This window comes from Pseudonocardia sp. ICBG601, from assembly GCF_020496245.1.
In genome coordinates, this window is the sequence record NZ_JAHLJA010000146.1 from 55618 (window position 1) to 111022 (window position 55405).

Genomic DNA, 55405 nt, shown 5'->3' on the forward strand with positions numbered 1-55405 from the left:
TGACGGTGTCCATCGGGGACGACACCAGCGGCACCTGGACCCGCACCCGGCGGGTCACCTGGCTCGACGTGTCGGCCGAGCTGGGGATCACGTCCGACTCGGCGGGCAGCAGCAGCACGTCGTCGAAGGTCAGTCCGAGCATCGCGAACTTGTCCGGCAGGCCGCCCATCTCGCTCGTCATCTCTCCGGGGCTCCTCTTGCGGTCGAAGCAGTGTTGTCGAGGCGGTGCGGTCGACGCTGACGGCGGGCTCCCGCCGCAGGCCGCCATCGTACGTCCACCACCCCGGGGTGGGCCGGGGCCCGACCCCCCTGCACCGGTACCGTGTACGCCGTGTCACCAGAGGCGCTGCCACCGGACCCGTTCGCCGGAGACCCGGATGACCCTGCGCTCTCGATGCAGGCCTATGACGACCGTGGTGACGGCCCGTGGCCGGGTTCCGGTGACTCCGAGGTACCCCCGTTGAACGAGACCGACCGCGGCGAGATCCTGGCCGACCTGGCGGACCTGGCCGTGTACCAGGCGCTGCTGGCGGGCCGCGGCGTCCGCGGGATCGTCGTCGACTGCGCGGACTGCGGCGAGCAGCACTTCCACGAGTGGAACCTGCTGCGCGCGAGCCTGCAGCAGCTGCTCGACGAGGGCCGGATGCGGCCGCACGAGCCGGCCTACGACCCGGACCCGGCGCACTACGTCACGTGGGAGTACTGCCGCGGGTACGCCGACGCGACCCTCGCCGACTGAGCGCGACACCCCCGACACACGCGAAGGGCCCCGGAGGAGATCCTCCGGGGCCCTTCGTCGTACTGCGTGCCGGACGGCGTCAGTTCGGCGTGCTGCTCACCGCGCCGGTCGTCGTCGACGACGGCGGGGTGGTGTCGTCCGTCGGGTCGCTCTGCCCCTCCCCGGCCGCGGTGGGCCGGGTCGTGGGCGCCGTCGTCGGGGTCGTCGGGTCCGCCTGGCCCTCCGTCGTCGGCGAGGTCTCCGACGGCGACGGCGACGTCGTGGGCGAGGTCTCACCCGGCCCGTTCAGCACGGACGGGTCGGTGGTGCCCTCCGGCGAGGTCGTGCCACCCGGGGTGGTCGTCCCCTGCGACGGACGCGGGTCCGGCGTCGGGGTGTCCTCGTTGCCCTCGGAGACCGGGGGCGGCGGGGCCGGGGTCCCGTCGCGCAGCGGCGACCGCGGGTCGGTCGGCGTGCCCGGCGGGGTCTCGGCGACCTTCTGGTTCAGGAAGCGGTTCTGCTGCTCGAAGTCGTTGCGCAGGTCCGGTGCGGTGCGGTCCACCAGCGGGCCGAGCGCGGCGAGCTCCTGCTGTGCACCGACGGTGTCCCCGGCGGCGAGCTTGGCGTTGACCCGCTCGATGCCCTCGCGCAGCGTGGTCGCGGCCTGCACCTGGTCGGCGCGCTCGCTGTAGAGCACCCGGGAGACACCCCACAGGGCGTCGCCCGGCTGGGCCTCGTGCGCGCTGATCGAGACGACGGCCAGCGCACACGCCGCGACCGCCGCGGCAGCGACGAGCGGGCGCAGGAAGGAGACCTTCCGCGACGGCTTCGCCGGCTGCAGGATCTGGACGGCCTCGTCGGTGTCGAGGAGCTGCGGGATCGGGTCGCGGTCGACCTCGTCCTTCCAGGACGAGAGCATCGCGGCCAGGTGGTCGTCGACGTCGTAGCCGCGCCGGCCGGGGCCGGACACGCCGAGCCCGGAGGACAGGGCGTTGATCAGCTCGTCGTCGGCCTGGAGCTCGACGAGGTCGATCGGGCCGTCGTCCTCGAAGCCGTCGAGGTCGTCCCACTCGTCGGCGCGGGCGGCATGCCGCTGCACAACCGGCTGCGGGACGGTGCGCCCGTCGAACGGCACCGGGTGGCCCTGGTGACCGAGCGGGTGCGAGTGGCCGTTGGTGTGGCCGTTGGCACGGGGAGGGCGGGGCTCGCCGAAGCGGCCACGCGTCACCGGTGCGGGCGGGCGCTCCCAGCCCTCACCGGGCGGTGGGGGGAAGCCCGGACCGTGCGGACCCTGGTCACGCATCCCGGACCACCTCCTCACTCATCATCTTCCTCAGCCGGGCCAGCGCCCGGTGCTGGGCGACGCGGACGGCGCCCGGGGTGGAGCCGACGGCTGCCGCGGTCTCCTCCGCGGACAGACCCACGACCACGCGCAACACGATGATCTCCCGATGCTTGTCCGGAAGGATCTCCAGGAGCTTGGACATCTCCTCCGACAGTTCCACCTGCAGGGCCCGGGACTCCGGGCCGTCGGACGACTCCATGCGGTCCGGCACGTCGGCCATCGGTTCGGAGCGGTTCCGGGACGCAGCCCGGTGCGCGTCGATGACCTTGTGGGACGCGATGCCGTAGACGAAGGCGAGGAACGGGCGACCCTGCACCCGGTACCCCGGCAACGCCGTGAGCACGGCCACGCAGACCTCCTGGGCGACATCGTCCGCCGAGACGGACCCTCGGTCGGTCCCCAGACGGGCGCGGCAGTAGCGCACGACGAGGGGCCGAATCATGGCGAGAACGCGCTCGACCGCGGACCGATCGCCGGCCATGGCCGCTTCGATCCACTCGTCGGGAACGTCTCTTGATTCACTCATCGTGGGGAACCGCCCAGGCGTTACGAGCTTCCAGCAGTGTCATCCGATCGTGGAGGCAACCCGCGTTCGCGCAGGTGAGATCGGCTCGGATCCACCGTATCCGAGCGGGGCTCGCCGACGGGAGTCGCTCCATGTCAGATCAGACGATCGTGCACAGTTCCGGGTTGCGCGGGGCCGCGCCGGAACACGTCCACGGGGCGGCCACGGTCGGCGAGCGGTTCGTCACCCACCGCAGAATGCGGTCACCGGACGCAGTGAAGATCGTCCGCGCCCGATCACCGGCCGTGGACCGCCCGGCGCGGGTCGCGCCCGGTTCGGCGCGGAATCCGGACGGGTCGTCGCCGGGGCCGCGGGGCTGCGGTCACGCATGTGACCCCGGGGACGCGGGGGACGCCGGGTGACGATTCCCGGCGTCCCGCCGACCGCTCGTCGGACGAGGGCCGATCGGAGGCGGACGGTTACGACGTCCGGCGGATCCGTCGTCGGCCTCGGCCGGGGCGGCCGCGGGCCCCGGCGGGGTCCGGTCGCGGGGAGCACGACCGGCGTCCCGTCACCGGGGCGCCGGACCGGCCGGAGCCGGTCGGGGCGGATCTCCCGGGCGTGGTGTCCCGGGTGCGGGCCGCGGGGTCTGCAGCGGCCCGGGTGCGTGGGCCGGACACGGGGATGTCCGGGGCGTGGAGCCGGACCGCGGGGGTCGGTCCGGCTCACGATGCCCACCCGCGGACGGGTGGGGTGGAGCGGCCGGTTCGGGGTCGGTCGCTCGGTGGTGCGTTCTCGTGCCGTTCCGGGTGGGGACCCGGTCAGGACACCAGGCCGCGCCGGAAGCCGTGGGCCACGGCCTGTGCGCGGTCACGGACGCCGAGCTTGCGGAACAGCCGGCGGGCGTGGGTCTTCACGGTGTCCTCGGACAGGTAGAGCTCGCGGCCGATCTGGCCGTTGCTCTTGCCCTGGCTCATCCCGCGCAGCACCTGGAGCTCGCGCTCGGTGAGCTGGACCCCCGGGTCGGTGGGGACGCGCGGGGTCGGCACCGAGGTGCTGGCCAGGGTGTGTGCCAGCGCGGCGACCAGCTCGGGACGCGAGGCGTCCCAGCGCAGGTAGCCGCGTGCCCCCCCGGCGATGGCGGCGGCGATGCTGCCGGCGTCGTCCGGGGCTCCGAAGACGATGACGTTGGCCTGCGGGTGGGCGGCCACCAGTCGTCGGGTGGCCTCCACCCCGGTGGGCACAGCACGCTGCGTCCCGACCAGGACGACGTCGACGGACTGGCGGGCGTAGCGGGCGAGGAGCTCGTCCCCGTGGGCGACGCAGTCGATGCGCTGGACCCCCGGGACCGCGGACATGACGCGAGTCAGTCCCTCGCGGACGCTGCGACGATCGTCGCAGATGAGTACCGTCGTCACGACGATTCCTTCCTGCAGCTTCCTGCAGCCGGGTGATTCTTCACCCTCCGAATCGGCGGGTGACACTCTCACCTTGACACGGTCGGGGCGATTTTGTGCCCTCCGTTCGGCGCTCTGACCCACGTGCATCAGCGTCATGTGGGTGAAGTGTCGCCGAATGGAGTAGTCCGTACGGTACATCGTCCGGGCCGGACTCCGGGCACTACTCCCGCAGCAGGTCTCGCCCGCTACGGTCACTTCGCGTATAGAGGACGCTCACCGTGTGCAACACCGCATGTCGGCGACCCTCCGCATCCGCTCGGCGACTGCGCGTATCGAATGGTGACGCTCCGGCGTGTCGCGCTCCGACGACCGGTCCGGAACCGGCCTCCGGCGTCGCCCGATCGGCCCCGCGGCGCCCGCGGTACGGCCGAGCGGGTACGGCATCCGGACCACCTCCGGCCGGGTCCGGTGCCCCGTCCGGCCCCGGTCCCGGCCCGGTGAGGTCGGCCCGGGCGAGCAGCGCGGGGCGGTGCAGCGGTAGCAGTCCGTGTACGAGCGCGTCCGCGGCCACCGCGTCCAGCTCGGCGACGACGCCCGCCCGGTCCCGCCCCGCCACCCCGGCGGCGACCGCCCGGACCAGGCGGCTCTTGAGCACGTGCCGCGCGGACCCGAGCGCCCGTGCCCCGGCCAGCGCCTCGTCGGCGGCGGCGAGCGCCGCGGCCGGGTCGCCCGCGACCAGTGCCGTCTCCGCGGTCACCCAGCCATGGCGGACCCGGGTGCGGTGACCGTGCGGGCCGCACCACGGCCCGGCCCGGCGCAGCAGCACGGCGGCGGTCGCGGCGTCGAGGCGGCCGAGGGCGTCGGCGGCGAGCCCGGTCAGCGCGTCGGCGACGGCCGCGGCGCGGTCGAGGCCCCACGGCCCGGGGTCGCCCGGGGTCCCCGCGCCCGGCAGCACCAGCCGGAGCGCGGCGCCGTCGAGGGCGGCCGCGGCGCGGTGCCCGCCGAGCTGGCGCAGGTGCGAGGCCCGGGTGACGGTGGCGTGCGCCCGCGGCACGACCCCGGCCGCCGGGTCGCGGCGCACCCCGTCGAGCAGCGCGGCCGCGGCCGCGTAGTGCCCGGAGCCGCCCCGGGCGACGGCGGCCGCCCACCGCAGCTCCGCCGGCCCGTCCGGGCGCGCCGCCGCGGCCACCTCCCGGTCCGTCGCCACCCCGGCGAGCAGGGCCCGGACCTCCGCCGACGGCGCTCGCCATGCACCACCCTGTCGGACGTGCACCATCGTTCACCTCGAATCAGGTTTGCGGCCGCCATGGCCAGGGAATCTGAGCGTCGTCAGGTTCGATAGCGAAGGCAGGTGACGAACATGGCGGACATCCGGAGGCTTCCCGGCCCGGTCGCCGACATCTACGACTGGCAGATGGAGGGAGCCTGCCGGGGGATGGACAGCGCGTTCTTCTTCCATCCCGAGGGTGAGCGCGGTCCCGCCCGGGCCCGTCGTGAGACCCGAGCGAAGCAGGTCTGTTCCGAGTGCCCCGTGGTGCAGCAGTGCCGCGAGCACGCACTGAAGGTGCACGAGCCCTACGGCATCTGGGGCGGCCTGTCCGAGTCCGAGCGGGACGCGATCATCCGCGGTCCGCGCCGCACGCTCAAGGTCGCCGCCGAGGCGACCGTCCAGCCGGTGGAGATCCACACCGCCTGAGAGAGCCCCGACCGGCGGGGGCTCCCATCTCCCGTCGGACGGCACACACTTCCTGCCCCGCAACGCACAACGGCGGGCGACCCGAGGGTCGCCCGCCGTCGTCGTGCTCGGACCGGATCAGTGACCGTGACCGTGCCCGTGGCCACCGGCCGGGGCCGGGTCGGCCTTCTCCGGCTTGTCCACCACGGCGCTCTCGGTGGTCAGCACCATGCGCGCGATGGAGGCGGCGTTCTCCACCGCCGACCGGGTCACCTTGACCGGGTCGATGACGCCGTCGGCGATCAGGTCGCCGTAGGAGCGGGTGGCCGAGTTGTACCCGGTCCCCCAGCCGCCCTCGGCGACGCGGGACACGACGATCGCGCCCTCGTCGCCGCCGTTCTCGGCGATCCAGTACAGCGGCGCCGAGAGCGCCTTGCGGACGATCGCGACACCGGTCGCGGCGTCACCGGTCAGGCCCAGCCCGCCCTCGAGCTCGGCCGCGGCGTGCACCAGCGCGGAACCGCCGCCGGGGACGATGCCCTCCTCGACCGCCGCACGGGTCGCCGCGACGGCGTCCTCGATGCGGTGCTTGCGCTCCTTGAGCGCGGTCTCGGTGGCGGCACCGGCCTTGATGACCGCGACACCGCCGGAGAGCTTGGCCAGGCGCTCCTGGAGCTTCTCCTTGTCCCAGTCGGAGTCGGACTCCTCGATCTCGCGCTTGAGCTGCGCGACACGACCCTCGACGTCGGCCTTGGAGCCGGCGCCCTCGACGATCGTGGTGGCGTCCTTGGTGACGACGACGCGACGCGCGCGGCCCAGCAGCTCGAGCCCGGCCTCGTTCAGCTTCAGGCCGACCTCGGGGTTGATGACCTGACCGCCGGTGGCGACCGCGAGGTCGTCCATGAAGGCCTTGCGGCGGTCACCGAAGAACGGCGACTTGACCGCGGCGACCTTGACGGTCTTGCGGATCGAGTTGACGACCAGCGTGGACAGCGCCTCGCCCTCGACGTCCTCGGCGATGATCAGGAGCGGCTTGCCCTCGCCGAGCACCTTCTCCAGCAGCGGCAGCAGGTCCTGGATGGACCCGATCTTGTCGCGGTGCAGCAGGATGTACGGGTCGTCGAGCGCCGCCTCCATGGACTCGGAGTCGGTGACGAAGTACGGCGACAGGTAGCCCTTGTCGAACTGCAGACCCTCGGTGATCTCCAGCTCGGTCGAGAGGGTGGAGCCCTCCTCGACGGTGATCACGCCGTCCTTGCCGACGGTGTTGATCGCCTGGGCGATCAGGTCGCCGATCTCCTGCTCGCGCGAGGCGATGGCGCCGACCTGCGCGATGTGGCTCTTGGCGTCGACCGGGGTGGCCTTCGCCAGCAGCACCTCGGAGACCTTCGCCGAGGCCGCGGCGATGCCCTGGCCCAGCGCGAACGGCGCGGCGCCCGCGGCGACGTTGCGCAGACCCTCCTTCACCAGCGCCTGGGCGAGCACGGTGGCGGTGGTGGTGCCGTCGCCCGCGACGTCGTTGGTCTTGGTGGCGACGGTCTTCGCCAGCTGCGCGCCGAGGTTCTCGAACGGGTCCTCGAGGTCGACCTCACGGGCGATGGTGACGCCGTCGTTGGTGACGGTCGGGCCGCCGAACTTCTTGTCGATGACGACGTGCCGGCCGCGCGGGCCGAGCGTCACCTTCACCGCGTCGGCGAGCTGGTTCACGCCACGCTCGAGCGCGCGACGGGTCTCCTCGTCGAAGCTGATCTGCTTCGCCATGTCTTGTTCTCGCTGCCTCTCGGGATACTCGGGTTCTCGGGGGGAGAGACGCGACCGCCCCGGTGCGGGCCACCGTTGGGGGTGGACCACCCGGGGCGGTACGTCAGGCGATGCCTCGCGTCAGTTGACGACGGCCAGCACGTCGCGCGCGGAGAGGATCAGGTACTCCTCGCCGTTGTACTTGACCTCGGTGCCGCCGTACTTCGAGTAGATGACGACGTCGCCCACGGCCACGTCGAGCGGGACGCGGTTGCCGTTGTCGTCCACCCGGCCCGGGCCGACGGCCAGGACCTTGCCCTCCTGGGGCTTCTCCTTGGCGGTGTCCGGGATGACGATGCCGGAGGCGGTGGTGGTCTCCGCCTCGCTGGCCTGGACGACGAGCTTGTCCTCGAGCGGCTTGATGTTCGCCACGACGATGACCTCCCCTTCCTGGGGTGAATCCGGTGTCACGGGTTCTCTAGCGGTGTCAGCAGCGCGCACGTGGCGACTCCCGCCCCGCCGTCGCGGGTGCCGGGGCGGAGGTCGTCCGCCGCGCGCGTTGGCACTCTATCCATGAGAGTGCCAGAAGCCGAGCGGGGGCTCAACCGCGCCGTTCGGGCGTGTCGGGAGATCCCGGTCGTCGCCCGTTGTTCACGTACTCGTCGGCCGACGGCCCGGTGTCACTCGATCGGGACCGTTGCACTGCACATCGTGGTCACCTCCCGCCGTTCGCTGCTGCGCGCCGGACTCACCGCCGCCGCCGTCACCGCCGCCGCACCCTTGCTGCCGGGCGCGGCCGCCGCGGCTCCCGGACCCGTCCCGGCCCGGCCGCCGGGGGACCCGTTCGCGCTCGGCGTCGCCTCCGGGGAACCCGATCCGACCTCGGTCGTGCTCTGGACCCGGCTCGCCACCGACCCCGTCGCCGAGGACGGCCTGGGCGGGCTCGGGAACCGCGCCACCGACGTCGAGTGGGAGGTCGCCGACGACGAGCGCTTCACCCGCGTCGTGCGTCGTGGCCGGGTCCGCACCGGGCCGGACGCGGGCCACAGCGTGCACGTCGAGGTGCCGGGCCTGCGTCCCGGCCGCGACTACCACTACCGCTTCCGCGTGGGCCGCACCGTCTCCGACGCCGGCCGCACCCGCACCGCGCCCCCGCCGGCGTCGATGACGCCGGTGCACATGGCCTTCACCTCCTGCTCCCAGTTCGAGCACGGATGGTTCACCGCCTACCGGCGGATGGCCGAGGAGCGCCCGGACGTGCTGCTGCACCTGGGCGACTACATCTACGAGTACCCGGCGAAGGACTACGTCGCACCCGGCGGGAACGTGCGCGACCACGCCGGCCCGGAGACGACGACGCTGGCCGGCTACCGGCAGCGCCTGGCCCAGTACCACGCCGACGCCGACCTGCAGGCCGCGCACGCGGCCGCGCCCTGGCTCGTCGTGTTCGACGACCACGAGGTCGAGAACAACTGGGCCGGCGACGTCCGGGAGCTCCCGCTCGACCCGCCCGGCGATTTCACCGCCCGCAAGGCCGCCGCGTTCCGCGCCTACTGGGAGAACATGCCGCTGCGCGCCGCCCAGCGCCCCCGCGACGCCGCCATGCGGCTGTACCGCCGCGTCGGCTGGGGCGGGCTGGTCACCTTCCACATGCTCGACACCCGCCAGTACCGCGGCGACCAGCCCTGCGGCGACGAGTTCCGCAGCGACTGCGCGGAGCGCACCGACCCGGCTCGGTCGCTGCCCGGCTCCGCGCAGGAGCGCTGGATCGCCGACGGCTTCGCCCGCTCCCGCGCCCGCTGGGACGTGCTGGGCCAGCAGGTGTTCTTCTCCCAGGTCGACTTCACCCCGGGCGCCGGGCGCGGCTTCAACCCCGACGCGTGGGACGGCTACCCCGGCTCGCGCGACCGCGTCGTCGACTCCTGGACCGCGGCCACGCAGCGCGGGCGCGCCCGCAACCTCGTCGTGCTCACCGGCGACGTGCACGCGCACTGGGGCGCCGACGTGAAGCGCCGCTTCGACGACCCCGCCTCGCCGGTCGTCGGCACCGAGCTGGTGTCCAGCTCGATCACCTCGGGCGGCGACGGCTCGGAGAAGCAGAACGGCTCCGACGCCGTCCTCGCCGAGAACCCGCACATCCGGTTCCACAACAACCGCCGCGGCTACGTCAGCACCCGGTTCACCGCGGACCGGATGGAGGCCGAGTTCAAGGTGGTGCCGTTCGTGCGGCAGCCGGGCGCCCCGGTGCAGACCCGCGGACGGTTCGTGACCGAGGACCGTCGGCCGGGCCTGCGACCGCTGTAGCGGAGTAGGTTCGGACGCGTGGCTGACCTGGTTCTCGGCGCGAACGTCTTCGGCTGGACGGCGGACAGGGAGACCTCGTTCGCCGTCCTCGACGCGTTCGTCGCCGCCGGCGGACGGATGATCGACACCGCGGACTCCTACATGTGGCGCGCACCGGGGAACTCCGGCGGCGAGTCCGAGACGATCCTCGGCGAGTGGATGGCCGCCCGCGGCAACCGCGACGCGCTGCACCTCGCGACGAAGGTCGGCGCCCTGCCCGGCCGCGAGGGCCTGTCGGCGGAGAACGTCGCGGCCGCGGCGCGGGACTCGCTGCGCCGCCTGGGCACCGACCGGATCGACCTCTACTACGCCCACCGCGACGACGAGGCGACCGCGCAGGAGGAGACCCTCGACGCGTTCGACGCCCTGGTGCGCGAGGGCCTCGTCCGCGAGGTCGGCGCGTCGAACTTCTCCCCGGAGCGGCTGCGGTCGGCGCTGGAGATCTCCGCGCGCGACGGGCTGACCGCGTTCAGCACGATCCAGCCGCACTACAACCTCATGGAGCGCGACGACTTCGAGGCGGGTCTGGCCCCGCTCGCCGAGTCGGAGAAGCTGGCCGTCCACCCGTACTACGGGCTGGCCAAGGGCTTCCTGACCGGCAAGTACCGGCCCGACTCCCCCGCCCCGGAGAGCCCGCGGGCGCAGGGCGCGGCGGCGTACCTGGACTCCCGCGGCCGCGCCGTGCTCGCCGGGCTCGACGAGATCTCCGCCGGCTACGGCGTCCCGGTCCCGGCGATCGCCCTGACCTGGCTGGCCGCGCAGCCCGCGGTGACCGCGCCGATCGCGAGCGCACGCACCGTCGAGCAGCTGGAGCAGCTGCTGCCGATGCTCACCCTGGAGCTGACCGACGACGAGCTGCGCCTGCTGTCCTACCTGTCCGCGACGTCCTGAGCGGCCTTCCGCACGCGGTCACGGCGCATCGTGTGGGCGTCGGCCATCGACGGCCGGTAGTAACGCTTGCGCAGCCCGACCACGGTGAACCCGTGGCTCTCGTACAGCGTGCGGGCCGGGACGTTGTCGGTGCGGACCTCCAGGAACACCGTGGCGGGCAGCTCGTCGGCGACGGCGAGCAGCCCCCGCAGCAGTGCGCGGCCGATGCCGTGGCCCTGCCAGGCCGGGTCGACGCCGATCGTGTGCACCTCCGCCTCGGCCATCGGCGGCCCGGCGACGACGGCGAGCCCGGCGTAGCCGACCAGCTCGTCACCGGCGCGGGCGGCGAGGTAGAGCTGGCCGGAGGAGACGGCGTCGCGGAAGGCCTGCGCGCTCCACGGGTCGTCCCCGGGGAACAGGATCTCCTCCAGCTCCGCGCAGCGCGCCGCGTCGGCCCGGTACAGCGGGCCCAGCGAGACGGTGGCGTTCACGCGGTGACGCGCTTGCGGCCGGTCGGCTCGACGGCGTCGGGGCGGCGCAGGTAGAGCGGCTCGACCGGGGCGGGGGCCCGGCCGGCGAGCAGGTCCGCCGCGGCGACGCCGACCAGCCCGTCGACGGTCGGGGCGCCGGGGCCGCCGATCTCGCGGCCGAGCCGCTGCGCGAACGCCGGATCGCCGACCACGGTGCCGATCGCCAGCTCGTCCAGGCGCGCGGCCAGCGCCTCCGGGGCCTCGACGGCCGGGCCGGTCAGCCTGCGGACCGAGTGGGCGTCGGCGGGATCGGAGGCGTCGTAGGCGGCCCAGTAGACCTCCTTGCGCCGGGCGTCGGTGACGACCAGCAGGTTCCCGCCGGTGTGCAGCCCCCAGGCCAGGGCGTCGTGGGTGACGACGCCGTGCACCGGCACGTCGAGGGCGTGGCCGAGCGCGGCCGCCGAGGCGATCCCGACCCGCAGCCCGGTGAACGGGCCCGGGCCGGCGCCGACGACCACCGCCCCGACCTCGGCGAGCGCGTGGCCCGCCTCGGCGCACAGCGCCCGGACCGCGGGCATCAGCAGCTCGCCGTGGCGGCGGCCGTCGTGCGCGCGGGCGGCGAGGGTCCGCAGCCCGCCGTCGGGGCCGAGGTCGACGAGACCGGCGGTGACGACGGTCGTCGCGGTGTCGAGGGCCAGTACCAGCACGCCCGCGAGCCTACGGACGCGCGGTGCGGCGCAGCGTCGCGACCCGGGTGTCGTCGTCGCGGCGCTCCAGCGCGATCGTCACCGCGGACCCGGCGAGCCGCTCCGCGACCCCGACCCCCCACTCGACGGCGACGACCGCCCGGTCCAGCTCGGTGTCGAGGTCGAGGTCGTCCAGCTCGGCCGCGACGTCCACGTTCCCGTCGGGCCCGCCCAGCCGGTAGGCGTCGACGTGCACCAGAGCCGGGCCGTCGCCCGCGGAGGGGTGCTCGCGGGCGATCACGAACGTCGGCGAGGCCACCGTGCCGGTCACCCCGAGCCCGCGGGCCAGGCCGCGGACCAGGGCGGTCTTGCCCGCGCCGAGCGGCCCGGCCAGGAGCACGACGTCACCGGCGACCAGCTCGCGGCCGACCGTCTCGCCGAAGGACTCGGTGTCGGCGACGGTCGGCAGCTCCGTGACGACGGCGTCCGCGCCGGGGGCGGGGATCACGGCCGGTCCTTCTTCCGGGACCGGCCGGCCCGGGCCGGGGTGCGGCTGCCCCGGCGGACGCGGCCCGCGCTGCGCAGCAGCCCCTGCAGCGCGCCGCCGCCCGCCTCGGCCTGCTCGTCGTCGGTCGTGTCGGTGAGCTGCGGCGGGCGCTTGGCCCGCAGCCCGCCGCCCGCGGTGCGCTCGGTGGTGCGGGCGATCAGCGCGTCGAGCTCGGCGTCGACGACCTCGGGCTGCTCCAGCATCGGCATGTGCCCGACCCCGGGCAGGCGCACCAGCCGGGCGGTCGGGATCGCCTCGGCGATGACCTCGCTGTGCCGCCACGGGATGATCCGGTCGCCGTCGCCGGCCAGGACGAGCACCTCGCAGCCGGACAGGCCGGGCAGCGCCGCGAGCCGGTCGTGGGTGCCGAGGGTGTCGACGAAGTCGGTGAGCGCGCCGACGGCGTTCGAGTCGATCATCGTGTCGACGAGGTCGACCATCCGCGGGTCGACCTGGCGGTCGCCGTAGGCGAAGCGCTTGGTGAACACCCAGATGATGTCGCCCAGCGCGCGGCGGCCCGTCTCGACCAGGCCGGGCTGCCACGCGGCGAGCCCACCGAGGGTGCGGATGATCGGGTTGCGCCGGGACAGGAACGTGCCCGGCAGCCCCGAGGACGCCATCTCCCCCGCCGAGGTCGACACCAACGCCACCCCGGCGACGCGCTCGTGGAACAGCTCCGGGTGCTGCTCGGCCAGCGCCATCACGGTCATGCCGCCCATCGAGTGCGACACCAGCACCAGCGGACCCTCGGGGGCCAGCGCGCGGATGACGGCGTCGAGGTCGCGGCCGAGCTGGTCGATCGTGCAGGAGTCCGCGGGCGCCCGCTCGGAGCGGCCGTGGCTGCGCTGGTCGTAGAGCACCATCCGCACCGACGGGCCGGTCAGCCCGGCCAGGTGCGGTCGCTGCTCCTGCCAGGTGCGCCGGTCCAGGGCGAAGCCGTGCACCAGCACCACCGTCAGCGCGGGCTCCGAACCGTCGGCCGGCGCGACCACCTCGCAGGCGATGCGGACGCCGTCGTCGGCCATCACCGACATCTCCTCGCCGACGGTGCCCGGCGGCGTCCCGGCGTGCGCGGACATCTCGGTGGCCAGGCTGCGACGGGTGGCGGCGATCTTGCGTCGCTGCGCGGCGACACCGACCCCGGCCGCGGCGCCCGCCGCGCCGACCACACCGCCCGCGATCCCGGCGACGGTCCATCCCCTGCGGCTCATGCGACTCCCCCGCGCCCGTCGGTCAGCGTGCGGCGCACCCGCCCCCGGACGCCCGTGACGATCTCGTAGTGGATGGTGCCCAGCTCGTCGGCCCACTCGCGGGCCGTCGGTCCGCCGTCGGCGCCGGTGCCGAACAGCTCGACCGGGTCGCCGATCGCGACCGGCAGCACCCCCGGCCGCCCGCAGTCGACGACGAACTGGTCCATGCAGACCCGCCCGGCGACCGGCCGGACGGTGCCGCCGATCCGCACGCGCATCCGGCCGCCGTCGTTGAGCCGGCGCGGGACGCCGTCTGCGTAGCCCAGCGGCACCAGCGCCAGCGTGCGCCGCTCGCGGGCGACCCACTCGTGGCCGTAGGACACGCCCTCGCCCGCCTCGACGGTCTTGGTGAGCGCGACCCGGCCGCGCAGCGTCATCGCCGGGCGCAGCGGGCTGTCGGCGGGGCGGGCGATCGGGTCGAGCCCGTAGACGGCGATCCCCGGCCGGACGACGTCGAGGTGCAGGTCGGGGCGGGTCATCAGACCCGCCGAGTTGCACAGGTGCAGCTGCGGGGCGAACCCGCGGTCCCGGGCGAGCGCGGCGGCGGCGTGCAGCCGCGCGGCCTGGCTGTCGACGGCGGGCTGGCCCGGCTCGTCGGCGGCGGCCAGGTGCGACCACACGGCCACGACCTCGCAGGTGCCGTCGGCGACGCCGTCGGAGACGTCGTCGAGCAGGGCGGGCCACTCGCCGGGCGGGCAGCCGTTGCGCGACAGCCCGGTGTCGGCCTTGAGGTGCAGCCGGACCGGGCGGCCCGCGGCGCGGGCACCGGCCAGCACCGCGGCGAGGTGCTCGCGGCCGGACACCGACAGCTCCACCCCCGCGGCGACGGCGGCGGCGAAGTCGGAGTCGGGCAGGTGCAGCCAGGACAGCAGCGGCGCGTCGACGCCGTCGGCCCGCAGCGCGAGTGCCTCGTCCAGGGTGGCGACGCCGAGCCGGGTCGCCCCGGCCGACAGCGCCGCCCGCGCGACGGCGGCGGCGCCGTGGCCGTAGCCGTCGGCCTTGACCACGACCATCGTCTCGGCCCCGGACGCGAGACCCGACAGGTACCGGGTGTTGTGCCGGACGGCGTCGAGGTCGACCACCGCCTCGGCCGCCGGTGCGCCCGGTCCGGGCCGGGGCCGCGGACCGGGTGCGGGGTCGGTCGTGGGTAGCACGGCCCCGATCATCGCATCCCGGCCCGGCGCGGCCCGGTCCCGAGCCCGGCTCAGTCGGTCCCGGCCTCCATCGCGGCGCGGTCGAGGGACTCCTCGGCCTGCTCGGCGTCGGGGTCCGACGGCGTCGCGGTGATCTCCGCCGCACGCCCGGCCTCGATCTCGCCGACGAAGGTGCCGAACTCGCCGCCGAGCATCCCGGTGGCCGAGTACTGCTCCAGCTTGGCGCGGGAGTCGGCCAGGTCCAGGTTGCGCAGGGTGAGCTGGCCGATGCGGTCGCCCGGGGTGAAGGGGGCGTCCTCGACGCGCTCCATCGACAGCCGGTCCTCGGCGTAGGCCAGGGCGGGGCCGCGGGTGTCGAGCACCGACCAGTCGTTGCCGCGGCGCAGCCGCAGCGTGACCGACCCGGTGACCGCGTTGCCGACCCAGCGGGTCAGGGACTCGCGCAGCATCAGCGACTGCGGCTCCAGCCAGCGGCCCTCGTAGAGGAGCCTGCCGAGCCGGCGGCCCTGCTCCTCGTAGGCCGACAGCGAGTCGTGGTTGTGGATCGCCGACACGAGCCGCTCGTAGGTGACGAACAGCAGCGCCATCGCCGGGGCCTCGTAGATGCCGCGGCTCTTGGCCTCGATGATCCGGTTCTCGATCTGGTCGGTCATGCCCAGGCCGTGCCGGCCACCGATCCGGTTGGCCTCCTCGACCAGCGCGACCGGGTCGTCGTAGCGGGTGCCGTTGATCGCGACGGGGCGACCGGACTCCCACTCGACGGTGACGTCCTCGGTCTCGACCGCGACGGCCGGGTCCCAGAACCGCACGCCCATGATCGGCTCGACGATCTCGATCGAGGTGTCGAGGTGCTCGAGCCTCTTGGCCTCGTGGGTGGCGCCCCAGATGTTGGCGTCGGTCGAGTACGCCTTCTCCGCGGAGTCGCGGTAGGGCAGCTCCCGCTCGCCCAGCCAGGCGCTCATCTCCGCGCGGCCGCCGAGCTGGTCGACGAACGCCTCGTCCAGCCACGGCTTGTAGATCCGCAGGGCCGGGTTGGCGAGCAGGCCGTAGCGGTAGAACCGCTCGATGTCGTTGCCCTTGAAGGTCGAGCCGTCGCCCCAGATGGAGACGCCGTCGTCGGCCATGGCGCGGACCAGCAGCGTGCCGGTGACGGCGCGGCCGATCGGGGTGGTGTTGAAGTAGGGCATCCCGCCGGCGCGGATGTGGAAGGCACCGCAGGCGATCGCGGCGATGCCCTCGTCGACCAGTGCGCGACGGCAGTCGACGACGCGGGCGGCCTCGGCGCCGTACTCCAGCGCGCGCTCGCGGACGGCGACGAGGTCGGGCTCGTCGGGCTGTCCGAGGTCGGCGGTGTAGGCGTAGGGGACCGCGCCGTTCTCGCGCATCCAGGCGACGGCGACGGAGGTGTCGAGGCCACCGGAGAAGGCGATGCCGACGCGCTCGCCGACGGGGAGGCTGGTCAGGATCTTCGGCACGCGCGGAACGCTAACAACCCGCTCCCGGCGCAGGTCCGCCGGTGTGCCGCTTCCGCGGTCAGTACGGGGAGGCGGCGGCCCGCACCGCCCGCAGCGCGACCGGGATCGCCGCCTGCATCGCCGACGCCGGCGCCGGGACCGGCGGTAGCCCGTGCTCGCGGGCGGCCGCCGTCGCGGCGCGGGCGTGCACCAGCGTCGCGCAGCCCGCCGCCCACCACGGGTCCAGCCCGGCGGCCAGCAGCGCGCCGATCATGCCGGTGAGCACGTCGCCGGAGCCCGCGGTCGCGGCCCAGGAGTCCGCGGCCGGGTCGACCAGCACCCGTCCGTCCGGTGCGGCGACGACGGTCGCGTTCCCCTTCAGCAGCACCGTCACCCCGAGGTCGGCAGCGGCGCGGCGGGCGGCGCCGATCCGGTCGGGCCCGACCTCGCCCGCGATCCGGGCGAACTCCCCCGCGTGCGGGGTGAGCACGACGGGCTCGCCGTGGATGCGGTCGCGGAGGTGGGCGTGCTGTGCGAGCAGGGTGATCGCGTCGGCGTCGAGGCAGAGCGGCACCTCGCGGTCCAGCGCCTCCTCCAGCACCGCCCGGCCCTGCCCGCCGGTGCCCAGCCCCGGCCCGACCGCCCAGGCCTGGGTGCGGCCCGCATCGGTGATGTCGCCGGTGGCGACGATCTCCGGCCAGTGCCTGCGGACCTCGTCGGCGGCGGACCCGGCGAAGCGGACCATCCCCGAGGTGGCCAGGGCCGCTGCCCCCGCGGCGAGGACGGCGGCGCCGGGGTAGGTGGCCGACCCGGCGGCGATCCCGACGACGCCCTGGCTGTACTTGTCGTCGTCGGGGCCGGGGACCGGCCAGCGGGCGCCGACGTCGCCGTCGGACAGCACCCGGGCGTGCGGCTCGGTCCCCTCCAGGAACGGCCCGAGCCCGAAGTCCACCAGCCGTACCGGGCCGCAGAGGGGGGCGGCGAGGGCGTGCACCGGCTTGCGGCAGCCGAAGGTGACCGTCAGCGCGGCGCGGACGTGCGGCCCGTCGGTCGCCCCGGTGTCGCAGTCGACGCCCGAGGGCAGGTCGCACGCCACGATCGGCACACCCGCCCCGTCGGCGGCGGCGACCAGCTCCGGGGCCGGGTCGCGCAGCGCGCCGCGCCCGGAGATGCCGACGATCCCGTCGACGACGACGTCCGCCCCCGCCACCAGCGCCCGCGCCGCGTCGAGCCCGCCGGCGGCCGGGCCGGGCGGGTGCAGGGCCAGCACCCGCCCGCGGGCGGCGCGCAGCGCGGCGAGGCCCGCCGGGTGCGCGCGGTCCGGCGCCAGCAGCACCGCGGTGACGTGCGCCCCCCGGCGGCGCAGCTCGGCGCCGGCCCACAGGGCGTCGCCGCCGTTGTCGCCCGCCCCGACGAGGAGCACCACCCGGCGGCCGTAGGTCGCGCCGAGGAACTCCCGCACGTGGTGCGCGAGCCCCGCCGCGGCCCGGCGCATCAGCACCCCGTCGCCGACGGTGCGCATCATGGCCGCCTCGGCCGCCCGTACCTGGTCCGCGGTGTGGAGCCCGTGCATGGCCGCGAGGCTAGCGCCGGGCGACCATGATCGACGGTTGTGGAGCGGGACGCCCGCGTCGCGAACGCTCCGCTCCACAACCGGTGATCACTCGACGGTGACCGACTTCGCCAGGTTGCGGGGCTTGTCGACGTCGTAGCCGCGGGCCCGGGCGATCTCGGCCGCGATCACCTGCAGCGGGATCGTCGCGACCAGCGGCTGCAGCAGCGTCGGCACCGCGGGCAGCTCGAAGAGGTGGTCGGCGAACGGGCGCACCGTCTCGTCGCCGGTCTCGGCGAGGACCACGGTCCGCGCCCCGCGCGCCTTGATCTCCTGGATGTTGGACAGCAGCTTGGAGTGCAGGACCGCGCGCCCCTTCGGCGACGGCATCACCACCACGACCGGCAGCCCGTCCTCGATCAACGCGATCGGGCCGTGCTTGAGCTCGCCGGCCGCGAAGGCCTCGGCGTGCATGTAGGCGAGCTCCTTGAGCTTGAGCGCGCCCTCCAGGGCCACCGGGTAGCCGACGTGGCGGCCGAGGAACAGCACCGCCTTCGACGGCGCCAGCTCCTGCCCGAGCGCACGGGCCTCGCCGAGCGACTCCAGCACGTGGGCGACGGCGGCCGGGATGGCCTCCAGCTCCTCGAACTCGCGGACCACCTCGTCCGGGTACTTGGTGCCGCGCGCCTGGGCCAGGGCCAGGCCGACCAGGTAGTTCGCCGCGACCTGGGCGGTGAACGTCTTCGTCGCGGCGACGCCGATCTCCGGGCCCGCGTGGGTGTAGATCACCGCGTCGGACTCGCGCGGGATCTGCGCCCCGTTGGTGTTGCAGATGGCCAGCACCCGGGCCTTCTGCTCCTTCGCGTGGCGCAGCGCCTCCAGGGTGTCGGCGGTCTCGCCGGACTGGGAGATCGCGACGACCAGCGTCGAGCGGTCCAGCACCGGGTCGCGGTAGCGGAACTCGCTGGCCAGCTCGATCTCGACCGGGATCCGGGTCCAGTGCTCGATCGCGTACTTCGCGAGCAGCCCGGAGTGGTACGCGGTGCCGCAGGCGACGACGAAGACCTTGTCGACGTCGCGCAGGTCCTGGTCGGTCAGGCGCTGCTCGTCGAGGACGATCCGGCCGTCGACGAGGTGCCCGCGCAGGGTGTCGGCGATCGCGGTCGGCTGCTCCTCGATCTCCTTGAGCATGAAGTAGTCGTGGCCGCCCTTCTCGGCGGCGGCGAGGTCCCAGGTCACCTCGAACGGGTTGACCCCGACCGGCTCCCCGTGGAAGTCGGTGACGTCGTAGCCGTCGCGGGTGATCGTCACGACCTGGTCCTGGCCGAGCTCGACGGCGTCGCGGGTGAACTCGATGAACGCCGCGACGTCGGAGGCCAGGAACGTCTCGCCCTCGCCGATGCCGAGCACCAGCGGGGAGTTGCGACGGGCGGCGACGATCCGCTCCGGCTCGTCGGCGTGCGTCACCACCAGGGTGAACGCACCCTCCAGCCGGCGGGCGACGGCGCGGACCGACGCCGGCAGGTCGCCCTTCGTCGGGCCGTCGGCGTGGGCGAGCGCCACCAGGTGCGCGGCGGTCTCGGTGTCGGTGTCGGACTCCGCCCAGATGCCCTGCGCCTCCAGCTCGGCGCGCAGCTCCAGGAAGTTCTCGATGATGCCGTTGTGGACGACCGCGACCTTGCCGTCGCTGCTGCGGTGCGGGTGGGCGTTGCGGTCGGTGGGCGGGCCGTGCGTGGCCCACCGCGTGTGCCCGATGCCCGAGGTCCCGGTGAACCGGTCGCGACCGATCTCCTCGAGACGTGCCTCCAGGTTGGCCAGGGCTCCGGCCTTGCGCTCGACCAGCAGCTCACCGCCGTCCGGCAGCGCGACGCCGGCGGAGTCGTAACCGCGGTACTCCAGTCGTCGCAGGCCGCCGAGGACGACGTCGAGTGCGGACCGATGACCGACGTAACCGACGATGCCACACATACGGATGAGCGTATCGACGCCCGGTTGCCGATCTTCCGGCGACGGGGTCGGTCCGGCGCCACGCCGGACGTCCGTGCGAGGCGGGCACGCGGTGACCTGCACCGGTACGGTGCCGACCGTGGCCCGGACCAGCGTGACCCGCCCCCCGTCGATGAAGGGGGCCAAGGACGCCCTCGGTGTGCTGTCGCGTCCGGGGCCGAACCCGGTGAAGTACGGCGACCTGGGCCTGATCGGTCTGCCGGGCATCGTCTACACCCCTGCGGAGGGCTACCAGCTGCCCGCCGTGGTGATCGGGCACGCATGGCTGCAGCCCGCGCACCGCTACCACGAGCTGCTGCGCCACCTTGCGACCTGGGGTTTCGTCGCCGCCGCGCCGAACACCCAGCGCGGCCCGGTCCCGAGCGTCGCCCGGTTCGCCTCGGACCTGAACACCGTCCTCGACGTGTGTGTCGGCGTCCGGCTCGGCGACGGCCACGTCAGCGTCGACGCCCGCAAGACCGCGCTGGTCGGGCACGGCACCGGGGGCGGCGCCGCCGTCCTCGCCGCCGCCCGGCGTGAGCGCCTCGGCGCGCTGGTGACCCTCGCCGCGTCGGAGGTGAAGCCGTCCGCGATCGAGGCGGCCGCCGCGGTGACCGTCCCGACGCTGCACCTCGCCGCCGCCGTCGACTCGCTGGCCCCCATGGAGGGACACGCGCAGCGGATCGCCGCCGCCCAGCACGAGGCCGGCACCGACGTGACGCTCCGCGAGATCGAGAAGGCCGGGCACCTCGGGTTCTGCGAGGGCAGGCACTGGACGAGCTTCCTGCTGCAGAACCGCCCGCAGCACCGGACCCGGAAGATCACCCGGGCGCTGGTGACGGCGTTCCTCATGCAGGAGCTGCAGAACGAGAAGCGGGTGTCCTCGCTGACCTCGGGCAACGTGCCCGGGGCACCGGTGGTGGACCTCACTCCGGATCCCGACGACGAGCAGGACCAGCAGTCGTCGTCGGGGCTGCTGGGCATCGGCGGCTGACCCCGCGGGGCGACCCCCGAGCCCCGGTGATCCGTGGCTCGCACCGTGATCCGCCGCCCACGCGGCGATCCGCCGCCCGCAGGGTCGGCGACCGCTCGCGCAGCGACTCGCCCCGCACGGTGACCCGCTACCCGCGCAGCGATCCGCTGCTCGCACTGAGACCGCCGCCCGCCACGGTGATCCACTCCTCGCGCGGTGATCTAGTCCTCGCGCGGTGATCCGCTCCTCGCGTGCGTCCGGACGCGCGCGGGCCGCGGATCAGCGCGCGGACCCGAGGGCTGGTGGCGGCAGCAACCGGGAGCGGGGCGGGCCTGGGCAGGACAGCGCTGCCGGCGGTGCCCCGGGAGGGGGAGCCGGGACGCGGTGGCCCGGCTCAGCGCTCGGACGGGTCCGCGAGCGACGGCGCCACGGGGCCCCGACGGTCGGTGACCCGCGTCCCGGTGAGGCCGGGCAGGCGCATGCCGGGGACGTCCGCGGGTACGCGCCCTGCGCCGTCGGACTCCGTCGCACCCGAGCGCCCGGGCGTCGCCGTGTCGTGGTGGGCCGGAGGACCGTGCCGCGCCGGATCGGCGGGGGCGGTGTCCTCCGCCCGGGCCGCGTCCCGCGCGGCCTCGTCGGCCAGCCGGTGCATCTCGCGCCCGACGAGGTCGAGCCGGGCCGTCACCGCGTGCCCGACCGGGTCGTCCCACGCGTCGGCGACGGCGTCGCGGATCCCGGCGAGCAGCCCGGCGGCGTCGTCGAGCCGGCCCACCAGCGCCCGCAGGGCCCTGACCTGGTCCGCGACGCCGGCGTCCGTCCCGTCGATCAGCACGTTTCCGCCCCGTGAAGGGCGGAACGGTGCTGATCGACACCCGGGACCGCCCGGAACGCCGTGGCCGCGTCAGCGTCCACCGCCCGGGCCGAGGCCGCGGCGCGCCGGGTCGCGTCGGCCAGCGCCGTCAGCTCGTCCGCGACCCGCCGCAGCCGGACCGCGCGGTCCCCGTCGCCGGGCCCGGTCGCGGGGGCCGCGGTCAGTCCGGCGGCCAGCTCGTCCAGCCCGCGCGCGGCACGGTCCAGCGCCTCGGGGTCCCGCCGCACGTCCGGTCGCATCGGCCCAGCCTGCGCCCGCCCGCACCCGCACCGTCCCCGAACCGCCGATCCCGTTCGCGACCGCGAACGCGTGTCCCCACCGCGACCGACGGGGCCGCGCCCGGAACGCCGTCCCGGCAGGGCTCCGCGGCCCCGGACAACGACGTCGGGGCCGCCACCCGGTGTGGGTGACGGCCCCGATCGGCGTGTGCGGGTCAGCGCGCGGCGGCGACGACCTCGGCCAGCCGGCCCGCGACGGCGTCGGCCTCGCCCTCGCTGGGCGCCTCGACCATCACGCGGACGAGCTGCTCGGTGCCCGACGGGCGCAGCAGCACCCGGCCGGTGTCCCCCAGCTCCGCCTCGGCCTTGGCGACGGCCTCGGCCACGTCCGCCGACGCGGCGACCGCGTCCTTGTCCGCGACGGGCACGTTGCGCAGCACCTGCGGCAGCACGGTGACGACCGAGGCGAGCTCGGCCAGCGACGTGCCGGTCTGCGCGACCCGCGACATGAGCCGCAGGGCGGTGAGCAGACCGTCGCCGGTGGTGGCGTGGCCCGGCAGCACCACGTGCCCGGACTGCTCGCCGCCGAGGGTGAACCCACCCTCGCGCAGCCGCTCCAGCACGTAGCGGTCGCCGACCTTGGTGGTGTCCAGGGTGATCCCGGCCTCGCGCATGGCGATGTGCAGGCCCAGGTTGCTCATCACCGTGGCGACGAGCGTGTCGTGGGCGAGCTCGCCGGCGTCGCGCATGGCGAGCGCCAGCACGGCCATGATCCGGTCACCGTCGACGACGGCGCCCGTTCCGTCCACGGCCAGGCAGCGGTCGGCGTCGCCGTCGTGGGCGATGCCGAGGTCGGCGCCGTGCTCGCGCACCGCGGACCGCAGCGGGCCCAGGTGGGTGGACCCGACGCCGTCGTTGATGTTGAGACCGTCCGGCTCGGCGTGCAGCGCGATCACGTCCGCGCCCGCCTGCCGGTAGGCCTCCGGCGCGGCCAGCGCCGCGGCGCCGTGCGCGCAGTCCACGACCACGCGCAGCCCGGACAGCGAGCCGGGCGCGGCGGAGAGCAGGTGCGCGACGTAGACGTCGGTGGCGTCCGGGGCGTCCCAGACGCGGCCGATGCCCTCCCCGGTGGGGCGGGCGCCGAGCCCGGCGGCCAGCTGCTGCTCGATCGCGTCCTCGACGTCGTCGGGCAGCTTGTGGCCGCCCGCGGCGAAGAGCTTGATGCCGTTGTCGGGCATCGGGTTGTGCGACGCGGAGATCATCACGCCGAGGTCGGCGCCGGTCTCGGCGACCAGGTGCGCGACGCCCGGGGTCGGCAGCACACCGACCCGGATCGCGTCCGCACCGGCCGAGGTGAGCCCGGCGACGACCGCGGCCTCGAGCATCTCGCCGCTCGCGCGGGGGTCGCGTCCGACGACCGCGAGGGGCCGGCGGCCGGAGCCGTTCGAGAGCGTGCGGGCGGCCGAGGCACAGACGCCAACGGCGAACTCCGGAGTGAGGAGTTCGCCGTTGGCCAGGCCCCGGACGCCGTCGGTTCCGAAGAGACGAGGCATCCGGTGTGCGATCAGCGCTTGGAGTACTGGGGCGCCTTGCGGGCCTTCTTGAGGCCGTACTTCTTGCGCTCGACGGCGCGGGCGTCACGGGTCAGCCAGCCGGCCTTCTTCAGCGGCGGGCGGTCCTCGGAGTCCAGCTCGACCAGCGCACGGGCGATGGCCAGGCGCAGCGCGCCGGCCTGACCCGCGGTGCCGCCACCCTTGAGGTTGGCGAAGATGTCGAAGCGCTCGGTCTTCTCGACGAGGACCAGCGGCTCCTTCACGATCTGCTGGTGCAGCTTGTTCGGGAAGTACACCTCGAGCGGCTTGCCGTTGAGGGTGAACCCACCGGTGCCCGGCAGCAGCCGGACGCGGACGACGGCCTCCTTGCGGCGGCCGACGGTCTGGACCGGGCGGTCGCCCAGCACGGGGGCCTCGGCGGCGAACTCGTCGGCGTCGAAGTCGGCGGCGTCACCGATGGTGTAGTCGACGTCGGCGACCTCGGTCTCGGTGGCCTCGGTCTCGGTCGCCTCGGCGGCCGCACCCTCGGTCTCGACCGCGTCGACGACCTCGTCGGGTCCGTTCTCGGGGCTGGTCACGGGCTGTCCCTCTTCGTTGCTCGGGGTGGTCACTGGCTGACCTGCTTGATCTCGAACGGCTGCGGCTTCTGGGCCTCGTGCGGGTGCGCCGGGCCGGCGTAGACCTTCAGCTTCTTGGCCATGGCGCGGCCGAGACGGTTCTTCGGCAGCATGCCCTTGATCGCCTTCTCGACGAGGCGGTCGGGCTGGCTGTCGATCATCTCGCCGACGGAGCGCTGGCGGAGGCCACCCGGGAAGCCGGAGTGGCGGTAGATGAACTTGTCGGCACGCTTGTTGCCGGACACCGAGATCTTCTCCGCGTTCACGATGACCACGAAGTCGCCGTTGTCGACGTGCGGGGCGTAGGTCGGCTTGTGCTTCCCGCGCAGCAGCGTGGCAGCGTGGGTGGCGAGCCGACCGAGGCGCACGTCCTCGGCGTCGATCACGTGCCAGGCGTGCTGGATGTCGCCGGGCTTGGGGCTGTACGTGGGCACGGATCTACCTCGTCGTCGTTCTCGGCTGGTGGGCCGTCCGCACGGGTTCCGGCCCACTCTCTAGTCTCTGGTTCCTCAGCGTGCTGCTGGTGGACGCCGGAGGGACGCTCGATCCCGCCGCTGTCGCCGGAGGACGGCGCCCGCGGGTCTCCACCGCTGCACAACGAGAGCCAAGCGTACCCGCCGGTTCCGGGGGCGGACGCAAGGGGGTCGTCCGGGCCCCCGGACCGGGTGTCAGGCGAACCGGGCCCGGTTCGCCTGCTCGGTGGCCCGGTAGTTCTGACCGGCCTGACCGACGAGCTTCCCGATGGTGCCCAGGGTGGTGGTCAGCTCGGCCGCCGAGGTGTCCCACTTCTGCTGCGACGCCCGGTAGGTGGCCGCCGCGTCGCCGGTCCAGGTCGCGACCATCGGCGCGAGTTGCCGCCGGAGGTCCTCGAGCTGGGAGTTGATGCGTGCGGTCGTCGCGACGGTGTCGGCCGACGCCGTCTCGAGCGCGCTGAAGGTGACCTTGATCTCGGATCCCATGGTGTGGCTCCCCCTCACCCGAGCACCGACGTGATGGCGGTGCGGTTCTGGTCCTCCTGCTGCTGGTACGTCGTCGCCGTGCCGCCGAGCTGCTCACCGATCGCTCCCAGCGCCTCGTTCAGCCGCCGCGCCTCGGTGTCCCACTTGGCCATCAGCTGGGCGAACGCCGTCGCCGCGGTGCCGGACCACTGGCCCTGCAGCGGTCCCAGCTGGCTGCGCAGGCGGCCGAGCTCGCCGTTGACGGCGTCGCTCACCGCCCGCACCTGGCCCGCCGCGCGGACCATCTCCTCGGTCGTCGTGCCGAACCCGTCGGCCATACGTCCCACCTCGTCCCCTGATCGGACCCCGGCGCGGCCGTGTCGACGGCTCCCGGGCCCGGGGGCGCGGTGCCCCCGGCCCGCGCACAGTGGCAGGGCGCGCCGGTGGCCGTGGCCGTTCCGGGCGGACCGTTCGCGACCGGGAACGCCGGACGGCTCAGGGCACCCGGTGCAGCGTCGCGACGACCTCGGCGCAGGCCGCGGCGACCGGGGCGCCCACCGGTCGCCGGCACCCGGCGACGAGCTCGTCGGTGCCGGAGAACACGACGTGCCAGTCGACGACGGTCCCGTCGCCCGGTGTCTCGGTCCAGCGCAGGACCGCGCGGCCGCCGACCGTCGCCGGCACCGGCCCGGGGTCACCGACGAGCGCGGCGAGCTCGCGGCGGGCCCGGTCGGGCTCGCGGTCGGCGTCGTAGCCGAGCGGGCTGCGCTCCAGCACGAGGAGGTCCGCCCCGTCCGGACCGCCGGCGGGGGTGAGCAGCACGCGTCGGCGCTGCGGGTCGCCGCCGGTGTGCTCCCAGCCGGTCGGCAGCGCGGCGGCGTAGCCGTACTGGACGACCGTGGGCCCGGCCGGCGTCACCGGGCGCGGGCCGCCGAGCAGCAACCCGGTACCGAGGAGGACCGCCCCCAGCACCCCGGCGACGACGATCGCCGCCCGGGCGCGGTCCGGGCCCTCGGGGGGTGGGGTGACGGGGTCGGGCGCACCGGGCCAGTCCGGTTCCTCCGCCGCCTCACCCGCGCCGTGGCTGCCGGGCGGCGGGGCGGCCGGATCGGGGCCGGGGTCGGCGAGCACGGAGGCGCCGAGCACGGCCGCTCCGACCACGGCCGCAGCCTCCGGACCCCAGGGCTCGCCGCCGTCGGGCCGCAGCCCGGCGACGCGCACCGGGCACGGGAGCCGGGACCCCACCGGGCCGCCGGGCGGGGCCGCGGCCCGGGTATCCGCGGCCCGGGTATCCGCAGCCCGGGTATCCGCAGCTCGGGTGCCCGCGGTCCGGGAGCCCGCGGTCCAGGAGCCGGCGGCCCGGGTGTCCGCGGCAGTGTGCTCCCCGCGGAGGAGCGGGCCGGACGTCCCGGCGACCACGACCAGCTCCGCACCGGTCGCCCGCACGAGCGACGCGAGGTCGGAGCCCCGCTCCCCCACCCGCTCCGGCACCCCGTCGCGGACCAGCACCACGTCGTCGTCGACGACCAGGACCGGCCCGTCCGGCAGCTCCGGTTCCGCCGCGAGCACCGCGACCGCGGCCGGGACCACCAGCACCCGCGGGCCTCCGGGGAAGGCACCGCCCGCCGTCGTCCCGACCCGGACGACGACGCCGGGCGGCTCGTCGCCGAAGTAGTCCGCGACGGCCGTCGCCGGGGGTGTGCCGGGCGGGGCCGCGGCGACCAGGCGCAGCCCGGCGGCGTCCGCGGCGGCGAGCAGCACCGCGTCGCGGCGGTCGTGCACGGCGACCGCGAAGCCGCTCACCCCGGCTCGGTCCAGGCCAGCTGCACCCGTCGCGCCCCGGCCCGCCGGTCGACGAGCACGCCGCGGCCGGGTGGCATCGGCCCGGGGCGGACCTTCTCCAGCAGCGCGCCCTCGTCGGGGCTGCCGGAGCCGACCAGGCCGGGGGCGCCGAGCTCGCGCAGCCGCCCGAGGACCGGGTCGAACAGCGCCCGCCCGGCCCCGCCGGTGCGGCGTGCGAGGACGACGTGCAGCCCGACGTCGCGGGCCTGCGGCAGGTACTCGGCGAGTGCGAGCAGCGGGTGCGTGCCGGTCGAGCCCGCCGCGGGGACGACGAGGTCGTAGTCGTCGACGAGCAGCCACACGTCCGGCCCGCTCCACCAGGACCGTTCCCGCAGCTGGGCCGGGGTGACGTCCGGGCCGGGCAGCCGCCGTCCGAGCGAGCCCGCGATCTCGGCGCAGGCGTCGGTGGTGGCCTGCGCGGTCGAGGTGTGGGCGAGCAGGTGGCTCTGCGGGACCCCGCCGAGCAGCGTCCGCCGGTGGTCGACGACGACGATCCGCGCCTGCTCGGGCGTCCACCGCGCGGCGATGCCGTGGGCGAGGGTCCGCAGCAGGGTCGTCTTGCCGCCGCCGGAGTCGGCGAAGCAGAGCAGGTGCGGCTCGTCCGGGTCGAGCTCGACGGTGGCGAGCCGGTCCTCGTCGACGCCGAGCGCGGGGCCGCGGCCCGGACCGGGCGGGAGCTCGGCGACCTCGATCCGGGTGGGCAGCAGCCGCACCGGGCCGACCGACGGGCCGTCCCAGGCGTCGTCGATCTCCCGGGCCGGGTCGGTGCCGGGGACCAGGCAGGGCGCGGCGACGACGGTGGCCTCGCCGTCGGCGGACAGGCCGTGCCCGGGCAGCGCGGGCACCGCGGCGGCGCGACGCCGGTCCACCTCGGAGTCCGACGGGTCGCCCAGCCGCAGCTCGACCCGGCTGCCGAGCTGGTCCTTGAGCGCGGGGCGGATCTCGGCCCAGCGGGCGGCGGACAGCGCGAGGTGCACGCCGTAGGCGAGCCCGCGGGCGGCGAGCGCGGTCAGCTTCTCGTCGAGGTCGGAGAAACCCGCGCGCAGCGCCGCGTAGCCATCGACGACGAGCAGCAGGTCGGTGGCGGTCACCTCGGCGAACCCGCCCGCGGCGCGCCGGGCCCGGAACTCCTCGATCCCGGCGACGCCGTGCGCGGCGAACAGCTGCTCGCGCTCGTCGACGGCGCCGACGGTCTCGGCCACCACCCGTCGCACCAGGTCGCCGGCCCGGCGGTCGGCGACGGTCCCGACGTGCGGCAGCCCGGCCAGCGGGGCGAGCGTGCCGCCGCCGAGGTCGAGCACGTGCACGCCCAGCTCGGCCGGGGTGTGGGTGAGCGCGAGCGCGGTGACGACGGTGCGCAGCGCGGTCGACTTCCCCGACCGCGGCCCCCCGACGACGGCGAGGTGCCCGGCCGCGCCGGACAGGTCCAGCACCAGCGGGTCGCGCCGCTGGGCGTAGGGCCGGTCGACGAGCCCGACCGGCGCGGCGAGCCGTCCGGCCGGTCCCGGTGCGCACAGCCCGCGCCCGGCCCGGATCAACGGCTCGCCGAGCACCACCGGCAGCGGCGGCGGCTCCGCCAGCGGTGGCAGCCACACCCGGTGCGCGCGCGGACCCGGCCCGGACACCGCGTCGGCGATGCGGTCGAGAACGGTGCCGGTGGGCGCGGGCCCGGGGTCCGGCGCCGGGAGCTGCGCCGAGGCGGGCAGCGCGACCGGGCCCGCGCGGAACGGCAGCGCGACCCGCGGCGCCCCGGGTGCGCGGCGACGGGCGGCCCGCGGGGTGTCCGGGCCGGAGACGTAGGCGGCCCGGAAGCGCACCAGCTCGTCGGTGCCCGCGGACAGGTACGCGGCGCCGGGCGTCGGCGGGAGCAGGTGCGCGTCGGGCACGCCCAGCACCGCGCGGGACTCCGCGGCGGAGAAGGTGCGCAGCGCGATCCGGTAGGACAGGTGCGACTCCAGACCGCGCAGCCGCCCCTCCTCCAGTCGCTGCGAGGCCAGCAGCAGGTGGATGCCGAGCGAGCGGCCGAGCCGCCCGATGGTCACCATCAGGTCGATCATCTCCGGGCGCTGGGCGAGCAGCTCGGAGAACTCGTCGACGACGACCAGCAGCGACGGCAGCGCCGCCAGCGGTGCCCCGTCCCGGCGCAGCGCGTCGTGCTCGGCCAGCGACGACAGGTTGCCCGCCGCGCGCAGCACCTCCTGGCGGCGGGTGATCTCCCCGGCGAGCGCGTCGGCCATCCGGTCGACCAGGGTCAGCTCCTCGGCCAGGTTGGTGATCACCGCGGAGGTGTGTGGCAGCCCGGCGAGGCCGAGGAACGTCGCGCCGCCCTTGAAGTCGACGAGCACCAGGTTGAGCTCCTCGGCGGTGTGCGTCGCGACCAGCCCGAGGACGAGTGTGCGCAGCAGCTCGCTCTTGCCGGAGCCGGTCGCGCCGATGCACAGCCCGTGCGGCCCCGCACCGCCCTGCGCGGACTCCTTGAGGTCGAGCAGCACCGGCCGGCCGCCGCCGTCGGTGCCCAGCGGGACCCGCAGCCGCTCCCCCGGCCCGCGTCGGCCGCGCAGCGCGGCGACCCCGCCCGGGTCCGTCGTGGACAGTCCGAGCAACGACGGAAGCCCGGTCGCAGCACTGTCCACACCGGACGCGACGACGTCGGCGGTGCCGTCCGGGCGGTAGCGCGCGAGCCGGCGCGCGAGTGCCAGCGCCTCGGCGACGACGAGCCCGTCGGGGACGCCGACCTCCCGGCCGCCGGGCCCGCCCCGGCGCAGCGTGCGCACGCCGTCGGGCCCGGTCCCGGCGGCCAGGCGCAGCACCGACGCCGCGGGTCTGCGCCCGCCCGCCGGCCCCAGGCGCAGCACGGTGACGCCGGGCAGCCCGGCCCACGCGCCCGGGGTGTCGGCGGCCCCGTCGAGCACGACGAGCAGGTGCTGCTGGGCCGCGGACGGCTCGTCGACCCACCAGCGCCGCACCCGGTCCGGGTCGTCGGTGATCATCCGGACCGGCCCGACGGCGTCGGAGAGCCGCGGGTGGGCGACGTGCGGCAGCCACTTCGCCCACTCCCAGCGCGCGGCCGCACCTCCCGGCGCGACGACGGCGAGCCGCGCGTCGTCGGGACCGTGCCAGGTGACGTACTGGGCGACCAGTGCCCGGGCGAGGTCGAGCACCGGGGCGGCGTCGGGGTCCGGTTCGAGCCAGATCGTCGCCGACGCGCGGGTGTCGACGGCGACCGGCAGATCGTCCACGGTGGACCAGCGGCGCAGGAACCGGCGCAGCGCGAGCGCGGACAGCGGTTCGAGTGTCTCCATCGGACCGGTGTGCGGGGCGGTGAGCCGGGTGGCGAGGCGCTGGGTGCCGCGCCCGGCGCGCAGTCGGCCGAAGTCGTCGTCGCCGGGGCGGCGCTCCCACAGCCGGTCCGCGGCGAGCACGTCCGGCCAGGCGGCCGGGTCGGGGTGCACGGTCTCCAGCGCGTGCCGCTGCTCGGCGGCGATCGCGCGGGCCCGCCCGCCCAGGACGTCGAGGTAGCGCAGGTAGTCGCGGCGGTCCTCGTCCATCGTCGCGGTGCGCGCGCCGGCGCCGCGGCCGCCGCCGGCGAGCATGCCCAGCGCCGACAGCGCGAACATCCCGCCGAACAGCCAGGTGCTCGTGTCCCCGCGGCCCAGCACGACGAACAGCAGCGCCCCGCCGACCATCGCCAGCGGGAGCAGCCGCTGCACGAGTCCGCCGGGGACCGGGCGCTCCGGCTCGGGCGGCGGTTCGAGCACCAGCTCGCCGCCGGGCAGCTCGGGCACCGAGCGCCGCGGACGTCGCATCCCGACGGTCCCCGCCATCGCCACGCGCCTCCCGTTCACGGTTCTCCCGAACGCCCACGGCGGCGCCGGGGCCGTCGGATACTCGCAGCCGCCCCGGGCCCGCCGGGGCCGTTCGGGGAGATCTGCCAGGGAGCCGCCCGTGACCTCCGTCCTGCCCGCACCGGCCGCGACCGGCCCCGGCGACGCGGTGTCCGCCGCCACGTCCGGGCCGGTGCCCGGCCGCTGGACCCGGGTCGGGGTACACACCCCGCGCGGGCGCGTCGACGTGGCGCTGCCGGCCGACGTCGCCGTCGCCGAGCTGGTCCCGATGGTGCGCGAGCTGCTGGGCCGCGCGACCGCCGACACCCCGCAGGCCTGGCGGTTCACCGGCCCCGCGGGCGGCCCGCTGCCCGCCGACGCCACCCTCGACGAGCTCGGCGTCCGGGAGGGCGAGCTGCTGCACCTGGGCCCGCCGCGCCCGGCGCCCGCGCCGCCCGTCCTCGACGACGCCGCCGAGACCGTCGCCGGTGCGGTGCGCGGTGCGGCCGACGCCGCCGGGACGGCGCGCTGGTCCGGGACGGCCGCAGCCGTGCTGGCGACGGCCGCCGCGGGCGCCGTGCTGTCCACCGTGGATGGTCCGTGGCGGCCGTGGGGGTGCGCGCTCGCCGCCGCGGGCGCCGTCGGGGCGCTGCTGGTCGCCCACCGCGGTCGCGACGACGACCGGCTCTCGACCGCCGCCGCACTCTGCGCGGTCCCCGCCGCGGCGACGGCCGGGCTCACCGCGCTGCCCGCACCGGCCGGGGCGGGGGCGCTGCTGCTCGCCGCCGCCGGGGCCGGGCTGGCCGCCGCCGCGGGTCAGGCGATCGCGCGGGCGGTGTCCCCGGTCCTGCTCGCGGTGGCCCTCGCCGCGTCCGGGGCCGCCGCCGCGGCGCTGGCCCGGCTGCTGCTGGAGGCCCCGGTGACGGCCGTCGCCGCCGGGCTCGCGGCGCCCGCCCTGGCCGCCGGGCCCCTGCTGCCCCGGCTGGCGCTGCGCCTGGCCGGGATCCCGGCCCCGGCCGTCCCGACCGACGCCGGGTCCGTCGCGGACGCCGAGCAGGTGCTGCCCGGTGCGGAGCTGACCGCCCGGGCCGGGCTGGCCCGCGGCCTGCACACCGGGACGCTGGCCGGCACCGCGGTCGCGGCCGCCGGGGCCGCTGCCGTCGCCGCGACCGGGGGCTGGACCGGTGGCCTGCTGCTGGTGGTGACGGCGGCGGTGCTGCTCCTGCGGGCCCGTGCGCTCGTCGAGCCCGCGGCGGCCCGCATCCTGACCGGGTCCGCGGTGGTCGCGGTCGCCACCGCCGCGGTCCCGGCCGCGCTCGCACTGGACCCCGCGCCGCGGCTCGCCGTGGCGGGCGGGCTGCTGCTCGCCGTCGGCGCGGGTGCCGCGGCCGCGCGGGCGATGCCGTCGCCGCCGGCCCGCCGGGCGCTCGACGTGTGCGAGCTCGTCCTCACCGCCGCCGCCGTGCCCGCCGCGCTGGCCGCGATGGGCCTGTTCGCCCTGGTCCGCACCCTGTGAGCGGCCCGGCCCGCCGGTCAGCAGGCCCACCGCCCCCGCCGACGGCGACGCCGCGGCTCGCGCGCTCCGGGGCCGTGCACCCACGGACCGCATCGCCGCGGCGGGCGGTCCCGCTGCTGGCCGCGACCCTGCTCGCGCTGCCCCTCCTCCCCACCTCACCACCCCCGTCCCCCTCCGTCACCCCCGCCGCGTCGTGCGCCGTCCACACCCCCTGTGGGGTCGCCACACCCCCCGCACCGGGTGTGGGGGCAGGCGACGGGGTGTGGACGTGGCCGGTCGTCGCGGCGGCCGAGCCCGGACCGCCGGGACCGGCCGACGGGTTGCGGCAGACCCGCGCCTGCACCCCGCCCGGCGACGACGGCCCGGGCGCCGCCCGCGGTGCGGTCCCGCAGCCGCCCCCGGATCTCGCGACCGGTGCGGGGCAGCTCGTCGCCGTCGTCGACACCGGGGTGGCGCCGCTGCCCCGGCTGGCCGGACGGCTCAGCGGCGGCGGGGACTACCTCACCGGCGGCGACGGTCTCACCGACTGCGACGGCCACGGCTCCGACGTCGCGCTGCTCCTCGCCGGGGCCGCCGACCCCGTCACCGGGCTCGGCGCGGGCATGGCGCCGGGTGCGCGGATCGTGTCGCTGCGCCAGTCCTCGGGGCGCTTCGCCGTCCGCGGCACCGACGGCGCCGAGCGACCCGCCGGGGAGATCCGCACCCTGGCCGCGGCGATCGACCGGGCCGTCGCGCTCGGCGCGAGCGTCGTCAACGTGTCCGAGGTGGTGTGCGTGCCGTCCGCGCAGGTCGACTCCGCGGGGGCCGCGCTGCGCGAGGCCGTCGACGGCGCCGAGCGGGCCGGGGTGCTGGTCGTCGCCGCGGCCGGGAACATCGACGGGAGCGGCACCTGCAACGGCGACCCGGACCTGCGGCCGCTGCCCGCGTCCTACGACACGGTCCTCGCCGTCGGTGCGGTCGACGGCGACGACGTCCCCGGCGACTTCTCCGTGCCGGGCCCCTGGGTGGACCTCGCCGCTCCGGGGGCGGACCTGCCCCGTCCGTCCGGACCGGACGGTGCGGTGGTCCGTGGCACGTCGTACTCGGCGCCGCTGGTCGCGGGGACCGCGGCGCTGCTGCGCGAACGGTTCCCGATGCTCACCCCGCGCCAGGTCGCCGACCGGCTGCGCGCGACGGCCCGCCCCACCGCGGGCGACGGCCGCACCGGCCACGGCGTGCTCGACCCGGGGGCCGCGCTGACCGCGGAGCCGCTGCTCCTGACCCCGGACGACCCCGCCGGTCCCGGCGGCCGCGCCGGGGTACCCGGGGCGGGCCGGGCGCCGCTGCCGCTCGCGTCGGCCCCGCCGCCGGACCTGCCCGTGGTGGCCGGGGTCGGGGCGGTCGCGGCGGTCGGCGGGGCGCTCGTCGCGGCGCTGGCGGGCCTGCGGCGACGGCCCCGCCGGCCCTGACCCGCGGCTCAGCCCGGCAGGTCCGCCACCTCCCGCGCCGCCGCGACGCTCAGCACCCCCGCCCGCGGCAGCAGCCGCACCATCTCCGCCGGTGCGTCCCCCGCCTCCCCGATCCCCAGCGCCCGCCCGGTCTCGGCGTCCGCGACGCCGTGCACCGCACCGGAGGCGGCGAGCAGCCGGCGGGTCCCGCCGTCGCCCCCGCCGGTGTCGGCCGGCCCGGTCCGCAGCGGACCCGGGCCGGTCCCCGGCAGCACCACGGTGTCGAGCCCCGGCCCGGCGTCGTCGGCACCGGCGAGGCGCACCCGCACCGCGCCGGGCGCGACCGGCTCCTCGGTGCCCGCGACGAGTGCGCGCCGCCCCGCGCGCCAGGTCCCGCACAGCACCGGGGGCACCTCGGTGACCTCGGCCCGGGCGACGGGCCAGGCCTCGGCGCCGGGCACCCGGGTCTGCGGGACGTCGTCGACCAGGCCGGGCGGCAGCGTCGCCGGTTCGGCCTGCCCGGTCCGGGAGCGGACGGCGTCGGCGAGGGTGACCGGGATCCGGGCAAGGCCGTCGTCGACGACCAGGAAGTACGTCGAGCCGGACCCGAGCGACTGGCTGCGCACGACGTCCCCGTTCCGCCCCAGCCCCGCGACGGGTGTCGGCCCGGGGGCGGGGACCCGCAGCGGCGCGCCCTCCGGGATCGCGGAGAGCAGGCCGTCGCCGACCCGGCGGACGGGCGCGCCGAGCAGGCCGAGCCCGTCGAGGGCGTTCCGGTCGGACGGGTCGAGCCGGTGCCGGGCGCCGTCGTGGACCAGGTAGGTGGCGCCGCCCTCGGCGGTCAGCAGGACCACCGGTTCCGGTCCGGCCGGGACGGGCCCGAGCGACCCCGCGAGCACCGTCGTGGTCCCGGCGCCGGTGCCCTCGCCGCGGGTGTCGCAGACCGCCCACGCGGGAGGGACCGGGACCCCGTCGAGCGGGACGCCGACGGTGCCGGGGACGGCCGCCGGCGCGGTGCGCGGCGCGGCGGCCAGCGCGTCGTCGGGCACCGGGACGGGCACGGCGGTGGCACCGTCGTCGCGGCCGTGCGCGGCGAGGACCAGCCGTCCCGCGACCGGGTCGGGCACCGGTACGAGCAGCGCGGACCGGTCGGGGTCGCGGACCACGGCGTAGAGCACGCCGCTGCGCTGTCCCTGCACCAGCGCCCGGGAGCGCCAGTCGGTGGCCGGGTCGACCCGGGCCAGCAGCGCCGCCACCCCGAGCGCGAGCAGCCCGACCAGCACCCCGGCGAACACGGCGCGGCGCTGCGAGCGGATCTGCTCGTGCAGCGGCACCGGGTCCGCCCGCACCAGCGCGGCCTCCATCCGGCGCACACCGAACCGGTGGGCGTCGACCTGGTCGCGGGTCGCCGGGGCGCGCTGCACGCGCGCGGGGGCGGGATCGGTGCGCACCGCCCGGACGGTAGGACGGCCGCGACCCCGGCGGAGCCGGTCCGCAGGCACTGCGTAGAAGTACGCCACCTGACCGATCGGTCCAGTTCGTTGCCACCGTCACGCTGTTGCCCATAATGTGCCGTTGCGTGATCACCCTCCGGAACATCGTCGTCCCGTTGGTGGCCGCCGCCGTCGTGGCCGGGTGCTCGGCACCCACCGCCGCCCCGGGCGAGGCGGCCCCGGCCGGGGACGGCACCACCATGACCCTCGCCGACGGCTACGAGCCCGACGACCTCAACCCGCTGCTCGGCTACGGGGCGGAGGGCGCGAGCAAGTTCTACGACGGTCTCTACGCCCGCGACGCGCAGCGCACCCTGCAGCCCGCGCTCGCCTCCGGTCCGGCGACGCCGTCACCGGACCGCCTGTCCTGGACGGTGCCGCTGCGCCCCGGCGTCACCTTCCACGACGGGTCGGCCTTCGGGCCCGAGGACGCCGTCGCCACCTACGCCGCGGTCCTCGACCCGGCCCGCGCCGCGACGATCCGGTCGAGCGTGCCGATGCTCGCCGGGGTCGAGGCCGTCGGCGACGACGCCGTGCGGTTCCGGCTGTCCTACCCCTACGGCGCGTTCCCGGCCCGGCTCACCTCCGGGATCCTGCCGTCGGAGGTGCTCGACGGCGGCGGCCCCGTCTCCGACCTGCCGGTGAACACCCGGGCCGTCGGCACCGGCCCGTACCGGCTCGCCGAGTGGCGGCGCGGCGACACGATGGTCATGGAGTCGAACCCCGGCTACTGGGGCGGTGCGCCCTCGGTGACCCGGGTGACCGTCGTGTTCGCCACCGACGACAACACCCGTGCCCAGCGCACCGCCGCCGGCGAGTTCGACGGGACCGTGCTGCCGCCGGCGCTGGCCCGCGCCGTCGCGCAGCAGAGCGGGCTGGCGCTGCGCGAGCACGCCAGCGCCGACTACCGCACCGTCGCGCTGCCGTTCGCGAACCCGGTCACCGCGGACCCGGCGATCCGCGCCGCGCTCAACCGCTCGGTGAACCGCCAGGGCATGATCGACGCGTTCCTCGCGGGGCAGGGCGAACCGGCCCACCACCCGATCCCGGGCGTGCTGCCCGAGCAGGTCGAGCCCTCGGCGACGTTCGCCTTCGACCCTGCGGAGGCGGGCCGGATCCTGGAGCGGGCCGGCTGGGTCCCCGGACCCGACGGCGTGCGCGTCCGCGGCGGGCAGGCCGCGCGCTTCACGCTGATGTACCCGGCCACCGACACCGTGCGCCGCGACCTGGCCCAGGCGTTCGCCTCCGACGTGCGCGCGGCCGGGATCGACGTCCGGCTGGAGGGCCTCGGCTGGGAGGCGATCGAGCCGCGGATGGGCGCCGACGCGCTCGTGCTCGGCGGCGGCGACCCGTTCGACCCGGGGTTCAAGGCGTGGCAGCTGCTGCACTCGTCGAACGCCGCCGACGGGTTCAACAACCCCGGCTCCTACCGCAACGCGGCCGTCGACGCGGCGCTGGACACCGCACTGCGGGCGCCCGACGAGGCCGCCCGCACCGCGGCGGTGAAGGAGTTCCAGCGGGCCTACGTCGCCGACCCCGGCATGGTCTTCCTGGCCTTCCTCGGCCACAGCTACGTCACCCGCGACGCCTGGGACGGCTACACCCCCGTCGTCGAGCCGCACACCCACGGCACCACCTGGGGCCCGTGGTGGAACCTGCAGGACTGGACGCCCCGCTCGTGACGGCCGTGCTCCCGGGCCGGCACCGCGGCCGCGCGGTGGCCCGGCTGGCCGGGCTGCGGCTGCTGCTCGGCGTCCCGACGGTGCTGCTGGTCGCGGTCGGGGTGTTCCTGCTGGCGGCGGCGTCGCCGTTCCGGCCGGTGTACCAGTACTTCGGGGTCGGGATCTTCTCCGCGAGCGACGCCGACATCGCCGCCGCCGAACGGTCGCTCGGGCTGGACGCGAGCGTGGGCGAGCAGCTGCTCCGGTGGCTGGGCGGGCTGCTGACCGGCGACCTCGGGCAGAGCCTGTCGATGCGCCAGCCGGTGGCCCAGGTCGTCGCCGAGCGGCTCCCGTGGACGTTGCTGCTGGTCACCCTGGCCCTGCTCGTGTCGCTGGTGCTGGCCCTGGCCGCCGGGACCGTCGCGGCGTGGCGGCAGGGCGGCTGGCTCGACCGGGCCGTCACCGCGGTCGGGCACACCCTGGAGGGGCTGCCGCCGTTCGTGCTGGCCCTGGGTGCGATCGCGGTGTTCGCCGTGGCCTGGCCGGTGCTGCCGGTCGCCGGGCTCACCGACGCCGGGGCCGCGCCCACGTTCGGCCAGGTGAGCAGGCACCTGGTGCTGCCGGCGCTGGTGCTGGGAGTCTCCCAGACTCCGTGGCTGGTGCTGCACGTGCGGGCCTCGCTGCTGGCCTCCCTCGACGACGACCACGTCGCCGGTGCCCGTGCCCGCGGGCTGCCCGAGCGCCTCGTCGTGCTGCGCCACGCCCTGCCGACCGCGCTGCTGCCGTTCGTCACGGTGCTGGGCAACCGGCTGCCGGAGCTCGTCACCGGCGCCGTGCTGGTGGAGACGGTGTTCTCCTGGCCGGGGATCGCGGCGGCGGTGGTCACCGCGGCGCTGGCCGTGGACTTCCCGCTGCTCGCCGCGCTGACCCTGCTCTCGGCGGTGGCGGTGCTGGCCGGGTCGCTCGTCGCCGACCTGACCGTGCTGCTGCTGGACCCGCGGGTGGACGCCGATGTCTGAGACCGCGCTCGCCCCCCGCCCGTGGCTCCCGGCCGGCCGGCCGCGCCCCGGCTCGCCCCGCGGTCGTCGCCGGTCCGGGCGGGCCCGGCTGGTCACCGGCGCCGGCGGGCTGGTCCTGCTCGTCGCGGCCGCGGTGCTCGTGCCGTGGCTCGGCGGGCTCGACGAGGGCACCGTGGACTACACCGCGATCCGGCTGCCGCCCTCGCCCACGCACCCGTTCGGCACCGACTCCGTGGGCCGTGACGTGCTGCTGCGCAGCTTCGCCGGGCTGGGGGTGTCGCTGCAGGTCGCCGCGGCCTGCGCCGTGCTCTCGACGGTGATCGGCACCCTGTTCGGGGCGCTGTCGGGGCTGCTCGGCGGCTGGTGGGACCGGATCGCGATGCGCCTGGTCGACGCCGTCAACGCCGTCCCGCACCTGCTGCTCGGCATCGTGATCGTCGCGCTCTACCGGGGCAGCGTGCTCGCGGTGATCGCCTCGATCGGGCTGACCCACTGGACGACGGTGGCCCGCGTCGTGCGCGCGGAGATCCTGACCCTGCGCACCCGCCCGTTCGTCGACGCCGCGATCTCCGGCGGCGCGTCCCGGCGCCGGGTCCTGCGCCGGCACCTGCTGCCCGCGGTCGCCCCGCAGGCGGTGCTCTCGGCGGTGCTGATCCTGCCGCACGCGGTGTGGCACGAGACCGCACTGAGCTTCCTCGGCCTCGGCCTGCCACCACACCTGGCGAGCCTGGGCACCATCCTCGGCGAGGGGAGACAGGCCGTGCTGCTCGGCTCCTGGTGGATCGTGGTGTTCCCGAGCGTGCTGCTGGCCGCGACGACGCTGTGCGTCGCCGGCATCGCGGCCTGGTGGCGGGACCGCACACTCCCGCGCCGACGGTCGGAGCAGGCGCTGTGACCGGCACACCCGCACCCGGCACGGTGCTCGCGGTGCGCGACCTCGACGTCGCCTTCCGGGTCGGACGCGGGCGTCGCGCCCGCACGGTCCGCGCGGTCACCGGTGCCGACCTGGACCTGCGCGCCGGGCGGCTGACCACGCTCGTCGGGGAGTCCGGCTGCGGCAAGTCGGTGCTCACCGAGGCCCTGACCGGGCTGCTGCCGGGCACCGCCTCGGTCCGCGGGTCGGCCGTCCTGACCCCGCCGGAGCGGTCCGACCCGGTGGAGCTCCTCACCGCGCCCGAGTCCGTGCTGCGCGACCGGGTCCGCGGTCGGCTGGTCGGGCTGGTCCCCCAGTCCGCCGCCACCCACTTCACCCCCACCCGCACCGTCGGCGCCCAGCTGCGCGAGACCCTGACCCGGCTCGGCGCGACGACCACCGTCGCCGACCTCCTCGACCGCGCCGCGCTGCCCCGCCACGTCGCCGCGCTGCACCCGCACGAGCTGTCCGGCGGGCAGGCCCAGCGCGCCGGGCTCGCCGCCGCGCTCGCCGGGGATCCACCGGTGCTGCTCGCCGACGAGCCGACCGCCGGGCTCGACCGGCCGCTGGTCGACCACGTCACGGCGCTGCTGGCCGGGCTGGCCGCGGAGGGCCGCGCCGTCCTGCTGATCACCCACGACCTGCGCGCCGCCCGCGCCGTCGCCGACGACGTCGCCGTCATGTACGCCTCGCGGCTGGTCGAGACCGGCCCCGCCGACGAGGTGTTCGCGGGCCCCTGGCACCCCTACACCGCGGGCCTGCTCGGTGCGCTGCCCGACGCCGGGTTCACCCCGGTGCCCGGGCACCCGCCGGAGCTGTCCGCGCTGCCCGACGGCTGCGCGTTCGCCCCGCGCTGCCCGGTCACCGGCGACTGCTCCGGCGACCCCGTCCCGGTGCACCGCGACGGGCGGAGCGTGTCCTGCCATCCGCCGACCGCCCCCGCGCTCCCCGCGGCGGCCCGGTCCGGGGCGGGGTCGCGGTGAGCCTGCGCGCGGAGGGGGTGACCGCCGGGTGGCGGGCCGGGCACGCCGTCGTCGACGGCGTGGACCTGGCCGTGGAACGGGGGACGGTGCTCGGGCTGGCCGGGCCGTCGGGGTGCGGGAAGTCGACGCTGACCCGGGTGCTGGCCCTGCTGCACACACCGTGGTCGGGCCGGGTGACCGTCGACGACGAGCCGGTCCGCCGGTTCCGCTTCGGCGCGCCCGCGCCGCTGCGCCGCCGGATCGGGGTGGTGTTCCAGTCCCCGCGGGCCTCGACCGACCCGCGGCTGACCTGCGAGGAGATCGTGGCCGAGCCGCTGCGCGCCGCCCGGGTGCCCGGGGTCGCCGCACGCGTCGACGAGGTGTGCGCGCAGGTCGGGCTGACCGCCGAGCTGCGCGGACGCCGGCCGCACGAGGTGTCCGACGGCCAGCTCCAGCGCGCCTGCCTGGCCCGTGCGCTCGCGCCCCGGCCGGACTACCTGCTGTGCGACGAGATGACCGCGATGCTCGACGCGTCGAGCACCGCGGCCCTGGTCTCGGTCGTCGCCGCCGAGGTCGACGGCCGCGGGCTCGGCGTCCTCGCCGTCAGCCACGACGAGGCGCTGCTCGTGGCGTGGGCCGGGCGGGTGCTGCGGCCGTGGAGCTGAGTCAGGCCTCGCGGACGGGACGGCGCAGCTGCTCGGCCAGGGCGCCGTCGTCGCCGAAGAGGGTGTCGCGCCAGCGCTGCTCCAGCGCGCGGGTGTCGTGCCGGTCGGGGTGGAAGCGCGGGTGCCCGAAGACGGGCATCCGGCCCAGCACGCGGCGCAGGAACTGGCCGCGCCCGAACAGCAACCGGTAGCCCTCGCGCAGGTCCCGCGGCCGCCGCCAGACGCCCTGCTGCACGAGCAGGTACGCCCACCCGAACACGACCGCGGGCAGCACGGTGGCGACCACCAGCGGGGCGGCCCGGCCGCGCTCGGGGCCGTCGGTGCCGATGAGCTCGTAGACGTCCCAGGTCACGGACTTGTGCTCGAGCTCCTCGAGCGCGTGCCAGTGCCACAGCTCGCGGATGTCGGCGTGCACGCGCCCGGCGAACTCGTCGCTGCCGAGGATGTCCTCGGCCATCACCGCGGTGAAGTGCTCCATCAGCGCGGTGCAGGCGAGCTGCTGCCGCGGCGAGGTGCGGTCGAGGACCTTCAACGCGAGCGCGACCGCGGACTCCGGTACGTGCACCGGGAAGCCGCGGGAGCGGAACGCCTCGTTGAGCCGGTCGTGCTCGCGGCTGTGGATGACCTCCTGCGCGGTGAACCCGGCGACCCGGGCGCGCAGCTCCGGGTCGGTCACCCGGTCCCGGAAGTGGATCACCGAGCGGACGAAGAAGTCCTCCCCCGGCGGGAAGATCGCCGAGAGCATCGCGAGGAACAGCGTCGCGGTCGCGTTGTCGGCGTAGGCCCAGCGGACCATCTGCTCGGGCAGCCGGAAGTCCAGGTGGCGCGGCGGGATGCCGACGTCGCCGCCGGTCAGCCTGCGGGGGCGTGGGCCGGACCCGTTGTCGGTCGCCGTCTCGGTCACGGTCGGTCCTCCGGTCGTCGTCGACGGTCGGGCCGCATCCGTGACAGAAAGTATCCCGTACAGCGCGTACCCCTTATCCCGAATCATGGGTGGCACCGGGCGCGGTGTCAACCAGGCGCGGGATGATGGCCGGGTGAGCGGATCCGTGACCCCCGGCGACGGCCGCGCCCGTCGCTGGGCCGGGCAGCGGGCGGCCCGCCGCGCCGAGGTCGTCGAGGCCGCGATGGCCGCGATCGCCGAGCACGGACCGGAGGCCACGACCGAGCAGATCGCCGGTCGCGCCGGGGTGCCCAGGCCCGCGCTGTACCGGCACTTCGACGGTCTGGAGGATCTGCAGGGCGCGATCGCCGAGGCCGCGCTGGGGCTCTACTCCGAGGCGCTCGCGCCGGTGTGGAGCCCGCGCGGCACGCCGCGGGAGATGCTCGTCGCCGCCATCGCCGCGCACGTGCGGTGGCTCGCCGCGCACACCGAGCTCTACCGGTACGTGCTGCGCGCCGCCGGGGTCACGACGGCCGTCACCGACATCCGGCACCGCATCGCCGACCGGATGACCGGCCTGCTGACCGGCGGCTACCCCGGGCTGCCCGCGACCGTCGCGGCGCCGCTGGCCGCCGGCGCGGTCGGGCTGGTCGACGGCGCGACCGAGCGCTGGCTCTCCTCGGCGGACCCGCTCCCGCTCGACGAGCTCGCCGAGCACCTGGCCCGGTGGGTCTGGTCGGTGCTCGACGCGGCGCTGCGCGAGGTCGCGATCGAGCTCGACCCGGACGTCCCGCTCACAGCGGGCTGAGCACTACTCCGCGACGCCGATGTCCTCGTTCCACAGGTCGGGGCGCTCGGCGACGAACGCGGTCATCATGTCCACGCAGCGCGCGTCGTCGAGCACCTGCACGCGCACCCCGTGCTCGGCCAGCCAGTCGTGCCCGCCGTGGAAGGTCCGGGCCTCCCCCACGAGCACCGCGCCGATCCCGAACTGACGGATCAGCCCCGAGCAGTACCAGCAGGGCGAGAGCGTGGTGACCATCGTCGTGGACCGGTAGTCGCGGCGGCGGCCCGCGTCGCGGAACGCCGCGGTCTCGCCGTGCACCGTCGGGTCGCCGTCCTGCACACGACGGTTGTGGCCGCGCCCGAGGACCTCCCCGTCCGGTCCGACGAGTGCGGCGCCGATCGGGATGCCGCCCGAGGCCAGCCCGGCCCGGGCCTGCTCCACCGCGACGTCCAGCCAGCTCGGATCCATGCGCGCGAACCTATACCGAGATCGCGTCGAGGCGTTCGCGCAGGAACGGCGCGGACACCACCGGCTCCAGCGCCGTCCGGCCGAGCGGCGGCGCCAGCGGCGTGACGACGGCGTCGTGGTCCAGCTCGAAGAAGAACACCAGCGACACCAGGTCCTCGGCCGGGGCGTGGGCCTGCGGCGGCAGCACCCGGTGCCGTCCGGCCCGCCAGCGGTGCCCGGTCCAGTGCGCGAGCAGGTCGCCGACGTTCACCGTCAGCGCACCCGGGGTGTACGGCGCGTCGGTCCAGCCGTGCCCCTCGACGTCGACCTGCAGCCCGCCCGCCCCGGGCTCCCGGTCGAGCAGGGTGACGGTGCCGAAGTCGGTGTGCGGGCCGATCCGGAACTGCCCGGGCAGCGGTGTCCCGGTCTCGGTCATCGGCGGGTAGCGGTTGATGTTGAACGTCCACGTCGGGTGCGTCGCGAGGTCGCGCAGCGTCGACGGGGTCTGCCCGAGCGCACCCGCGCACAGCTCCAGCAGCGCCCCCGCGACGCGCGTCATCGCCGTGCAGTAGGCGGTCACCGCCTCCCGCAGCGCCGGGACCTGCGCCGGCCAGACGTTCGGCGGGAACCACACCGCGTCGACGTCCGCGTCACCGGTCGGCGCGAACGGCCCCACCGCGAAGGACTCCTTGAGGTCCGGCGGCGAGTCACCGCCCTCGACGCGGTCGTTGGCCTCGACGCCGGGGGGCAGCCACCCCCGCCCGCCGACGCCGACCGCGTAGCCGCGCTTGACCGGCTCGGGCAGCGCGAAGAAGTCCCGGGCGGCGGCCCGCACCGCCCACGCCGCGTCGTCCGGCACCCCGTGCCCGACGACCTGCAGGAAACCGGCCCGCTGCAACGCGGTGTCCACCGCGGCCGGGTCCGGCGCGGCCAGGTCCACGGTCGGGATGAGCGCGTTCACCGGGTCCCCCCACGCGTCGCGACGGCGGTGCGGCGCAGCAGCAGGGCGTAGAGCCCGGCCGAGAGCAGCAGCCCCACCAGGAAGGTCACGTCCCCGATCCCGGGCAGCAGCCGCGGCACCAGGCCGGTGAACAGCTCCTGGTTCGCGAACAGCAGCACCGACACCACGATGCCGACGGCCAGCGCGACCGGGCCCGCGTGGTTGCGGTGGGTGCGGTCGTAGAGCAGACCGGGGTCGGTCGGGCGCAGCCACTGGTCGGTGAGCACCACCCCGAGCCACGGCCCGACCCAGTACACGACGACCAGCAGGAACGCCTCGTACCCGGCCGCGGCGTCGCCGAGGGCGACCAGCGCGATCAGGAACCCGACCACCCCGAATGCCAGCGCGACGACAGCCCGCGCCCGCGCCAGCGGCACGTCGATGCCGAGCGCGAGGAACGCCATCGCCCCGGAGTAGACGTTGAGGACGTTCGCCGCGACCGCCCCCACCGCGATGGCGACCAGGGTCAGCACGGCCAGCCACCCGGGCAGCAGGCCGGTGTAGTTCGCGACCGGGTTGCCCGAGTCGAGCCCGGCCGCGGTCGCCGCCCCGACCGACGCCGCACCGACCGTCATGAGCACCGTGGTGGACAGGAACAGGCCGCCGCCCGCGGCGAGCCCGGTGGCCCGCGCCGACGCCGAACGGGGCAGGTAGCGGGAGTAGTCCGCGGCGTAGGGGCTCCAGCCCGCCGAGTACCCGACGACGGCGCCGACGGTCAGCAGGAACCCACCGACCCCGCCCACCCCGTCCGGCGACGCGGCCGCCCCCGAGTCCGACGCGGCGAGCACCAGCACCGCCCCGATCCCGAGCACGACCGCGAGCAGCGGGAAGGCGAGCCGCTCGAACGCCTGCACCAGGTTGTGCCCGAAGAACGCGACGGCGACCTGGACGACGACCACCGCCACCAGCCAGGCGACCGTCCCACCGCCGGTGATCGCCGACAGCGCGAAGGCGGCGCTGACGCTGTTCACCGCGAACCAGCCGAAGCCCGAGGTGATCGTCATCAGCGCGGCGGGCAGTGCGTTGCCGCGGTGGCCGAACGCGAGCCGCCCCAGCACCATCTGCGGCACCCCGGCGGCCGGTCCGCGGGCGGACAGGATCCCGTGGGCGAGCGCGGCGAGCAGGTTCCCGACGACGATCGCCGCGACCGCCGCGGGCACCGTCTGCCCGAACGCCGTCACCGACAGCACGCCGACGAAGATCGTCGCGAACTCCAGGTTCGGCGAGGTCCACGTCCAGAACAGCTGGCGGGGTCTGCCGTGCCGCTCGGAGTCCGGCACGGGCTCGGTGGAGCCGGGCTCGACGGCGACGATGCGGTCGCCGTACCCGCGGTCCGCGGCCGCGCCGACGGTGTTCTCGGTGGTCACCGCGCCACTGTGACCCGCGGACCGGGCGGGACGGAACCTCGGTAACCGACTGTTGACACGGGTTGCTCCGTCCGGCCCGTAGTCCTGCGGATTCCGCGGACGGGCCCGGTCCGCCACGATCGTCGGCATGCGGACGAACCTGAACGTGGCCCTGCAGGCCGGTGCCCTCCTGGCCTTCGCCGCCCTGCGGTTCACCGCGCCGGGGTGGTTCCTGATCATCCTGATCGTGACCCTGGTCGGCCCGGCCCTCCTGGCGGTCCCGACGGTGCTGTCGCTGACCGTGCTGCGACGCCGTGTGCTCGGCCCGGCGGTGGCCGCCCCGTTCGTCGCCTGCGCCGGGTTCCTGCTCGCCGGCGGGCTGCTGATGCCCGACTTCGGCGACACCGAGGACTCGGTGCGCGCCCCGCTGTCGGTGCTGCTGGAGGTCGCCGGGCTGTCCGCCGGGCCGACCGAGCCGCTGTACCTCCTCGGCTCGCTGGCCCTGACGGGCTGGTCGGTCTCGCTGGTCTGGCTGGTCGTGGCCCTGGCGCTCGACACCCGCCGGACGCACCGGGTCCCCGGGCCGCCGCACCCGGCCTGGGTGCGGCCGGTCTCCTGAGGCCGCTCGCCCCGTCCGCACCAGGACCGGTCGCACCGGGCCACGTTCCGGACCGGATCGCGCCGGGGGCCATTCAGCCCTCGCCCGGTACCCGGATCCGCCGGGTCCGCTCGGCGCGGGCGGCGAGCTCGTCGTCGGCGGGGTAGTCGACGCCGGTCAGCGACAGGCCGTGCGGCGGCGCGACGGTCACCTCGGAGGCGCGCAGCTCGCGGCGCAGCAGTCCCGCGGGCCAGTCGGCGGGCCTGCGCCCCCGGCCGACCTCGAACACCGCGCCGACCAGGCTGCGGACCATCGAGTGGCAGAACGCGTCCGCCGCGACCGCCGCGACCAGCACGTCCGGCTCGCCCGGCGCGGGCGACCAGTCGAAGCGCTGCAGCGCGCGCACGGTCGTCGCGCCCTCGCGGCGCTTGCAGAACGCGGCGAAGTCGTGCTCGCCCAGCAGCAGCGCCGAGGCGGCGTTCATCGGCTCCGGGTCCAGCGGGTACGGCCAGGCGACGGTCTCCCGCGCCCGCAGCGGCTCGGCCCCGAACGCGGCCGTGGTGACCCGGTAGCGGTAGTGCCTGCGCAGCGCGGAGAAGCGGGCGTCGAAGGCGTCGGGCACCCGCCCGAGGTCGTGCACCCGCACGTCGGGCGGGAGCAGCCGGTTCAGCCGCCGCAGCAGGCCGTCGACCTGCGGTGCGAGCGTCTCGGGGAGGTCGACGTGGCAGACCTGGCCGGACGCGTGCACCCCGGCGTCGGTGCGCCCGGCGACGGTGAGCCGCAGCGGGGTGCGCAGCACGGTCGACAGGGCCTCGGTGAGCACGCCCTGCACGGTGCGCCGGGTCGGCTGCTGGGCCCATCCGGAGAAGTCGGTGCCGTCGTAGGCGACGTCGAGCCGCAGCCGCACGGTGCCGGCCCCCGGGTCGGGGGCACCGGAAACGCCGACGAGCCCGCCGTCGGTGACGGCGGGCTCGTCGGTGTGGTGCGGTCGGCTCAGGAGCCGGACTCCTTCTTGCCCTTGGAGTCCTCGGCGGCCTCGGACGCCTCGTCGGCGGCCTCCTCCGCGGCGGCAGCGGCGTCGACGGCCTTGTCGGCGGCCTCGGAACCCGGGGCCACCTCCTCGGCCTCGACCGCGGCGTCGACCGCCTTCTCGGCGGCCTCCTGTGCCTGGTCGGCGGCGGTGACCTCGGCCTCGGTGGCCTCGGTCGACTCCACCGTGGTGTCCTCGTCCGTGGCGGCCGGAGCGGCGGCCGCGGCCTGGGACGCGGCCGAACGACGGGCACGGTTCGCCTCGTCGGTGACCGTCTTCTGCTGGACCAGCTCGATGACCGCCATCGGGGCGTTGTCGCCCTTGCGCGGCATCGTCTTGGTGATCCGGGTGTAGCCACCGTTGCGGTCCGCGAAGAACGGGCCGATCTCGGTGACGAGGCGGTGCACGACCGACTTGTCGCGGATCACCTTCATGATCTCGCGCCGGTTGTGCAGGTCGCCGGCCTTGGCCTTGGTGATCAGCCGCTCCGCGTACGGACGCAGCCGCCGGGCCTTGGCCTCGGTGGTGGTGATCCGGCCGTGTTCGAACAGCGAGGTCGCCAGGTTGGCCAGGATCAGCCGCTGGTGCGCGGGCGACCCGCCGAGGCGGGCACCCTTGGTGGGCTGGGGCATGGCTACAACTGCTCCGTTTCTGCGTAGTCCTGACCGTCGTCACCGAAGGTGTCCGGGTCGAACCCGCTCCCACCGTCGACGCCGTAGTCGCTCGCCGCCGCCGACGGGTCGAACCCGGGCGGGCTGTCCTTGAGGGCCAGGCCGAGACCGACGAGCTTCATCTTGACCTCGTCGATCGACTTGGCGCCGAAGTTGCGGATGTCGAGCAGGTCCGCCTCGCTGCGGCCGACGAGCTCGCCGACCGTGTGGATGCCCTCGCGCTTGAGGCAGTTGTAGGACCGGACCGTGAGGTCCAGCTCCTCGATCGGCATCGCGAACGCCGCGATGGTGTCCGCCTCCTGCGGGGAGGGGCCGATCTCGATGCCCTCGGCGTCCACGTTCAGCTCGCGGGCCAGGCCGAACAGCTCGACCAGGGTCTTGCCGGCCGAGGCCAGCGCGTCCCGCGGGGTGATGGACGGCTTCGACTCGACGTCGAGGATGAGCTTGTCGAAGTCGGTGCGCTGCTCGACTCGCGTGGCCTCGACCTTGTAGGTCACCTTCAGCACCGGCGAGTAGATCGAGTCGACCGGGATACGGCCGATCTCGGCACCGGTGGCCTTGTTCTGCATCGCCGGGACGTACCCGCGACCGCGCTCGACGACGAGCTCGACCTCGAGCCGGCCCTTGTCGTTGAGCGAGGCGATGTGCAGGTCCGGGTTGTGCACGGTGACACCGGCGGGCGGGACGATGTCCCCCGCGGTGACCGCACCCGGGCCCTGCTTGCGCAGGTACATCGTCACCGGCTCGTCCTCCTCGGAGCTCACGACGAGCTCCTTGAGGTTGAGGATGATGTCGGTGACGTCCTCCTTGACCCCCGGCACGGTGGTGAACTCGTGCAGGACGCCGTCGATCCGGATGGACGTGACGGCGGCACCGGGGATCGACGACAGCAGCGTCCGGCGCAGGGAGTTACCGAGGGTGTAACCGAAGCCCGGCTCCAGCGGCTCGATGACGAACCGCGACCGGGTCTCGGTGACGACGTCCTCGGCCAGTGAGGGTCGCTGAGAGATCAGCATGGGTGTGTGCCTCCTTCGCACCTGCGACAACCGCTATTTGATGTCGCAGTGAGAACCGCCGCCCCTCCCTGCGGGGCGACGGCGTGTCGAGCTACTTCGAGTAGAACTCGACGATGAGCTGCTCGGTGACCTGGGTGTCGATCTGAGCGCGCTCGGGCAGCTGGTGGACCAGGATCCGCAGGGTCGACGGGACGACCTGCAGCCACGCCGGGACCGGGCGGTCGCCCTGGGTCTCCTTGGCGATGACGAACGGGTCGGTGTTCCGCGACTTGTCCTTGACGTCGATGATGTCGTAGCGCGACACCCGGTAACTGGGGATGTCGACCTTCTTCCCGTTGACCAGGAAGTGGCCGTGGTTCACCAGCTGACGGGCCATGCGCCGGGTGCGGGCGAGGCCCGCGCGGTACACGACGTTGTCGAGGCGCGACTCGAGGATCTGCAGCAGCTCGTCGCCGGTCTTGCCCTCCCGGCGGTGCGCCTCCTCGTAGTAGGCGCGGAGCTGCTTCTCCTGCAGGCCGTAGCCGAAGCGGGCCTTCTGCTTCTCCTGCAGCTGCAGGAGGTACTCGGTCTCCTTGATCCGGATCCGGCCGTGCTGGCCGGGCGGGTAGGGACGACGCTCGAACGCCTGGTCGCCGCCGACGAGGTCGGTCTTCAGTCGGCGGGACTTGCGGGTCATGGGGCCGGTGTAGCGAGCCATGGTGGTTCTCCCTTCCCCTAGACCCGGCGCCGCTTGGGCGGACGGCAGCCGTTGTGCGGCTGCGGGGTCACGTCGGAAATGGTGCCGACCTCGAGGCCGGCTGCCTGCAGCGAGCGGATCGCCGTCTCGCGGCCCGAGCCCGGGCCCTTGACGAAGACGTCGCACTTCTTCATGCCGTGGTCCATCGCCTTGCGGGCGGCGTTCTCGGCGGCCAGCTGCGCGGCGAACGGCGTCGACTTGCGCGAGCCCTTGAGGCCGACGTGCCCGGACGAGGCCCAGGCGATGACGGCACCGGTCGGGTCGGTGATCGACACGATCGTGTTGTTGAACGTGGACTTGATGTGGGCGTGACCGTGCGCGACGTTCTTCTTCTCGCGACGGCGGACCTTCTTGGGTCCGGCACCCTGACGTGCGCGGGGCGGCATTACTTCTTACCTGCCTTCTTCTTACCGGCGACGGTCTTCTTCGGGCCCTTGCGGCCGCGCGCGTTGGTCTTCGTGCGCTGGCCGCGGACCGGAAGGCCGCGACGGTGACGGATGCCCTGGTACGAACCGATCTCGATCTTCCGGCGGATGTCCGCCTGGATCTCACGGCGCAGGTCACCCTCGACCTGCAGGTTCGCCTCGATGTACTCGCGGAGCTTGCTGACGTCCTCGTCGGTCAGGTCCTTCGACCGGAGGTCGGGGCTCAGCGCCGTGGCCTCGAGGATCTCCTTGGACCGGGTCCGTCCGACCCCGAAGATGTAGGTGAGCGCGATCTCCAACCGCTTTTCGCGGGGGAGGTCGACGCCGGCAACACGTGCCATGCGGCGTTGTCTCCTTGTTGTCGTCCCAGGTCTTCCCGATGCCCGTCCCGTTCCGCCGCTGAGCTGAACGGGCCCCGGCCTGGTTCCGGGGGTACTACCGGGCCCGTGTGGCCCGGCAGGTGCATCGGGGGCTTCTGCTGCGCGATCAGAGGATCGCGACCGGTACCGCTCTGCTCAGCCCTGGCGCTGCTTGTGGCGCAGGTTCGAGCAGATCACGATGATCCGGCCGTGACGGCGGATCACCTGGCACTTGTCGCAGATCTTCTTGACGCTCGGCTTGACCTTCACGTCGTCTGCCTCTGTGTGTCGTTCTTGTGGGTCTCGCGACCGACCGTGGTGGAGCTGGTCGTCACTTGTAGCGGTAGACGATGCGGCCGCGGCTGAGGTCGTAGGGCGACAGCTCGACGACCACCCGGTCCTCCGGAAGGATCCGGATGTAGTGCTGGCGCATCTTCCCGCTGATGTGCGCGAGAACCCGGTGGCCGTTCTCCAGCTCCACCCGGAACATCGCGTTCGGCAGGGGTTCGACGACCCGGCCCTCGACCTCGATCGCCCCGTCCTTCTTGGCCATGTCCTCCGCTATCCGTGACAGGTGTCGGTTGCCCCGGTCGACAGCGGTGCCGACGACCGGTTCGGCGCGCGCGGACGGAGCCGGACCGGGAACACTGTGGGATACACGGAGCACACGGAGCGGACGTCACAGGACGCGCCGATGGTCCAGTGTACGGAGGCCGTGCGAGGCCGGTGCAGGCGGGGGTGACGGGCGTGGTAGACGCCCGGGAGGCCGACGGTAACGGACCGACCCGGTCACGGACCAGTACCCGTGCGGAGCGCGTCGGGTACCGGTGGCGCGGGGCTCAGGCGCCGGGGCGGTCCGGTGCGCCGGCGGGCGCGGTCAGCAGCCACGGCCCGTCCTCGGTGACGGCGACGGTGTGCTCCCAGTGCACGGCCCGGCCGCCCGCCGCGGTGACGACCGTCCAGCCGTCCTCGAGCTCCAGGGTGTCCGGGTCCCCCGCGACGAGCATCGGCTCGACGGCCAGGGCCATGCCCGGGCGCAGCCGCGGCCCCTTGCCCGGCTCGCCGTGGTTGGGCAGGAACGGGTCCATGTGCATCGAGGTGCCGATGCCGTGGCCGCCGTACTCGGCGACGATCCCGTAGTCGGCGCGGTCGGCCAGCGCCGCGGACCGGCACGCCTCCTGGATGGCGTAGGAGACGTCGGTCAGCCGGGCCCCGTCGCGGACGGCGAGGATCCCCGCCTCCATCGCGCCGCGGCAGGCCGCGGACAGGGCGAGGTCCTCCGGCGACACGTCCCCGACGGCGATGGTCACCGCGGAGTCGCCGTGCCAGCCCTCGACGATCGCGCCGCAGTCCACCGAGATCAGGTCTCCCTCGGCGAGCACCTGCTTCGGCGACGGGATGCCGTGCACGATCTGCTCGTTCACCGAGGCGCAGATGCTCGCCGGGAAACCGTGGTAGCCGAGGAACGAGGGGACGCCGTTGCCGTCGCGGATCGTCTGCTCGGCGAGCGCGTCGAGCTCCGCCGTGCTGACACCTGGCTTCGCGTGCTCGGTGACCGCGGCCAGCGTGGCCGCGACCAGCGCGCCCGCCACCCGCATCGCCTCGAGCTGACCGTGGGTCTTGAGCTCGATGTCCCGACCCCGGTAGCGGGCGATGGCCCCGCGGATGCCGCCGCGACCGTTCATGTGTCCGTCCCTCGGTTCCCCGCCGTGGCGCCGGTGGTGCCGGCGCCGACCGGGTCTCAGCCGTTGCGGTTGTGCAGCGCCGAGAAGACCCGGTCGGTGATCTCGTCGATCTCGCCGACGGCGTCGATCGTGACCAGCCGGTCACGGTAGTGGTCCAGCAGCGGAGCGGTCTCCTCGCGGTAGACCCGCTGCCGGTTGCGGATGGTGTCCTCGTTGTCGTCGCTGCGGCCGCGGCCGAGCAGCCGCTGCACGACGACCTCGTCGTCGACGTCGAACTGGACGACGGCGTCGAGCTCCAGGCCCTTGTCGGACAGGATCTCCTCGAGGGAGCCCGCCTGGGCCACGTTGCGCGGGAAGCCGTCGAGGATGAAGCCGCTCGCCGTGTCGGCGTCGCCGAGCCGGTCGCGCACCATCCCGACGGTCACCTCGTCGGGGACGAGGTCCCCGGCGTCCATGTAGCGCTTCGCCTCGCGACCGAGCTCGGTCTCGTCACGCAGGTTCGCCCGGAACAGGTCCCCGGTCGAGATGTGCGGGACGTCGAGCCGCTTGGCCATCTGCTCAGCCTGGGTCCCCTTGCCGGCACCGGGCGGTCCCACCAGAACGAGTCGCACGAGAACCCGACCTCCTGAAGTCTTGTCGTCCATGGCGCCGGCGTCCTCGCCGGCACACGATGCCCGAGGCACCACGATCGGGGCCGGGGCCCCGCACCGGGGTTCCCGCTCGGCCACGTTCCGGCGAGCCTAACGCAGGAAACCCTCGTAGTTCCGCTGCATGAGCTGGCTCTCGATCTGCTTCAGGGTGTCGAGGCCCACGGTGACCATGATCAGCACGGCCGTGCCGCCGAACGGGAAGTTCTGGTTCTGGCCGCTGCCGGTGATCCCGAGGAAGAAGTTCGGGAGCACCGCGATGAGGCCCAGGTAGAGCGATCCCGGCAGCGTGATGCGGCTGAGCACGAAGTTCAGGTACTCCGCGGTGGGCCGCCCCGGGCGGATGCCCGGGATGAAGCCGCCGTACTTCTTCATGTCCTCGGCGCGCTCGTCGGGGTTGAACGTGATGCCGACGTAGAAGTACGTGAAGAAGATGATCAGTGCTACGTACAACACGATGTGCACGGGATTGGACTGATCGACGAGATAGGTCTGCACGAACTGCTGGAACCAGCCGCCGTCGTTCCCGGCGAGCCGGGCGACCAGGTCGGGCAGGTAGAGCAGCGAGCTACCGAAGATCACCGGCACGACACCGGCCTGGTTGACCTTGAGCGGCAGGTAGGTCGAGGTGCCGCCGTACATCCGGCGGCCGACCATGCGCTTGGCGTACTGCACCGGGATCCGGCGCTGGCCGTTCTCCACGAACACGACGCTGGCGATGATCGCGAGACCGAAGACGCAGACGCCGGCGAAGACCAGGCCGCCGGAGTTCTCCAGGATCAGCCGGCCCTCGGCGGGGATGCGGTGCGCGATCGAGGCGAAGATCAGCAGCGACATGCCGTTCCCGATGCCGCGCTCGGTGACCTGCTCGCCCAGCCACATCACCAGCGTGGTCCCGGCGACCATGACTATCACGATGACGATCAGGGTGAAGACCGACGAGTCCGGGATGATCGGCAGCGCACAGCCCTGGAACAGCTGACCGCGCTCGGCCAGAGCCACGAAGCCGGTGGCCTGCAGCACCGCGATACCGATCGTCAGGTACCGCGTGTACTGCGTGAGCTTGGCCTGGCCGGACTGGCCTTCCTTCTTCAGCTGCTCGAACCGCGGGATGACGACCTGCAGCAGCTGCACGATGATGCTCGCGGTGATGTAGGGCATGATGCCCAGCGCGAAGATCGACAGCTGGAGCAGTGCCCCGCCGGAGAACAGGTTGATCAGGGAGTAGACGCTGGCGTTGTCGCCGCCCTCGACCTGACGGACACATTCCTGGATGTTGGGGTACGACACCCCCGGCGAGGGGATGTTCGCCCCGAGCCGGTACACCGCCACGATCGCCAGCGTGAAGAGGATCTTCTTGCGGAGATCCGGCGTGGTCAGGGCCGCCCGGACTGCGCTGAGCACTCGGTGATCCTCCTACGACGTCGGCGGCCCGACACCGCCTGCGCCGGCCCCTGAGGGGTCGGCCGGGTTGGTCGACGCGCGTTCCGCGCCTCGCGAGACACCCGGGCCGGTGTGTACCGGCGGGGGCTGCGCGCCCACGGGGCGCGCCAGGTAATCGGTGGACACTCGGTCCGGAAGTGACTGTAACAGCGGCCCGGAAACGCCTCGGCGCCGCCCACGGGCCCGGTCCACCTGGGGTGGAGCGGGCGCCACGGACGGCGCCGGGGGACGTGCGGTGGGGCCTACAGCTCGGAGACCGAGCCGCCGGCCGCCGAGATCTTCTCGCGCGCGGACGCGGAGAACTTGTGGGCCTTCACGGTCAGGGCGACGCCCGAGAGCTCGCCCTCGCCGAGGACCTTCACGAGCTGGTTCTTGCGAACCGCGCCCGCCTCGACCAGCTCGGCCGGACCGACCTCGCCACCCTTCGGGAACAGGGTGGCCAGCTCGCCGACGTTCACGACCTGGTACTCGACCTTGAAGCGGTTCTTGAAGCCCTTGAGCTTCGGGAGCCGCATGTGCAGCGGCATCTGCCCGCCCTCGAAGCGCGGGGACACCGTCTTGCGGGCCTTGGTGCCCTTGGTACCGCGACCGGCGGTCTTGCCCTTGGAGCCCTCACCGCGACCCACACGGGTCCGCGCCTTCTTCGAGCCCGGGGCCGGCCGCAGGTCGTGGAGCTTGATGACGGAGTTCTCGTTCTCGCTCACGACTGCACCTCCTCCACGGTCACGAGGTGGCGCACGGTGTGGACGTAACCGCGGGTCTGCGGGTCCGCCTCACGCACCACCGACTGCCGGATCTTGCGCAGGCCGAGCGAGCGCAGCGTGTCGCGCTGGTTCTGCTTGCAGCCGATCCGGCTCTTCACCTGGGTGATCTTCCACGTGGCCATGTCGCTCACACCTTCGCCGCGTCGGCCTCGGCGCGCTGGCGCATCATGCTCGCCGGGGCGACGTCCTCCAGCGGCAGGCCGCGGCGGGCCGCGACCTCCTCCGGACGCTGCACCGACTTCAGCGCCGCCACCGTGGCGTGCACGATGTTGATGGCGTTGTCGGAGCCGAGGGACTTGGACAGGATGTCCGAGATCCCCGCGCACTCCAGCACCGCGCGGACCGGGCCGCCGGCGATGACACCGGTACCCGGGGAGGCCGGGCGCAGCATGACGACGCCGGCGGCGGCCTCACCCTGCACGCGGTGCACGATCGTGCCGCCGATGCGGGGGACGCGGAAGAAGTTCTTCTTCGCCTCCTCCACGCCCTTGGCGATCGCGGCCGGCACCTCCTTGGCCTTGCCGTAGCCGACGCCCACCAGGCCGTCACCGTCGCCGACGATCATCAGCGCGGTGAAGCTGAACCGGCGGCCGCCCTTGACGACCTTGGCCACGCGGTTGATCGTGACCAGCCGCTCGATGTACGGGGTCTTGTCCTGGGCCGCCCCGCCACGGCCACCGTCCCGGCGGTCCCGGTTGTTGCGGTTGTCGTTCCCACCGCTGCCGCCCGGGGCTCCGCCGTCACGCCGCGTACGTCCCGGCATCAGACAGTCCCTTCGATCTTCTCGGTCTGGTTCATCAGAACTCCAGGCCTCCCTCGCGGGCGGCGTCGGCCAGGGCCGCGATGCGACCGTGGTAGGCCAGCCCGCCGCGGTCGAACACGACCGTGGAGATGCCCGCCTCCTTGGCCCGGGCGGCGATGAGCTCGCCGACCTTGGCCGCCTTGGCCTTCTTGTCGCCCTCGACGCCACGCACCTCGGCGTCCAGCGAGGAGGCGAAGGCCAGCGTGTGGCCCGCCAGGTCGTCGATCAGCTGGACGGTGATGTGCCGCGAGGAGCGGTTGACCGCCAGCCGCGGACGCACCGGCGTCCCGGAGATCTTCTTCCGGAGCCGGGCGTGCCGGCGGATGCGCGAGTCGCGGCGCTTGCGCGCCACCTGGGACGCCATACGGCGGCGGGCGGAACCCGACACCGTCTCGTTCGTCTCGGCCATCACTTACCCGTCTTTCCGACCTTGCGGCGGACCTGCTCGCCGGCGTACCGCACACCCTTGCCCTTGTACGGGTCGGGGCGGCGCAGCTTCCGGATGTTGGCAGCGGTCTCGCCGACCAGCTGCTTGTCGATGCCGGAGACCGAGAACCGGGTCGGCGACTCGACCGCGAA

General features: G+C 75.1%; 58 protein-coding genes and 1 pseudogene (2 of these 59 running past the window's edge). 14 read left to right on the plus strand and 45 right to left on the minus strand.

Annotated features, from left to right (window positions below):
• Positions 1-181, minus strand: partial view of an IMP dehydrogenase gene (gene guaB, locus KPL57_RS28080; RefSeq protein WP_224392163.1) — the 5' portion only. The gene continues 1331 nt to the left of window position 1, outside the view; the window shows 181 of its 1512 coding nt (coding positions 1-181); its start codon is at positions 179-181; the stop codon falls past the left edge of the window.
• Between the two features lie 165 nt (positions 182-346).
• Between guaB and KPL57_RS28085 the strand changes: the two genes are divergently transcribed.
• Entirely contained in the window at positions 347-739 is a 393-nt protein-coding gene (locus KPL57_RS28085) for a DUF5319 domain-containing protein (RefSeq protein ID WP_255656812.1), read from the plus strand.
• Positions 740-818: 79 nt separating this feature from the next.
• Here the strand turns inward: KPL57_RS28085 and KPL57_RS28090 are convergent, their stop codons facing one another.
• The 4 genes from KPL57_RS28090 to KPL57_RS28105 all read right to left on the minus strand — a co-directional run bounded on the left by KPL57_RS28090 (position 819) and on the right by KPL57_RS28105 (position 5244).
• Positions 819-2021, minus strand: a complete 1203-nt coding sequence (locus KPL57_RS28090) for an anti-sigma-D factor RsdA (protein ID WP_226353790.1) — start codon at positions 2019-2021, stop codon at positions 819-821.
• Entirely contained in the window at positions 2014-2589 is a 576-nt protein-coding gene (locus KPL57_RS28095; RefSeq protein ID WP_062397752.1) for a sigma-70 family RNA polymerase sigma factor, read from the minus strand. The genes KPL57_RS28090 and KPL57_RS28095 overlap by 8 nt, the downstream gene beginning before the upstream one ends.
• A gap of 800 nt (positions 2590-3389) precedes the next feature.
• Complete coding sequence (locus KPL57_RS28100) at positions 3390-3986, minus strand: response regulator transcription factor (RefSeq protein ID WP_010225624.1); 597 nt, start codon at positions 3984-3986, stop codon at positions 3390-3392.
• A 202-nt stretch (positions 3987-4188) separates the two neighbouring features.
• Entirely contained in the window at positions 4189-5244 is a 1056-nt protein-coding gene (locus KPL57_RS28105) for a hypothetical protein (RefSeq protein ID WP_226353791.1), read from the minus strand.
• Between the two features lie 84 nt (positions 5245-5328).
• Here KPL57_RS28105 and KPL57_RS28110 point away from each other — a divergent pair, with 84 nt between their 5' ends.
• Complete coding sequence (locus KPL57_RS28110; RefSeq protein ID WP_062403765.1) at positions 5329-5664, plus strand: WhiB family transcriptional regulator; 336 nt, start codon at positions 5329-5331, stop codon at positions 5662-5664.
• A gap of 117 nt (positions 5665-5781) precedes the next feature.
• On the opposite strand, the gene groL is transcribed toward KPL57_RS28110, so the two are convergent.
• Together groL and groES are read right to left on the minus strand one after the other, a co-directional pair.
• Positions 5782-7404 carry a chaperonin GroEL gene (gene groL / locus KPL57_RS28115; RefSeq protein ID WP_226353792.1) on the minus strand — a complete coding sequence of 541 codons (1623 nt, stop codon included), beginning with the start codon at positions 7402-7404 and terminating at the stop codon, positions 5782-5784.
• A gap of 120 nt (positions 7405-7524) precedes the next feature.
• Positions 7525-7815 carry a co-chaperone GroES gene (gene groES, locus KPL57_RS28120; protein ID WP_020623960.1) on the minus strand — a complete coding sequence of 97 codons (291 nt, stop codon included), beginning with the start codon at positions 7813-7815 and terminating at the stop codon, positions 7525-7527.
• A gap of 279 nt (positions 7816-8094) precedes the next feature.
• Between groES and KPL57_RS28125 the strand changes: the two genes are divergently transcribed.
• Positions 8095-9687 (plus strand): alkaline phosphatase, encoded by a 1593-nt coding sequence (locus KPL57_RS28125; RefSeq protein ID WP_226353793.1) that lies wholly within the window; start codon positions 8095-8097, stop codon positions 9685-9687.
• An 18-nt stretch (positions 9688-9705) separates the two neighbouring features.
• Complete coding sequence (locus KPL57_RS28130) at positions 9706-10617, plus strand: aldo/keto reductase (protein ID WP_226353794.1); 912 nt, start codon at positions 9706-9708, stop codon at positions 10615-10617.
• Here the strand turns inward: KPL57_RS28130 and rimI are convergent.
• The 8 genes and pseudogenes from rimI to glmS form a co-directional block, all read right to left on the minus strand.
• A complete protein-coding gene (gene rimI, locus KPL57_RS28135) occupies positions 10596-11087 on the minus strand; it encodes a ribosomal protein S18-alanine N-acetyltransferase (protein ID WP_226353795.1) in 492 nt (163 codons plus the stop codon). The two genes, KPL57_RS28130 and rimI, sit on opposite strands and share 22 nt — an antisense overlap.
• Positions 11084-11773, minus strand: a complete 690-nt coding sequence (gene tsaB / locus KPL57_RS28140; RefSeq protein ID WP_226353796.1) for a tRNA (adenosine(37)-N6)-threonylcarbamoyltransferase complex dimerization subunit type 1 TsaB — start codon at positions 11771-11773, stop codon at positions 11084-11086. The genes rimI and tsaB overlap by 4 nt, the downstream gene beginning before the upstream one ends.
• 10 nt (positions 11774-11783) lie before the next feature.
• Positions 11784-12260 carry a tRNA (adenosine(37)-N6)-threonylcarbamoyltransferase complex ATPase subunit type 1 TsaE gene (gene tsaE, locus KPL57_RS28145; protein WP_226353797.1) on the minus strand — a complete coding sequence of 159 codons (477 nt, stop codon included), beginning with the start codon at positions 12258-12260 and terminating at the stop codon, positions 11784-11786.
• Entirely contained in the window at positions 12257-13510 is a 1254-nt protein-coding gene (locus KPL57_RS28150; RefSeq protein ID WP_226353798.1) for an alpha/beta fold hydrolase, read from the minus strand. Before KPL57_RS28150 ends, tsaE begins: the two co-directional genes overlap by 4 nt.
• The gene (gene alr / locus KPL57_RS28155) at positions 13507-14715 is read right to left on the minus strand and encodes an alanine racemase (RefSeq protein ID WP_374203804.1); all 1209 of its coding nucleotides are present in this window, start codon (positions 14713-14715) and stop codon (positions 13507-13509) included. The genes KPL57_RS28150 and alr overlap by 4 nt, the downstream gene beginning before the upstream one ends.
• A gap of 190 nt (positions 14716-14905) precedes the next feature.
• Positions 14906-16178, minus strand: a pseudogene (argG, locus tag KPL57_RS28160) (argininosuccinate synthase); the annotation flags it as partial.
• Positions 16179-16236: 58 nt separating this feature from the next.
• Positions 16237-17730 carry an NAD(P)H-hydrate dehydratase gene (locus KPL57_RS28165; RefSeq protein WP_226353801.1) on the minus strand — a complete coding sequence of 498 codons (1494 nt, stop codon included), beginning with the start codon at positions 17728-17730 and terminating at the stop codon, positions 16237-16239.
• 87 nt (positions 17731-17817) lie between these two features.
• Positions 17818-19677: a glutamine--fructose-6-phosphate transaminase (isomerizing) gene (gene glmS / locus KPL57_RS28170; protein WP_226353802.1), complete on the minus strand. Its 1860-nt coding sequence runs from the start codon at positions 19675-19677 to the stop codon at positions 17818-17820.
• Positions 19678-19795: 118 nt separating this feature from the next.
• Here glmS and KPL57_RS28175 point away from each other — a divergent pair, with 118 nt between their 5' ends.
• Positions 19796-20689, plus strand: a complete 894-nt coding sequence (locus KPL57_RS28175) for a dienelactone hydrolase family protein (protein WP_226353803.1) — start codon at positions 19796-19798, stop codon at positions 20687-20689.
• A 373-nt stretch (positions 20690-21062) separates the two neighbouring features.
• Here the strand turns inward: KPL57_RS28175 and KPL57_RS28180 are convergent, their stop codons facing one another.
• The 9 genes from KPL57_RS28180 to eccCa all read right to left on the minus strand — a co-directional run bounded on the left by KPL57_RS28180 (position 21063) and on the right by eccCa (position 30552).
• On the minus strand, positions 21063-21500 hold the full coding sequence (locus KPL57_RS28180; protein ID WP_226353804.1) for a hypothetical protein: 438 nt from the start codon (positions 21498-21500) through the stop codon (positions 21063-21065).
• Positions 21494-21778 (minus strand): hypothetical protein, encoded by a 285-nt coding sequence (locus KPL57_RS28185; RefSeq protein WP_226353805.1) that lies wholly within the window; start codon positions 21776-21778, stop codon positions 21494-21496. Before KPL57_RS28185 ends, KPL57_RS28180 begins: the two co-directional genes overlap by 7 nt.
• Before the next feature lie 194 nt (positions 21779-21972).
• Positions 21973-23310: a phosphoglucosamine mutase gene (gene glmM, locus KPL57_RS28190; RefSeq protein WP_226353806.1), complete on the minus strand. Its 1338-nt coding sequence runs from the start codon at positions 23308-23310 to the stop codon at positions 21973-21975.
• A gap of 11 nt (positions 23311-23321) precedes the next feature.
• On the minus strand, positions 23322-23921 hold the full coding sequence (rpsI, locus tag KPL57_RS28195; protein WP_369804852.1) for a 30S ribosomal protein S9: 600 nt from the start codon (positions 23919-23921) through the stop codon (positions 23322-23324).
• Positions 23918-24361 (minus strand): 50S ribosomal protein L13, encoded by a 444-nt coding sequence (rplM, locus tag KPL57_RS28200; protein ID WP_062397782.1) that lies wholly within the window; start codon positions 24359-24361, stop codon positions 23918-23920. Before rplM ends, rpsI begins: the two co-directional genes overlap by 4 nt.
• 234 nt (positions 24362-24595) lie before the next feature.
• Complete coding sequence (locus tag KPL57_RS28205) at positions 24596-24886, minus strand: WXG100 family type VII secretion target (RefSeq protein WP_062397784.1); 291 nt, start codon at positions 24884-24886, stop codon at positions 24596-24598.
• Positions 24887-24900: 14 nt separating this feature from the next.
• The gene (locus tag KPL57_RS28210) at positions 24901-25203 is read right to left on the minus strand and encodes a WXG100 family type VII secretion target (RefSeq protein WP_226353807.1); all 303 of its coding nucleotides are present in this window, start codon (positions 25201-25203) and stop codon (positions 24901-24903) included.
• Between the two features lie 157 nt (positions 25204-25360).
• Positions 25361-26668, minus strand: a complete 1308-nt coding sequence (locus KPL57_RS28215; RefSeq protein WP_226353808.1) for a type VII secretion-associated protein — start codon at positions 26666-26668, stop codon at positions 25361-25363.
• Positions 26665-30552 (minus strand): type VII secretion protein EccCa, encoded by a 3888-nt coding sequence (eccCa, locus tag KPL57_RS28220; RefSeq protein ID WP_308253047.1) that lies wholly within the window; start codon positions 30550-30552, stop codon positions 26665-26667. The genes KPL57_RS28215 and eccCa overlap by 4 nt, the downstream gene beginning before the upstream one ends.
• Positions 30553-30652: 100 nt before the next feature.
• Between eccCa and eccD the strand changes: the two genes are divergently transcribed.
• Both eccD and KPL57_RS28230 read left to right on the plus strand, forming a co-directional pair.
• Positions 30653-32047 carry a type VII secretion integral membrane protein EccD gene (gene eccD, locus KPL57_RS28225; protein ID WP_226353809.1) on the plus strand — a complete coding sequence of 465 codons (1395 nt, stop codon included), beginning with the start codon at positions 30653-30655 and terminating at the stop codon, positions 32045-32047.
• Between the two features lie 260 nt (positions 32048-32307).
• Positions 32308-33495 (plus strand): S8 family serine peptidase, encoded by a 1188-nt coding sequence (locus KPL57_RS28230; RefSeq protein ID WP_226353810.1) that lies wholly within the window; start codon positions 32308-32310, stop codon positions 33493-33495.
• An 8-nt stretch (positions 33496-33503) separates the two neighbouring features.
• On the opposite strand, the gene eccB is transcribed toward KPL57_RS28230, so the two are convergent.
• Positions 33504-34925, minus strand: coding sequence for a type VII secretion protein EccB (gene eccB, locus KPL57_RS28235; RefSeq protein WP_226353811.1), 1422 nt, complete (start codon positions 34923-34925; stop codon positions 33504-33506).
• A 128-nt stretch (positions 34926-35053) separates the two neighbouring features.
• Between eccB and KPL57_RS28240 the strand changes: the two genes are divergently transcribed.
• Genes KPL57_RS28240 through KPL57_RS28260 form a run of 5 tightly spaced genes read left to right on the plus strand, consistent with a single transcriptional unit; the run spans position 35054 to position 40187 of the window.
• Entirely contained in the window at positions 35054-36649 is a 1596-nt protein-coding gene (locus tag KPL57_RS28240) for an ABC transporter substrate-binding protein (protein WP_226353812.1), read from the plus strand.
• Positions 36646-37647: an ABC transporter permease gene (locus KPL57_RS28245; RefSeq protein ID WP_226353813.1), complete on the plus strand. Its 1002-nt coding sequence runs from the start codon at positions 36646-36648 to the stop codon at positions 37645-37647. The genes KPL57_RS28240 and KPL57_RS28245 overlap by 4 nt, the downstream gene beginning before the upstream one ends.
• Complete coding sequence (locus KPL57_RS28250; RefSeq protein WP_226353814.1) at positions 37640-38542, plus strand: ABC transporter permease; 903 nt, start codon at positions 37640-37642, stop codon at positions 38540-38542. The genes KPL57_RS28245 and KPL57_RS28250 overlap by 8 nt, the downstream gene beginning before the upstream one ends.
• On the plus strand, positions 38539-39543 hold the full coding sequence (locus KPL57_RS28255) for an ABC transporter ATP-binding protein (RefSeq protein WP_226353815.1): 1005 nt from the start codon (positions 38539-38541) through the stop codon (positions 39541-39543). Before KPL57_RS28250 ends, KPL57_RS28255 begins: the two co-directional genes overlap by 4 nt.
• The gene (locus KPL57_RS28260) at positions 39540-40187 is read left to right on the plus strand and encodes an ABC transporter ATP-binding protein (protein ID WP_226353816.1); all 648 of its coding nucleotides are present in this window, start codon (positions 39540-39542) and stop codon (positions 40185-40187) included. The genes KPL57_RS28255 and KPL57_RS28260 overlap by 4 nt, the downstream gene beginning before the upstream one ends.
• A gap of 1 nt (position 40188) precedes the next feature.
• Here the strand turns inward: KPL57_RS28260 and KPL57_RS28265 are convergent, their stop codons facing one another.
• Positions 40189-41091 (minus strand): metal-dependent hydrolase, encoded by a 903-nt coding sequence (locus KPL57_RS28265; RefSeq protein WP_226353817.1) that lies wholly within the window; start codon positions 41089-41091, stop codon positions 40189-40191.
• A 133-nt stretch (positions 41092-41224) separates the two neighbouring features.
• On the opposite strand from KPL57_RS28265, the gene KPL57_RS28270 reads away from it, so the two are divergent.
• Positions 41225-41878 carry a TetR/AcrR family transcriptional regulator gene (locus KPL57_RS28270; RefSeq protein WP_226353818.1) on the plus strand — a complete coding sequence of 218 codons (654 nt, stop codon included), beginning with the start codon at positions 41225-41227 and terminating at the stop codon, positions 41876-41878.
• Between the two features lie 3 nt (positions 41879-41881).
• Here KPL57_RS28270 and KPL57_RS28275 read toward each other — a convergent pair whose 3' ends face one another.
• From KPL57_RS28275 to KPL57_RS28285, 3 genes are read right to left on the minus strand one after another with little or no spacing between them, the layout of a single operon-like run.
• Entirely contained in the window at positions 41882-42325 is a 444-nt protein-coding gene (locus KPL57_RS28275) for a nucleoside deaminase (RefSeq protein WP_060710562.1), read from the minus strand.
• A gap of 10 nt (positions 42326-42335) precedes the next feature.
• Complete coding sequence (locus tag KPL57_RS70425; RefSeq protein ID WP_226353819.1) at positions 42336-43265, minus strand: isopenicillin N synthase family oxygenase; 930 nt, start codon at positions 43263-43265, stop codon at positions 42336-42338.
• Positions 43262-44671 (minus strand): cytosine permease, encoded by a 1410-nt coding sequence (locus KPL57_RS28285; RefSeq protein WP_226353820.1) that lies wholly within the window; start codon positions 44669-44671, stop codon positions 43262-43264. Before KPL57_RS28285 ends, KPL57_RS70425 begins: the two co-directional genes overlap by 4 nt.
• A gap of 127 nt (positions 44672-44798) precedes the next feature.
• Between KPL57_RS28285 and KPL57_RS28290 the strand changes: the two genes are divergently transcribed.
• Entirely contained in the window at positions 44799-45269 is a 471-nt protein-coding gene (locus KPL57_RS28290; protein ID WP_226353821.1) for a hypothetical protein, read from the plus strand.
• Positions 45270-45342: 73 nt separating this feature from the next.
• Here the strand turns inward: KPL57_RS28290 and truA are convergent, their stop codons facing one another.
• The 16 genes from truA to rplF all read right to left on the minus strand — a co-directional run.
• Positions 45343-46149 carry a tRNA pseudouridine(38-40) synthase TruA gene (gene truA, locus KPL57_RS28295; RefSeq protein WP_226353899.1) on the minus strand — a complete coding sequence of 269 codons (807 nt, stop codon included), beginning with the start codon at positions 46147-46149 and terminating at the stop codon, positions 45343-45345.
• Positions 46150-46241: 92 nt separating this feature from the next.
• A complete protein-coding gene (rplQ, locus tag KPL57_RS28300) occupies positions 46242-46910 on the minus strand; it encodes a 50S ribosomal protein L17 (RefSeq protein ID WP_226353822.1) in 669 nt (222 codons plus the stop codon).
• A 2-nt stretch (positions 46911-46912) separates the two neighbouring features.
• Positions 46913-47965: a DNA-directed RNA polymerase subunit alpha gene (locus KPL57_RS28305; protein ID WP_062397812.1), complete on the minus strand. Its 1053-nt coding sequence runs from the start codon at positions 47963-47965 to the stop codon at positions 46913-46915.
• A gap of 91 nt (positions 47966-48056) precedes the next feature.
• The gene (gene rpsD / locus KPL57_RS28310) at positions 48057-48662 is read right to left on the minus strand and encodes a 30S ribosomal protein S4 (RefSeq protein WP_060710555.1); all 606 of its coding nucleotides are present in this window, start codon (positions 48660-48662) and stop codon (positions 48057-48059) included.
• Between the two features lie 17 nt (positions 48663-48679).
• Entirely contained in the window at positions 48680-49087 is a 408-nt protein-coding gene (rpsK, locus tag KPL57_RS28315; protein ID WP_020622915.1) for a 30S ribosomal protein S11, read from the minus strand.
• Positions 49087-49467 (minus strand): 30S ribosomal protein S13, encoded by a 381-nt coding sequence (rpsM, locus tag KPL57_RS28320; protein WP_020622916.1) that lies wholly within the window; start codon positions 49465-49467, stop codon positions 49087-49089. Before rpsM ends, rpsK begins: the two co-directional genes overlap by 1 nt.
• A 174-nt stretch (positions 49468-49641) precedes the next feature.
• A complete protein-coding gene (gene rpmJ, locus KPL57_RS28325) occupies positions 49642-49755 on the minus strand; it encodes a 50S ribosomal protein L36 (protein ID WP_020622917.1) in 114 nt (37 codons plus the stop codon).
• A 61-nt stretch (positions 49756-49816) separates the two neighbouring features.
• A complete protein-coding gene (infA, locus tag KPL57_RS28330) occupies positions 49817-50038 on the minus strand; it encodes a translation initiation factor IF-1 (protein WP_010228514.1) in 222 nt (73 codons plus the stop codon).
• 286 nt (positions 50039-50324) lie between these two features.
• A complete protein-coding gene (map, locus tag KPL57_RS28335) occupies positions 50325-51170 on the minus strand; it encodes a type I methionyl aminopeptidase (protein ID WP_073576462.1) in 846 nt (281 codons plus the stop codon).
• Between the two features lie 56 nt (positions 51171-51226).
• Positions 51227-51781 (minus strand): adenylate kinase, encoded by a 555-nt coding sequence (locus KPL57_RS28340; protein ID WP_226353823.1) that lies wholly within the window; start codon positions 51779-51781, stop codon positions 51227-51229.
• 129 nt (positions 51782-51910) lie between these two features.
• Positions 51911-53221 carry a preprotein translocase subunit SecY gene (secY, locus tag KPL57_RS28345; RefSeq protein WP_073576464.1) on the minus strand — a complete coding sequence of 437 codons (1311 nt, stop codon included), beginning with the start codon at positions 53219-53221 and terminating at the stop codon, positions 51911-51913.
• 281 nt (positions 53222-53502) lie between these two features.
• A complete protein-coding gene (gene rplO / locus KPL57_RS28350) occupies positions 53503-53964 on the minus strand; it encodes a 50S ribosomal protein L15 (RefSeq protein ID WP_226353824.1) in 462 nt (153 codons plus the stop codon).
• A complete protein-coding gene (gene rpmD / locus KPL57_RS28355; RefSeq protein WP_062403786.1) occupies positions 53961-54146 on the minus strand; it encodes a 50S ribosomal protein L30 in 186 nt (61 codons plus the stop codon). Before rpmD ends, rplO begins: the two co-directional genes overlap by 4 nt.
• A gap of 5 nt (positions 54147-54151) precedes the next feature.
• On the minus strand, positions 54152-54787 hold the full coding sequence (rpsE, locus tag KPL57_RS28360; RefSeq protein ID WP_062397823.1) for a 30S ribosomal protein S5: 636 nt from the start codon (positions 54785-54787) through the stop codon (positions 54152-54154).
• A 34-nt stretch (positions 54788-54821) separates the two neighbouring features.
• Positions 54822-55235, minus strand: a complete 414-nt coding sequence (gene rplR / locus KPL57_RS28365) for a 50S ribosomal protein L18 (RefSeq protein WP_280118285.1) — start codon at positions 55233-55235, stop codon at positions 54822-54824.
• On the minus strand, positions 55235-55405 hold the final stretch of the coding sequence (gene rplF, locus KPL57_RS28370) for a 50S ribosomal protein L6 (protein ID WP_226353825.1). Its footprint extends 369 nt past the window's final position; 171 of the gene's 540 nt are visible here — the last part of the coding sequence; its start codon lies off the right edge, out of view; the stop codon is at positions 55235-55237. Before rplF ends, rplR begins: the two co-directional genes overlap by 1 nt.

What these genes read in the sequence shown, in the direction of transcription:
- rpsM (WP_020622916.1), bottom strand. Translation starts at nt 49,467, where the DNA reads ATGGCACGTGTTGCCGGCGTCGACCTCCCCCGCGAAAAGCGGTTGGAG.
- KPL57_RS28290 (WP_226353821.1), top strand. Translation starts at nt 44,799, where the DNA reads ATGCGGACGAACCTGAACGTGGCCCTGCAGGCCGGTGCCCTCCTGGCC.
- groL (WP_226353792.1), bottom strand. Translation starts at nt 7,404, where the DNA reads ATGGCGAAGCAGATCAGCTTCGACGAGGAGACCCGTCGCGCGCTCGAG.
- KPL57_RS28205 (WP_062397784.1), bottom strand. Translation starts at nt 24,886, where the DNA reads ATGGGATCCGAGATCAAGGTCACCTTCAGCGCGCTCGAGACGGCGTCG.
- KPL57_RS28165 (WP_226353801.1), bottom strand. Translation starts at nt 17,730, where the DNA reads ATGCACGGGCTCCACACCGCGGACCAGGTACGGGCGGCCGAGGCGGCC.
- KPL57_RS28185 (WP_226353805.1), bottom strand. Translation starts at nt 21,778, where the DNA reads ATGCGACCGGACGTGCGGCGGGACCCCGAGGCGCTGGACCGTGCCGCG.
- KPL57_RS28090 (WP_226353790.1), bottom strand. Translation starts at nt 2,021, where the DNA reads ATGCGTGACCAGGGTCCGCACGGTCCGGGCTTCCCCCCACCGCCCGGT.
- rpsE (WP_062397823.1), bottom strand. Translation starts at nt 54,787, where the DNA reads ATGCCGGGACGTACGCGGCGTGACGGCGGAGCCCCGGGCGGCAGCGGT.
- KPL57_RS28275 (WP_060710562.1), bottom strand. Translation starts at nt 42,325, where the DNA reads ATGGATCCGAGCTGGCTGGACGTCGCGGTGGAGCAGGCCCGGGCCGGG.
- KPL57_RS28105 (WP_226353791.1), bottom strand. Translation starts at nt 5,244, where the DNA reads ATGGTGCACGTCCGACAGGGTGGTGCATGGCGAGCGCCGTCGGCGGAG.
- KPL57_RS28250 (WP_226353814.1), top strand. Translation starts at nt 37,640, where the DNA reads ATGTCTGAGACCGCGCTCGCCCCCCGCCCGTGGCTCCCGGCCGGCCGG.
- glmS (WP_226353802.1), bottom strand. Translation starts at nt 19,677, where the DNA reads ATGTGTGGCATCGTCGGTTACGTCGGTCATCGGTCCGCACTCGACGTC.
- KPL57_RS28210 (WP_226353807.1), bottom strand. Translation starts at nt 25,203, where the DNA reads ATGGCCGACGGGTTCGGCACGACGACCGAGGAGATGGTCCGCGCGGCG.
- KPL57_RS28150 (WP_226353798.1), bottom strand. Translation starts at nt 13,510, where the DNA reads ATGAGCCGCAGGGGATGGACCGTCGCCGGGATCGCGGGCGGTGTGGTC.
- map (WP_073576462.1), bottom strand. Translation starts at nt 51,170, where the DNA reads ATGAACGGTCGCGGCGGCATCCGCGGGGCCATCGCCCGCTACCGGGGT.
- rplR (WP_280118285.1), bottom strand. Translation starts at nt 55,235, where the DNA reads ATGGCCGAGACGAACGAGACGGTGTCGGGTTCCGCCCGCCGCCGTATG.
- KPL57_RS28305 (WP_062397812.1), bottom strand. Translation starts at nt 47,965, where the DNA reads ATGCTGATCTCTCAGCGACCCTCACTGGCCGAGGACGTCGTCACCGAG.
- rpsD (WP_060710555.1), bottom strand. Translation starts at nt 48,662, where the DNA reads ATGGCTCGCTACACCGGCCCCATGACCCGCAAGTCCCGCCGACTGAAG.
- glmM (WP_226353806.1), bottom strand. Translation starts at nt 23,310, where the DNA reads ATGCCTCGTCTCTTCGGAACCGACGGCGTCCGGGGCCTGGCCAACGGC.
- KPL57_RS28095 (WP_062397752.1), bottom strand. Translation starts at nt 2,589, where the DNA reads ATGAGTGAATCAAGAGACGTTCCCGACGAGTGGATCGAAGCGGCCATG.
- rpsK (WP_020622915.1), bottom strand. Translation starts at nt 49,087, where the DNA reads ATGCCGCCCCGCGCACGTCAGGGTGCCGGACCCAAGAAGGTCCGCCGT.
- rplQ (WP_226353822.1), bottom strand. Translation starts at nt 46,910, where the DNA reads ATGCCCCAGCCCACCAAGGGTGCCCGCCTCGGCGGGTCGCCCGCGCAC.
- alr (WP_374203804.1), bottom strand. Translation starts at nt 14,715, where the DNA reads ATGATCGGGGCCGTGCTACCCACGACCGACCCCGCACCCGGTCCGCGG.
- infA (WP_010228514.1), bottom strand. Translation starts at nt 50,038, where the DNA reads ATGGCCAAGAAGGACGGGGCGATCGAGGTCGAGGGCCGGGTCGTCGAA.
- KPL57_RS28110 (WP_062403765.1), top strand. Translation starts at nt 5,329, where the DNA reads ATGGCGGACATCCGGAGGCTTCCCGGCCCGGTCGCCGACATCTACGAC.
- rpmD (WP_062403786.1), bottom strand. Translation starts at nt 54,146, where the DNA reads ATGGCCACGTGGAAGATCACCCAGGTGAAGAGCCGGATCGGCTGCAAG.